36 protein-coding genes are annotated in these 48119 nt (G+C 44.1%); 20 read left to right on the top strand and 16 right to left on the bottom strand.

The window, feature by feature from the left end:
• The first annotated feature begins 78 nt into the window (after positions 1 to 78).
• Entirely contained in the window at positions 79 to 303 is a 225-nt protein-coding gene (locus LSG37_RS18105; RefSeq protein ID WP_233081224.1) for a hypothetical protein, read from the top strand.
• Here the strand turns inward: LSG37_RS18105 and LSG37_RS18100 are convergent.
• Positions 294 to 959 carry a substrate-binding periplasmic protein gene (locus LSG37_RS18100; protein ID WP_233081222.1) on the bottom strand — a complete coding sequence of 222 codons (666 nt, stop codon included), beginning with the start codon at positions 957 to 959 and terminating at the stop codon, positions 294 to 296. The genes LSG37_RS18105 and LSG37_RS18100 overlap by 10 nt on opposite strands.
• A 120-nt stretch (positions 960 to 1079) precedes the next feature.
• Here LSG37_RS18100 and LSG37_RS18095 point away from each other — a divergent pair, with 120 nt between their 5' ends.
• Positions 1080 to 2525 carry a mannose-1-phosphate guanylyltransferase/mannose-6-phosphate isomerase gene (locus tag LSG37_RS18095; RefSeq protein WP_233081220.1) on the top strand — a complete coding sequence of 482 codons (1446 nt, stop codon included), beginning with the start codon at positions 1080 to 1082 and terminating at the stop codon, positions 2523 to 2525.
• 53 nt (positions 2526 to 2578) lie between these two features.
• Here LSG37_RS18095 and gorA read toward each other — a convergent pair whose 3' ends face one another.
• Positions 2579 to 3928, bottom strand: coding sequence for a glutathione-disulfide reductase (gene gorA / locus LSG37_RS18090; protein WP_233081218.1), 1350 nt, complete (start codon positions 3926 to 3928; stop codon positions 2579 to 2581).
• Between the two features lie 203 nt (positions 3929 to 4131).
• Between gorA and prlC the strand changes: the two genes are divergently transcribed.
• From prlC to LSG37_RS18060, 6 genes are all read left to right on the top strand, one after another.
• Positions 4132 to 6153 (top strand): oligopeptidase A, encoded by a 2022-nt coding sequence (prlC, locus tag LSG37_RS18085; protein WP_233081217.1) that lies wholly within the window; start codon positions 4132 to 4134, stop codon positions 6151 to 6153.
• An 82-nt stretch (positions 6154 to 6235) separates the two neighbouring features.
• Positions 6236 to 6937, top strand: a complete 702-nt coding sequence (locus LSG37_RS18080; RefSeq protein ID WP_233081215.1) for a DNA-3-methyladenine glycosylase I — start codon at positions 6236 to 6238, stop codon at positions 6935 to 6937.
• Between the two features lie 139 nt (positions 6938 to 7076).
• Positions 7077 to 7961 carry an ABC transporter ATP-binding protein gene (locus tag LSG37_RS18075; protein ID WP_233081213.1) on the top strand — a complete coding sequence of 295 codons (885 nt, stop codon included), beginning with the start codon at positions 7077 to 7079 and terminating at the stop codon, positions 7959 to 7961.
• A gap of 8 nt (positions 7962 to 7969) precedes the next feature.
• A complete protein-coding gene (locus tag LSG37_RS18070) occupies positions 7970 to 11524 on the top strand; it encodes an ABC transporter permease/M1 family aminopeptidase (protein WP_233081211.1) in 3555 nt (1184 codons plus the stop codon).
• 126 nt (positions 11525 to 11650) lie between these two features.
• Entirely contained in the window at positions 11651 to 12409 is a 759-nt protein-coding gene (locus LSG37_RS18065; protein ID WP_233081209.1) for a class I SAM-dependent methyltransferase, read from the top strand.
• A gap of 31 nt (positions 12410 to 12440) precedes the next feature.
• Positions 12441 to 12914 (top strand): peroxiredoxin, encoded by a 474-nt coding sequence (locus LSG37_RS18060; protein WP_233081207.1) that lies wholly within the window; start codon positions 12441 to 12443, stop codon positions 12912 to 12914.
• Positions 12915 to 12966: 52 nt separating this feature from the next.
• On the opposite strand, the gene LSG37_RS18055 is transcribed toward LSG37_RS18060, so the two are convergent.
• Entirely contained in the window at positions 12967 to 13935 is a 969-nt protein-coding gene (locus LSG37_RS18055; RefSeq protein ID WP_233081206.1) for a hypothetical protein, read from the bottom strand.
• Between the two features lie 207 nt (positions 13936 to 14142).
• Between LSG37_RS18055 and glf the strand changes: the two genes are divergently transcribed.
• Genes glf through LSG37_RS18040 form a run of 3 tightly spaced genes read left to right on the top strand, consistent with a single transcriptional unit; the run spans position 14143 to position 16126 of the window.
• On the top strand, positions 14143 to 15297 hold the full coding sequence (gene glf, locus LSG37_RS18050) for a UDP-galactopyranose mutase (protein ID WP_233081204.1): 1155 nt from the start codon (positions 14143 to 14145) through the stop codon (positions 15295 to 15297).
• A gap of 15 nt (positions 15298 to 15312) precedes the next feature.
• On the top strand, positions 15313 to 15804 hold the full coding sequence (locus LSG37_RS18045) for a hypothetical protein (RefSeq protein ID WP_233081202.1): 492 nt from the start codon (positions 15313 to 15315) through the stop codon (positions 15802 to 15804).
• On the top strand, positions 15770 to 16126 hold the full coding sequence (locus tag LSG37_RS18040) for a hypothetical protein (protein WP_233081200.1): 357 nt from the start codon (positions 15770 to 15772) through the stop codon (positions 16124 to 16126). The genes LSG37_RS18045 and LSG37_RS18040 overlap by 35 nt, the downstream gene beginning before the upstream one ends.
• 146 nt (positions 16127 to 16272) lie before the next feature.
• On the opposite strand, the gene gmhB is transcribed toward LSG37_RS18040, so the two are convergent.
• The 6 genes from gmhB to LSG37_RS18010 form a co-directional block, all read right to left on the bottom strand.
• Positions 16273 to 16830, bottom strand: a complete 558-nt coding sequence (gene gmhB, locus LSG37_RS18035; protein ID WP_233081199.1) for a D-glycero-beta-D-manno-heptose 1,7-bisphosphate 7-phosphatase — start codon at positions 16828 to 16830, stop codon at positions 16273 to 16275.
• Positions 16831 to 16840: 10 nt separating this feature from the next.
• On the bottom strand, positions 16841 to 17902 hold the full coding sequence (locus tag LSG37_RS18030) for a glycosyltransferase family 9 protein (protein ID WP_233081197.1): 1062 nt from the start codon (positions 17900 to 17902) through the stop codon (positions 16841 to 16843).
• Position 17903: 1 nt separating this feature from the next.
• Positions 17904 to 19364: a bifunctional D-glycero-beta-D-manno-heptose-7-phosphate kinase/D-glycero-beta-D-manno-heptose 1-phosphate adenylyltransferase HldE gene (gene hldE, locus LSG37_RS18025; protein WP_233081195.1), complete on the bottom strand. Its 1461-nt coding sequence runs from the start codon at positions 19362 to 19364 to the stop codon at positions 17904 to 17906.
• On the bottom strand, positions 19364 to 19945 hold the full coding sequence (locus tag LSG37_RS18020) for a D-sedoheptulose-7-phosphate isomerase (protein ID WP_233081194.1): 582 nt from the start codon (positions 19943 to 19945) through the stop codon (positions 19364 to 19366). The genes hldE and LSG37_RS18020 overlap by 1 nt, the downstream gene beginning before the upstream one ends.
• A 163-nt stretch (positions 19946 to 20108) precedes the next feature.
• Positions 20109 to 21257 carry a glycosyltransferase gene (locus LSG37_RS18015; protein WP_233081193.1) on the bottom strand — a complete coding sequence of 383 codons (1149 nt, stop codon included), beginning with the start codon at positions 21255 to 21257 and terminating at the stop codon, positions 20109 to 20111.
• Complete coding sequence (locus tag LSG37_RS18010) at positions 21254 to 22228, bottom strand: hypothetical protein (protein ID WP_233081192.1); 975 nt, start codon at positions 22226 to 22228, stop codon at positions 21254 to 21256. Before LSG37_RS18010 ends, LSG37_RS18015 begins: the two co-directional genes overlap by 4 nt.
• Positions 22229 to 22394: 166 nt before the next feature.
• Here LSG37_RS18010 and waaA point away from each other — a divergent pair, with 166 nt between their 5' ends.
• From waaA to LSG37_RS17995, 3 genes are all read left to right on the top strand, one after another.
• On the top strand, positions 22395 to 24446 hold the full coding sequence (waaA, locus tag LSG37_RS18005; protein ID WP_233081191.1) for a lipid IV(A) 3-deoxy-D-manno-octulosonic acid transferase: 2052 nt from the start codon (positions 22395 to 22397) through the stop codon (positions 24444 to 24446).
• The gene (locus tag LSG37_RS18000) at positions 24446 to 25627 is read left to right on the top strand and encodes a BaiN/RdsA family NAD(P)/FAD-dependent oxidoreductase (protein ID WP_233081190.1); all 1182 of its coding nucleotides are present in this window, start codon (positions 24446 to 24448) and stop codon (positions 25625 to 25627) included. The genes waaA and LSG37_RS18000 overlap by 1 nt, the downstream gene beginning before the upstream one ends.
• 235 nt (positions 25628 to 25862) lie before the next feature.
• Complete coding sequence (locus tag LSG37_RS17995; RefSeq protein ID WP_233081189.1) at positions 25863 to 26684, top strand: abortive infection family protein; 822 nt, start codon at positions 25863 to 25865, stop codon at positions 26682 to 26684.
• 204 nt (positions 26685 to 26888) lie between these two features.
• Here LSG37_RS17995 and LSG37_RS17990 read toward each other — a convergent pair whose 3' ends face one another.
• The 5 genes from LSG37_RS17990 to LSG37_RS17970 all read right to left on the bottom strand — a co-directional run bounded on the left by LSG37_RS17990 (position 26889) and on the right by LSG37_RS17970 (position 34247).
• Positions 26889 to 28130: a restriction endonuclease subunit S gene (locus tag LSG37_RS17990; protein ID WP_233081188.1), complete on the bottom strand. Its 1242-nt coding sequence runs from the start codon at positions 28128 to 28130 to the stop codon at positions 26889 to 26891.
• Positions 28123 to 29754 (bottom strand): HsdM family class I SAM-dependent methyltransferase, encoded by a 1632-nt coding sequence (locus LSG37_RS17985; protein ID WP_233081187.1) that lies wholly within the window; start codon positions 29752 to 29754, stop codon positions 28123 to 28125. The genes LSG37_RS17990 and LSG37_RS17985 overlap by 8 nt, the downstream gene beginning before the upstream one ends.
• Before the next feature lie 22 nt (positions 29755 to 29776).
• Positions 29777 to 32950: a type I restriction endonuclease subunit R gene (locus LSG37_RS17980; RefSeq protein ID WP_233081186.1), complete on the bottom strand. Its 3174-nt coding sequence runs from the start codon at positions 32948 to 32950 to the stop codon at positions 29777 to 29779.
• Positions 32951 to 33101: 151 nt separating this feature from the next.
• Entirely contained in the window at positions 33102 to 33416 is a 315-nt protein-coding gene (locus tag LSG37_RS17975) for a hypothetical protein (protein ID WP_233081185.1), read from the bottom strand.
• A 330-nt stretch (positions 33417 to 33746) separates the two neighbouring features.
• On the bottom strand, positions 33747 to 34247 hold the full coding sequence (locus tag LSG37_RS17970) for a hypothetical protein (RefSeq protein ID WP_233081184.1): 501 nt from the start codon (positions 34245 to 34247) through the stop codon (positions 33747 to 33749).
• Positions 34248 to 34644: 397 nt separating this feature from the next.
• Between LSG37_RS17970 and LSG37_RS17965 the strand changes: the two genes are divergently transcribed.
• Together LSG37_RS17965 and LSG37_RS17960 are read left to right on the top strand one after the other, a co-directional pair.
• Positions 34645 to 38745, top strand: a complete 4101-nt coding sequence (locus LSG37_RS17965; RefSeq protein ID WP_233081183.1) for an HTH domain-containing protein — start codon at positions 34645 to 34647, stop codon at positions 38743 to 38745.
• The gene (locus LSG37_RS17960; RefSeq protein WP_233081182.1) at positions 38738 to 40585 is read left to right on the top strand and encodes a hypothetical protein; all 1848 of its coding nucleotides are present in this window, start codon (positions 38738 to 38740) and stop codon (positions 40583 to 40585) included. Before LSG37_RS17965 ends, LSG37_RS17960 begins: the two co-directional genes overlap by 8 nt.
• A gap of 165 nt (positions 40586 to 40750) precedes the next feature.
• Here the strand turns inward: LSG37_RS17960 and LSG37_RS17955 are convergent, their stop codons facing one another.
• Entirely contained in the window at positions 40751 to 42133 is a 1383-nt protein-coding gene (locus tag LSG37_RS17955) for an N-6 DNA methylase (protein ID WP_233081181.1), read from the bottom strand.
• Positions 42123 to 42713, bottom strand: a complete 591-nt coding sequence (locus LSG37_RS17950; RefSeq protein WP_233081180.1) for a restriction endonuclease subunit S — start codon at positions 42711 to 42713, stop codon at positions 42123 to 42125. The genes LSG37_RS17955 and LSG37_RS17950 overlap by 11 nt, the downstream gene beginning before the upstream one ends.
• A gap of 171 nt (positions 42714 to 42884) precedes the next feature.
• Here LSG37_RS17950 and LSG37_RS17945 point away from each other — a divergent pair, with 171 nt between their 5' ends.
• From LSG37_RS17945 to LSG37_RS17930, 4 genes are all read left to right on the top strand, one after another.
• Positions 42885 to 43697: a TnsA endonuclease N-terminal domain-containing protein gene (locus tag LSG37_RS17945; protein ID WP_233081179.1), complete on the top strand. Its 813-nt coding sequence runs from the start codon at positions 42885 to 42887 to the stop codon at positions 43695 to 43697.
• Positions 43690 to 45945: a TnsB C-terminal domain-containing protein gene (locus LSG37_RS17940; protein WP_233081178.1), complete on the top strand. Its 2256-nt coding sequence runs from the start codon at positions 43690 to 43692 to the stop codon at positions 45943 to 45945. Before LSG37_RS17945 ends, LSG37_RS17940 begins: the two co-directional genes overlap by 8 nt.
• Positions 45935 to 47464, top strand: coding sequence for an ATP-binding protein (locus tag LSG37_RS17935; RefSeq protein ID WP_233081177.1), 1530 nt, complete (start codon positions 45935 to 45937; stop codon positions 47462 to 47464). The genes LSG37_RS17940 and LSG37_RS17935 overlap by 11 nt, the downstream gene beginning before the upstream one ends.
• Positions 47461 to 48119 (top strand): TniQ family protein (locus LSG37_RS17930; protein WP_233081176.1); only part of this gene is annotated, 659 nt, incomplete at its 3' end. The genes LSG37_RS17935 and LSG37_RS17930, both read left to right, overlap by 4 nt.

Raw genomic sequence — 48119 nt, 5'->3', positions numbered from 1 at the left:
TGTGACAAAAAAATCTGCGGCTTTCCAGATAGCTTTGTTATGTTAAGCTGAAGCTAAAGCGAATTGGAGTAAAAATTAATGTCAGGACAAGGATCCGGCGGCAATGTATTGGCCGCATTATGTAGTTTGTTTATTCCTGGTTTAGGCCAACTGCTACAAGGCCGCTTATTGGCCGCTATACTGTTTTTTGTTATCACAGTAGTGGGTTATGCACTTTGGTGGTTAGTTATTCCTGCCATTATCGGCGCTATTGCCCACTTATTCGCCATACTGGATGCGGCGCGTTTCCGATCTTATAACTGAGACGGTACAACTAACTGACGTAATGCGGCTTCCAATTGAGGGACTAAAGCCGCATGGCGTTCGTGCACATAGTGAAAGATTTCTGTTTTGGCCAAATCAGGTGCGATAGTGTAAATCCCATGATTTTTCTGCTGTTTTAACTGCCATTCTGTTTCATCCCCTAATGCTACAACTACATCAGTCCGGCCGGACAACAGCCGTTGTATCGCTTGAGAAATGGTATTTACTTCGGTGTATTCCTGATCCTGCATATTCACTTTGGCCAGATAAATGCCTCGCAATACATCAACACGAAAGGCTGATAAATCCTGCCAGCGCTCGATTTTTAGCTTGGGATTGCGGCTGAATGCGGTAATACGGATATGGCCTATAGGGACCTCCACCCTGAGCATATTTGGCAACATGTCAGCAGCTTGGGCAGTGCGGCTTAATTCAGCATCCAGTATCTGCCCTTTATTACTTTCGTGGGCGCTGCGCTCCAATGGCATCACTATCAGTACCATCTGATAGCCCAACTGCTGATAAGCTTTATCCATCAATAAAATACTGGGATGATCGGCAGGTAAATTGTTGGAAGCGCCCACAGCAATTTTTTGCTCGCTGGCTAACGCCGTACTGAGTCCGATCCAACAGAAACACAAGGCAAAAAGACGCATAAGTGAGCAAAGTCCTTGAAGCTGATTTGTATTGACTATAGCAAAACAGCTAAAGTGCGGTCCTAAGTTTCATCCTGATGGCCGGTCCGGCACTACAGACAAAACGGCGAAGGAGAGCAAATGATTTTACCTGTGATTATGGCGGGCGGTTCAGGCAGCAGATTATGGCCTTTGTCCCGTGAACTGATGCCAAAACAGTTTCTAAAACTGGATGGTGATTTCACTATGCTACAGGCCACGCTGAATCGCTTGCAAGGACTGAACACACAAACTGCGCTGGTGATTTGTCATGAAGATCACAGGTTTGTAGCCGCCGAGCAGTTAAGACAAATCAATCAGCTTCATCACAATATTGTGCTGGAACCGGCTGGCCGCAATACAGCTCCTGCTATTGCGCTTGCCGCATTTACCGCTATTAAAAAAGGTCAGGACCCTTTGTTGCTGGTACTGGCTGCAGATCATCTGATAGGTGATCATCAGGTTTTTCAGCGGGCAGTTGCAGCAGCAACAGAGTTTGCTGAGGCGGATCAGTTAGTTACTTTTGGTATTGTGCCTGTGAGCGCAGAAACCGGCTATGGCTATATCAAAAGAGGGCAAACCACAAGGTTGAACCAGGCCACAGCTTATCAGGTAGCGCAATTTGTCGAAAAACCACAGCTGGACACTGCACTGGCTTATATCCGTAGCGGCGACTATTACTGGAACAGTGGCATGTTTTTATTTAAGGCCAGTGTTTACCTAAAGGAACTGCAGCAATACAGACCTGATATTTACGCTGCTTGCGAGCAGGCAATGGCTGAAGTAAATCCGGACTTAGATTTTATCCGTGTCGATCAGCAGGCATTTTTATCTTGTCCGTCTGAGTCTGTGGATTATGCAGTAATGGAAAAAACCAATGCTGCTGTGGTGGTGCCTTTGGAAACACATTGGAGTGATGTCGGCAGCTGGTCATCTTTATGGCACAACTCAGAAAAGAACAGCGATGGCAATGTGCATAAAGGCGAGGTGCTGAGTCTGGACAGCCAGAATAACTATGTTATGGCTGAAACCGGTTTGGTGGCGACTTTGGGGTTACAGGATATGCTGGTGGTGCAAACCAGAGATGCAGTGCTGGTTGCGGCCAAAGAGCGGGCACAGGATGTAAAAGCCATAGTACAGCAGTTGAGCGAATTGGGCCGCACTGAACATCAAAGTCACCGAGAGCTATACCGCCCTTGGGGCAAAAGTGATTCACTGGCTCAGGGCGCGCGGCATCAAGTGAAACATATTACGGTTAATCCCGGCCAAAAGTTGTCGGTACAAATGCATCATCACAGAGCCGAGCACTGGATAGTAGTGGCAGGTACAGCTTTGGTGACTATTGATGGTGTGGAAACCTTTCTGTTAGAAAATCAGTCGGTTTATGTGCCTTTAGGTGCAGTCCATTCGCTGGAAAATCCAGGGAAAATACCACTGGAACTGATAGAAGTGCAGTCCGGAACTTATCTGGGCGAAGACGATATTGTGCGGTTTTCAGATTGGTATGGCAGGGTGGGCCAGAACTTTGACTCTGACCCTAAGATCTGACAAGACTTTAAAGCAGGGTAAAAGCCTGAGCTAAGACCCGTTTAAGCTGTTCATTATCTGAGAGTAACAAACTCTTCGGCAGACGTCGGATGTATAGCCACGCAGTTATCAAAGTCGGCTTTGGTGGCGCCCATTTTGATAGCCACACCAAAACCCTGCAGCATTTCATCCGCGCCAAAACCTATCACATGCAAACCTACTACTTTTTCAGTAGGGCCAGCGCACACCAGTTTCATCCGGGTGAGCTGACGATGTTGGGTTAAAGCCGTGTACATAGCAGCAAATTCGCTGCGATACACTTTCACTTGCTCATCACCAAACTGCTGACGGGCTTCGTCTTCGGTTAAGCCTATAGTGCCAATAGGAGGGTGTGAAAACACCACTGTCGGCACTGTGCTGTAATCCAGCTTGCTGTCTGGTTTATTATTAAACAACCGCTCTGACAAACGTCGTCCTGCAGCTACTGCCACCGGAGTTAAAGCCAGACGGCCTGTATTATCACCTACGGCATAAATGCCAGGCACATTAGTATTCTGATACTCATCGGTTGGAATAAAACCGTCGGCGTCCAACGTCACACCGGCTTTTTCCAGTTGCAGTTGGTCATTGGCAGGCTCGCGGCCTATAGCCCAAATCAGGCAATCCACAGTCAGGTTCTGGCCTGTCGATACCTGAACAGTTAAATAGCCATCGGTATTTTTACTGACAGAAGTGACTTCGGTATGGCTTTGCAGCTTAGGACCATCTTTGGCCATCAGTTCTACTAAGGTGTCGGACAAAATAGGGTCGAAACCACGCAGTGGTTTGTCTTTACGCACCAGTAAATGGGTTTCACTGCCCAAGGCTTGCATCACACCGGCAATTTCTACGGCTATATAACCAGCACCCACCACGGCTACACGCTTTGGCTGGCTTTGTAAGGCAAAAAAGCCATCGCTGTCGATGCCAAGTTCTGCGCCAGGTAAATCAGGACGTACAGGACGACCACCAGTGGCTATGGTGATATGGTCAGCGCTATAGAGTTTGCCATCCACTTCGACGGTGTTTTTATCGACAAAACGGGCAAAACCACGGATTACTGTGACACCGTTTTTCGCCAACACTCTGTCGTAAGAGCCATGAATTCTGGATATATAAGCTTCACGGCTTTCTACTAATTTGGTCCAATTCAAAGCAGGCATTTCAACATCTAAGCCATAATCTGGCGCGTATTTAATGGCATCGGCAATTTGCCCTGCGAACCACATTGCTTTTTTCGGCACGCAACCTACGTTAACACAGGTGCCGCCTAAAAATTTAGCTTCGATAATGGCGCATTTTTGGCCATGACTGGCTGCTCTGTTGGCGCTGGCAATACCACCGCTGCCGCCGCCTATGGCGATATAGTCAAAATGTTCAGTCATTATCTTTAAGCCTTGCAGTTGATTTGTTGAGTTTTAATATGAGGGTAATGTGGTCGAACTCAAGGCGTTTTTACAAAAGCTGCATATAAATCTGCCATGTGTCTGCAGTAAATTGCTTGAGAATGTTATAAAAGCCCCAATACTGCTGTTATACCCAGCGTTAAATCACACGCCACTTTTTCAAAGGCCAGAAGAGATAAACCATGACCCAAGCCTTACCCGTATTTAGTCAAATTGAACCCAGCCAAATTAAAGCCCGTGTTGAACAGTTGATCGCTGCTTGCACCGCAGATATCGAAGCTGTAGTGAAAGAGCCAAACCCAAGCTGGCAGTCGCTTATTGTGGCGCTGGAAGAAAATAGCGATGAGCTTGGCAAATTCTGGTCGCCTGTATCGCATTTAAATTCGGTAAAAAACAGCCCCGAATTACGTGAAGCTTACGAAAGCTGCCTGCCGCTGTTATCTGATTTCAGCACTTATGTCGGCCAGCACGAAGGTTTGTATCAGGCCTATTTAAAGCTGTCGCAAAGCGCTGAATACGCCACTTTAACTGCAGCGCAGCAAAAAGTGATTCAAAACGCCTTACGCGATTTTAAGCTGTCCGGTATTGGTTTATCAGATGAGAAAAAGCAGCGCTACGGTGAAATTCAAAGTCGTGCTTCCGATTTAGCTTCCAGTTTTTCCAACAATACCCTGGATGCTACTCAAGCCTGGTTTAAACATATTGAAGATGAAAGCCTGCTGTCTGGTTTACCTGAAGATGCCAAATTAGCAGCGGCAGAAGCTGCTGCGCAAAAAGAATTATCCGGCTGGGTCTTTACGCTGGAGTTCCCAAGTTATATCGCTATTTTAACTTATGCCGACAATCGCGATTTACGCGCTGAGTTGTATCAGGCCTATTGCACCAGAGCATCGGATCAAGGCCCAACCGCTGGTCAGTTTGATAACACCGCCATTATTGAAGAAACCTTAGCTTTGCGTCACGAGCTGGCTCAGCTGCTGGACTTTGATAACGCTGCAGAAGAATCATTGGCAACCAAAATGGCCGAAAGCCCGGCCCAGGTGCTGGAGTTTTTAGCCGATTTAGCCCGTCGTGCTAAACCTCAGGCCTTGCAGGATCTGGCCGAGTTAAAAGCTTTTGTTAAAGCAGAATTTGGCGTGGACGAGTTAAATTCCTGGGATGTGACTTATTACTCTGAAAAGTTAAAGCAGGCTAAATACTCCATTTCTGACGAAGCGTTGCGACCTTATTTCCCCGAAAGCAAAGTAGTGCCGGGTTTATTCAGCGTATTGAGTAAGCTATTTGGCATCAGCGTTCAAAAGCGCGATGGTGTCGATGTCTGGCATCCGGATGTGAGCTTTTACGATATTTTCGACGCCAAAGGTGAGCTGCGTGGCAGTTTTTATCTGGATTTGTACGCCCGTGCGAAAAAACGCGGTGGGGCCTGGATGGATGATTGTCAGGGCCGACGCTGGAAAGCCGATGGCAGCCTGCAGCATCCGGTCGCCTATTTAACCTGTAACTTTAATAAACCTGTAGGCGGCAAACCGGCGTTATTTACCCATGATGAAGTCGTCACTTTGTTCCATGAATTTGGTCATGGTTTGCATCATATGCTGACCCAAGTGGATGCGTCTGATGTAGCTGGTATCAGTGGTGTGGCATGGGACGCTGTCGAATTACCTAGTCAGTTTTTAGAAAACTGGTGCTGGCAACCAGAAGCTTTGGCGCTTATTTCAGGCCATTACCAGACTGGCGAGGCGTTGCCACAAGATATGCTGGATAAAATGCTGGCAGCGAAGAACTTCCAATCGGCGTTGTTTTTAGTGCGCCAGCTGGAATTTGCTTTGTTTGATTTCCGTTTGCATGCCGAATACGACCCTGCTTTGGGTGGCCGTGTGCAGCACATTCTGGATGATGTGCGCCAGCAGGTTTCTGTGATCATGCCGCCACGTTTTAACCGCTTCCAGCATGGTTTTAGTCATATCTTCGCTGGGGGTTATGGTGCTGGTTACTACAGCTATTTATGGGCTGAAGTGCTGTCTGCCGATGCTTTTGGCCGCTTTGAAGAAGAAGGTATTTTTAATGCCGCTGTGGGCCAGGATTTCCTGCACTGCATTTTAGAAAAAGGTGGTAGCGCAGAACCTATGGAGCTGTTTAAAGCCTTCCGTGGTCGAGAGCCATCCAATGCGGCCTTATTACGGCATATGGGTATAGCTGCTTAGTTGATGGAGATCCTCGCCCGAACAGGTACGGGCGGGGACAAGCCCGCGCCCCTACATGACACTAATTAATGGAGAGGCCTTGATGGCTTTTGTTGAAAAGTTTGAACTGATTTATCAGCGTGCCGCCGAGCGCAAAGGTGGCAAGGCAGCATTGCAGGCTTTGTTAAATAAACCCCGAACTGCAGCGCAGCTCAAACAGCTGACAGATGCGGAGTGTTTAAGTGAGTTCAGCAAAAAAATCTTTCAGTCGGGTTTTGTCTGGTCTGTGGTGGAGAAAAAGTGGCCGGGTTTTGAAGAGATCTTTTTTGGCTTTGAACCTGAAAAAATGCTGCTGATGAGTGATGAAATGTTAGCAGCGAAAGCTACAGATCCCCGTATTATCCGTAACGCGACCAAAGTATTTGCGATACGCGATAACGCCTTGATGATCCAGCAGGTGGCTGACAAATATGGCAGTTTTGGTGCCTTTTTAGCCCAGTGGCCTGCTGAGGACATTATTGGCTTATGGGGTTATCTGAAAAAACACGGCTGTCGTTTAGGCGGTAATACCGGCGCTTATGCTCTGCGTGTGCTGGGTAAAGATACTTTTATTCTCAGTCAGGATTTAGAAGCTTATCTGCGTAACTTTGGTGTAGTAGAAGGTGGTCTAAGCAGTCAGAAAAACCAAAAAGCAATTCAGCAGCAATTTAATGTGTGGCAGCAAGAGTCTGGCTTAAGCCTGCAGGAAATCAGTAAAGTGGTGGCTTTTAGCTGCGGTGATAACTATGTAGGCCTCAAGATGTAGGTTAAAAGGTCAGAGTCAAAGCTCTGACCCTTTAATAACTTGTTACAACTTCACTTCATTTGTAACTCATTGATGAGTTACTACTCTTTAAACTCCATGTTAACTTAGTGTATTAAAGCACCATAACAAGGAGATCCCTATGCTGGAAATTAAAGGCCTGACCAAAACGTATGACAACGGCGTCAAAGCGCTGAATAACGTCAATTTATCCATCAGCAAAGGTATGTTTGGCCTGTTAGGTCCTAATGGTGCCGGTAAATCTTCGTTAATGCGCACTATCGCAACCTTGCAGCAGCCCGACAGTGGCAGCATAGTATTTAATGGCATTGATGTATTAAAAGACCCGCAGGCGCTTCGCAAAACGCTGGGTTATCTGCCACAGGATTTCAGTGTTTATCCACGTATCAGTGCTTTTGATTTATTGGATCATCTGGCTGTGCTCAAAGGCTTTATGCAGAAAAAAGAGCGTAAAGAACTGGTCGAAGGCTTATTGGCTCATACCAACTTATTTCAGCATAAAGACAAAGCCGTTAGTGGTTTCTCCGGTGGTATGCGCCAGCGTTTTGGTATAGCTCAGGCTTTGTTGGGGAATCCGGATTTGTTGATTGTCGATGAACCTACTGCAGGTTTGGACCCGGAAGAGCGCAATAGATTTCATAACCTGTTGGTCAGTCTGGGTGAAGAAAAAGTTATTATTTTATCCACTCACATAGTCGACGACGTGGCAGAGCTGTGTCCTGCTATGGCGGTATTGGCCGGTGGGCAGATTTTATTACAAGGCAACCCTCTGGATTTGATTCAGCAGGTGGGAGGCCAGATCTGGACTAAAACAGTATCACAACAGGAAGCGGCTGAACTGGAAAAAGTCTTGCCTGTGATCTCCAAGCGTTTATTTGCGGGTCGTACTGTGCTGAATGTATTTGCAGAGCAAGCGCCTGAAGGTTTTGTTGCTACAGCTGCTGGCCTGGAAGATGTGTACTTCTCCTGTTTATCCAATCATCGCTCAGCACAAGCTGCGGCTTAGGAGGGGTTATGTTTGGTTTAATGACCCGCTTTGAGCTGCGCTATTATCTGAGCCAGCCATCTTTTTATGTCGTCAGTTTATTGCTGTTTTTAGTCAGCTTTTTATCTGTAGCCTCAGACAATGTCACTATAGGCGGTGGCGGCGAGGTGTTTAAAAATAGCCCTTTTGCTATAGGCCAGACGCTGCTGACTTTAAGCTTATTTGCCATGTTTCTGGTGGTGAACTTTGTTGGTAGCAGCGCAGTGCGCAATCAACAGCATCAGATGGAAGAGCTGATTTACAGTAAACCAGTGTCGCCTTTTGCTTACCAGTTTGGCCGTTTTTTTGGCAGCTATCTGGTGGTGTTATTGGTCTATATCGCTGTGCCTTTGGGTATGTTACTCGCGAGTTTTATGCCATGGGTTGATGCCAGCCGGTTTGGGCCAACAGAGCTGTCGGCTTATGCCTATAACTTTGTGGTGTTATCTGTTCCGAGCTTTTTTATTATCTCAGCTCTGTTTTATGCCATAGCGGCACGTTTTCGCTCCATGATGGCGTTGTATCTGATTGCTGTGGTGCTGCTGGTGCTTTATATAGTCTCTGGTTCAGTGGCGCGTTTACCTGAGTACCGGGTTTGGGCTGCCTTGTTAGATCCTTTTGGCTTACGCACCTTTTTTGATGTGACCCGTTACTGGACTATTCAGGAGAAAAACACGCTGTTGATTGGTTTTGAAGGCGTGTTACTGCAAAACCGCTTGTTATGGTTGGGTGTCGCTGTCGTCTTACTGGCGTTTTCCGGTTTATTTAAATTGCCTTCACTGGACAGGAAAGACAGAAAAAAATCGAAGAAAGCTGAACTGAAACAGCCTGAACTGTCACTGGAAACCTTGCAAAGAAAGTCCTCCGCAACAGCGCTTCTACCCGCCTTTTGGGTTCGGTTAAGGTTCGAAGTGAAGCAAGTGTTGTTGACTGCACCTTTTATTATTTTGGGGTTAATTACAGTCGCTCAACTGATAGGTCCGCTGTTTGCTGACTTTGGCTGGTATGGCACCTCAAACTGGCCTCTGACTCAGACCATGGTGGGTCATGTGATTGGCTCTGTCAGCTTGTTGATGATTATTGTTATTGTCTATTACAGTGCTGAAGTGGTGTGGCGTGAACGCAATTCAGGTATGGGCGATATTATCGATACTATGCCAGTGCCGAATTTAACTTTCTGGACCGCCAAGTTACTGGCTATGGCGCTGGTGATGGCAACTTTGATTGTGATCGGTATTTTAACCACTATCAGTTACCAGTTGATTAAAGGCATTGAAAACTTTGAGCTGGTGCAGTACCTGATCCGTTTAGGCTTTTTCTTCCTGCTGCCTTTTATCATGAGTGCTGTGTTGGCGTTTTTCCTGCAGGTGTTAAGCCCAAATAAATTTGTCGGTATGGGGCTTTTTGTTGGCTATTTCTTAAGCACCATGGTGATGGCATCCTGGGGTTTAGGTCACAGCTTATATAACTTCAGCTCTTCACCCTCCATAGGTTTTTCTGACCTGAATCAATATGCCAGCAGCTTAACGACCCATTCGGTTTATATGGTGTATTGGGGAGCTATCAGCAGCATTTTATTTGTACTGGGTTATGGTTTGTACCACAGAGGGCCGCTGCAAAGCCTGAAAGTGCGCTGGAGCAAACTGGGTTACCACTTAGGTAAAACCGGCAAAGCCGTTATTGCTGTATCTGCTGTGGTTGCGATAAGCACAGGTGCTTTTATTTATCAGCAAACCATAGTGCTGAATAACTACGTGACCGCTGAAGAAACCACGGATTTACAGGCCGAGTATGAAAAAGCCTTTATTCAGTATGCGACTTTACCTGTGTTAGTCACTACCAGCGTAAATGCGCAAATTGACCTGTATCCATCAGAGCAGAAAGTGCTGGCCCGGATGCAAATTCAGTGGCAAAACAAATCGCAACAGCCTGTTGAAAAGCTACTGGTGAACTGGCCTGAGAATACTCAGCAAATGACAGTGACTATTGAAGGTGCAAGCCTTGGAGAGCGGGACGCTAAATTCCGTACTTCATGGTTAACCTTCAGCACTCCGGTCGCTCCTGGCGCTACAGTTGCGGGTGTTATTGAACTGACCCGTGAATCTAAGGGGCTGCGCGAAACAGGTTTTGATTCGTCTGTGGTTGAAAACGGTACTTTTATCAACAACAGAGAATTATTGCCAACTTTTGGTTATCAGGAAGGTTACGAGCTGCAAGACAGACACGAGCGCTTAAAACGTGATTTAGAGCCAAACGAGCGTGCCAATAAGCTGGAAGATTCTAAGTTTTATACGCAGAACTTCTTTGGCGCTGACGGTGATTTTATTCAGTTTGAAGCCACAGTATCGACAGAAGCTGATCAAGTGGCTTTAACCCCTGGTTATCTGCAAAAACAATGGCAACAGGATGGCCGTAATTACTTCAGTTACAAAATGGATCAGCCTATGGTGAATTTCTACTCCATCAGCTCAGGCCGTTATGAAGTGAAAAAAGCACAGCACAATGGCGTGGCTATTGAAGTCTATTACCACAAAGGCCACCCATGGAACGTCGAGCGTATGGTGGAGTCAGTGAAAGATTCGATAGACTACTTCACTGCTGCTTTTGGTCCTTACCAGCACAAACAGCTGCGTATTATCGAGTTCCCTGGTTACCGCAGTTTTGCCCAGAGTTTTGCCAATACAGTGCCTTACTCTGAGCAAATCGGCTTTATTACCGACCTGCGTGATCCGGAAAATATCGATCCTGTGTATTACGTTACGGCTCATGAAGTGGCGCACCAATGGTGGGGTCATCAGGTGGGCGCTGCTGATGTGCAGGGTAGCGCAGTGATTTCGGAAAGTTTGTCGCAGTATTCAGCTTTGATGGTGATGGAGAAAAAATACGGTGCCGACAAGATCCGTAAATTCCTGAAAATTGAGTTAGACCGCTATTTACAGGGCCGCTCTACTGAGCGTTTAGGTGAACAGCCCTTATTACGTTCAGAAGGCCAGGGTTATATTCATTACCAAAAAGGTTCAGTGGTGATGATGGCGATTAAAGACCGTTTAGGTGAAGAGCGCTTAAATGCCAACTTAAAGGCTTTTAACGAACGCTATCGTTACCGCAATGACCCTTTCCCAACCACTTTGGATTTGGTCAGCTATTTAAGCCAAAACACAGTGGCGGAAGAAAAGGCTTTTATTGACGACTTGTTTAATAACATCACCTTGTATGATTTACGGGTGAAAGACGCCAAAGTAACAGAGCTGGCCGATGGCAAGTTCCAACTGAATTTGATTCTGCATGCCGACAAGTTAGTGGCTGATGACAAAGGGGTTGAAACAACCCAAGCGCTGGCTGAGCAAATAGATATTGGTGTGTTCAGTGTCGACCCGGATCAAACCACTGGTGAAAGTGGCGTGATTTATCTGAAGAAGCATCAGTTGGTGACAGGAGAAAACAGCATTGAGCTGGTGCTGGATAAGAAACCTCTGTATGTAGGTGTCGATCCTTTTGTTCGCCTGATAGACCGCGACGGCGCAGATAACATCCGTAAGTTATAAACATCAATTGGGGTCAGCTGACATTGTTAACTGTTAACAATGTCAGCTGACCCCTTTTTTAAACAGGGTGAGGGCGGTTACACTAGCTATAGTTTTCTATCTGATGTGAAAAGTTAAAGTGACACTATGTCCAGCACTTGTTATTTAACCCAGCCTGACTTTCCTGCTGAATTGGCTGAAAGCCTGCAACAACAGTTTGGGCTGACTGCAACTCATGCCCCTCAAGGCTGGTATTTATGCTGGACAGGCGATGCCTTGGTGTTACGTAACACAGAACTTAATAAACAAGGCGATATACTGGTCGACTTCGCCAGTGGTGCTGCAACCTACAGACGTAAGTTTGGTGGCGGTAAAAGTGAAGCCATAGCCAAAGCTGTAGGTTTAACCAAAAAACCGGGTTTAACAGTAGTAGATGCAACAGCTGGTTTAGGCCGTGATGCCTTAGTGTTAGCCAGTTTAGGCGCTAAAGTAACCTTAGTGGAGCGTCAGCCTGCAGTGGCTGCTTTATTGGCGGATGGCTTGCGCCGCGCTGCCCTCGACCCAGAATTAGCGCATTGGTTGCCTGAACGTATGCAATTGGTATTTGCGCCGTCTCAACAAGCGCTGACCCAATTGCCAAGCCCGGATGTGGTGTATTTAGACCCTATGTTTCCGGCTCGTGAAAAGTCGGCTTTGGTAAAAAAAGAGATGCAGGCTTTTCATCAGGTGGTAGGCACAGATGACGATGCAGATGCCTTGTTTCCATTAGCCTGGCAACTGGCGAGCAAAAGAGTAGTGGTAAAGCGGCCTGGTTATGCAGAGTTTTTAGCCGGGCAAAAACCCAGTATGCAAATCGAAGGTAAAAACAACAGATTTGATGTGTATGTCAAAGCAGCTCTCGAATAACTGAATTAGCTGGATTAAAAGGGATAAATTTATGATCAAAATTGGCGATACCTTACCCGAAGTGACCTTTGCACGTTTAACCGACAATGGCCCGGTGAACCTGACCACTGCCGAAGTTTTTAAAGGCGAAAAAGTGGTGTTGTTTGCAGTACCAGGCGCTTTTACTCCAACCTGTAGCGCAGCCCATTTACCAGGTTTTATCGAATATGCGCAGCAGTTTTTTGATAAAGGCGTGGACCGTATTATCTGTACTTCGGTGAACGATGCTTATGTGATGGATGCCTGGGGCAAAGCTCATAACGCCAGTGACATTGTGTTTTTAGCAGACGGCGCCGGCAAGTTTGCCAAAGCTATAGGTTTGGATGCAGATACTGGCGATTTTGGTGGTGTGCGTTCAAAGCGTTACGCTATGGTTGTGGAGAATGCCGTAGTGACAGCGCTGAATGTCGATGAACCTAAGCAGTTTGAAGTCAGTAAAGCAGAAGTGATGTTAGAGCTGGTGTAAGCCAGCTCTGGTCTGCTCGTACCCTGATTGCAAATACATCAGGGCAGCTATATCACTGCAGATAAAGAGTGCCATTGGCTTTTATCATCGCCAGCCATTGCTCTGACAAAGCCTGAGCTTGTTCAATCTGCTCTGGTGTAAGTTCTGACTGACGACGTTGTACAAACCATGAGTATCTGCTTTGCAATTCATTGTCGTCCGCCAGTTCCAGGATCAGCAGATTAAAGGCGTAGGACTTAGCACGACCATGGTCACCATAGTTTTGTGAGTGGTGCATATTCGACAGTGTGATCAGCGCTTTGATGCTGCCGTGTTGTGATGCGGATTCCAATAAAAAAAGCTGTAGCTGAATAAAGTCTTGCCGTTTTTGGATATAAGCGCTGCGTTCAAGCTCTGTCGCACCAGCCAATTTCATAAACAGCTCTGGCGTGATTGTGGCCATTTCCTCCTGAGCAGGTACATAACCCGCCTTGGCGGCACTTTCTAAATAAAGGTAAAACTCATCGCGTTGCTGCTGATTTATTCCGGCACAAAACTCATAGCGTTCTTTGATCTCAGCTATGGCAACACCATTGTCTTTATACTCATAGGCTTGTTGCAAACGAGCGTCTAAATCGGTTTCATCCAGCGGTGCCATTGCACAAAACCTCAGGTTCATTGCCAGACTATAGGCGGCCTGCAGATCGCCTTGGTCTGCCCGATTTTTCAGCCTTGTGTGCTGAGTTCGCAGAGGCTGATCCAGTTTCCAGTCTGTTCGTTCAATAACGACCATCTGTTCAGCTGGTTCTGACGTTGCCGGATTGGAATTGAGATCGGCGGTTAGGTCCTTCTCAATAGCTAAGGGCACCGGGCTGGATTTTTCAATATCAGAGTTTTGCTGTGTTTGATCTTGTGCTTGATCCTGATCGCTGCGGTCACTGCTAAAGTGGGTAAAAAACAATCTGCTGCAGATCAGCAGTAACAGGACAGACAAAGCTATTTTTGTCACAGGGGAATTGAAAAAAGCTAAGAGTTTGCGCATCACATTCCTTGTAAAAATTCAGATATGACCATACCAGAACTATCCAATCAACACCACGGCAGTGCGCAGCCTGTAGTACGGCTTTATATCGCTGAGCATCAGATTGTTGTCTTTGGTGCAATATTGTTAAGTTATGTTATACAGCCTGTTGTTTTATTTTGCCCGGTGTAATATGTCGGCAAATTTCTACATTGGGACCTTTCCTTTATGGCTAAACCTATAGGGATCGCCGGAGCCGGCTTTTCTGGGGCAGTCATTGCGCGTGAATTAGCAGAAGCAGGTTATTCGGTAACAGTTTTTGAGCCGAGAAACCATATCGCGGGCAATTGTTATTCAGAAAGAGATAAAGAGTCAGGCATTCTGTTGCATAGATATGGTCCCCATATCTTTCATACAGATAAGAAACATGTCTGGGACTACTTACATCGCTACACTGAATTTAAACCTTACACTAACAGGGTTAAAGCGCAAAGTGGCGGCAAAGTCTATTCTTTGCCTATCAATCTGCATACGATAAACCAATTTTTTGACAAAACCTTATCGCCTGATGAGGCAAAAGCTTTTATTAGTTCTTTGTCAGACACCTCTATTGTAGAGCCTGTTTCTTTTGAAGATCAGGCGTTGAAGTTTGTCGGTAAAGAGCTGTATGAAGCCTTTTTCAAAGGTTACACCTTAAAACAATGGGGACTGTCACCGAAAGAGTTGCCTGCCAGTATTCTGAAGCGTCTGCCGGTGCGTTTTAATTACGATGATAATTATTTCAATCATCAATATCAGGGCATGCCAACCGAAGGCTATACAGCTATTGTCGCTGCACTACTGGATCATCCCTCTATCACAGTCAAGTTGGGGCAAACTCTGACCGCTGAACAGGTCGATCAGTTTGAACAGGTGTTCTACTCGGGACCACTTGACTCCTATTTTGAGTTCCGCCTTGGACGTTTGGCGTATCGTACTCTTGATTTCGTTGAAATTCGAGCGACGGGAGATTATCAGGGTTGTGCGGTGATGAACTACTGTGATCAAGACATTCCTTTTACCCGGATTTCAGAGCATAAACATTTTGCACCATGGGAAACACACGAAGGAACAGTTTGTTATCAGGAGTTCAGTCGTTTAGCTGAACCTGAAGATACACCTTATTACCCCATACGTTTGTTAGAAGAAAAAAAATTGCTCAATGACTATGTTGCCCTGGCTAATCAGCAACAGAACGTGACCTTTGTTGGGCGGTTGGGTACTTACCGTTACCTGGATATGGATGTCACCATAGACGAAGCATTACAAACTGCAGAGACATTCCTGCGGTGTCAGACAGAAAAAACGCAGATGCCTGCTTTTGTTATTTCTCCTTTATCTTAACGCGGAGCTGAAGATATGAAACCTTTTCTGGTGATTGGGCGGGTAGGGGATAAGTCCTTGCATCCAGGCTGGTTGTTGGGGGCTGAACCTAATTTTGATGTGTTTTTGAGTTATTTTGGTGATGAACCAGACAAGTTTCGTGATCAGGCTACTTATTATGAGCAGGTAAAAGGTGGTAAGTGGCCAATACTCCACCGCATTATTACTGAACATTGGGAGCTGATCAGTCGCTACTCTGCGGTCTGGTTACCGGATGATGATTTACTGACCAATGCACATGATATAAATAAGATGTTTGCTTTTATGCAAGCTTTTGATTTATCGCTGGCGCAGCCAGCATTGTCATTAGATTCATACTTTTCGCATTCAAGTTTGTTACAGCAAACTAACTCTATACTGCGCTTTACTAATTTTGTTGAAGTGATGGCACCTATCTTTTCGGCAGATGCGTTAAAACAGCTACGCAACACCTTTGGCGAAAGTCCTTCAGGGCTGGGGACTGGATAATCTGTGGCCTCTGTTACTGGATAATAGCAATAAGCGCAAAATAGCAGTTCTTGATGCGGTGACTGTGGTGCACACCCGCCCTTTAGGGGGGGAGCTTTACAAAAAGAACCCAGAGTTGTCGCCTGAACGTGATGTAGAAAAACTGATTCAACAATACAGTGATTTGTTCATCAGCCGCAGGAGTTTTAAAAACAAGTTCCGCATTTATGCAACGGCAAATCTTGCAGTGAACAACTCTGATATATCCGCTTTTGTGAAAGGTAAACTGTATCGCCTAATTGCGAAGCATCGTAGTTCCAGAGTGGAAAAATATTCCGCTTAACAAAATTGGGTGGCTGTTCTGGTATTTGCGGAACAGTCGCCTGATGCTGTTGGTCTATTCCGGCACAAAACTGATAGCGTTCTTTGATGTTCGCGACCGTAAGGTTATCTTCATTACAGTCCTTGAAAAAGTGTAGGCCCGGAACCTCAGTTCTCCACTAATTCCAACGCCGCTTTTATCGAAGGCCAGACTTCATCTGCGCTGGCTTTGTCTTCTGCTGTCAGGCTTTGACCAGATAACACCAACACTTTACGGCCAACACCAGCAGCTTTGGCTGCCTGCATATCTGCTTTTTTATCACCAAGCATCAGGCTTTGGCTTGGATCTATCTGATACTTGTTTATGGCTTGCACTAACATGCCTGGGGCTGGTTTACGGCAATCGCAGTCGATTTGATAAGGCGGCTTGGCATTGACCGGATGATGAGGGCAAAAAAATACATCAGTAATAAAGACGCCGTTCGATTCAAACTGAGCTTTCATCCAGTTGGTTAACGCATTGAACTGCTGCTCATTGTAATAACCGCGGCCTATACCGGATTGGTTAGTCACTACTATCAGTAAATAACCCTGCTGCTGCAAATGGCGGCAAGCGTCAAACACACCGTCGATAAACTCGAATTGCTCCGGGCTGCTGACGTAGCCGTGATCGACGTTAATCACACCATCTCTGTCGAGAAAGGCGGCTTTTTGCATATTTTTCATAACTGCTGGCTCATAACTGCTGCTCTGTCACTACTTTATCGAACATAGCGGTTACAGCCTCTACAGCTATTTTTTGCATAATATCGCTGCCTTTGACGCGGGTGCCCCATTTCAGCTCTGCTGCAGTTTTGCCTTGCTGTGCCAGTAAAGATTGGTGATAGACCTCGACCACATACTGACGGAATAAATAAGGCCCTGTGCGATCAGGATTACTGTGGCCATACAAACCTATCACCGGAGTGCCAACAGCCACAGCCATATGAGTAGGGCCTGTATCTGGTGCTAAGACTAAACTTGCGTGTTTCAATAAAGCCAGCAGCTGTTTTAAATTGGTTTTGCCGGTCAGGTCTGTGATGGGATGCTGAGCCGATGCCAAAATAGCCTGACTTAAACTGCGTTCCAGCTCAGTCGGGCCTCCAGATAAAATCACTGCAAAGCCTTTAGTGTAAGCATAATCGGCCAAAGCCGCATAACGTTCTGGTAGCCAGTTACGTTCTGCTTTTGAAGCTGCAGGGCTGATGATCAATGTTCTGGAATTACCAGTCGCGGCAAGTTGCTCTTTAGCCCATAACTCGTCGGCGTCAGGAATAGGTAGTTGCCAGGTTGGAGTTTTTCCAAGCTCTTGCTCTGATACACCAATAGCTTTAGCAAACTGGCGAAAACCATCCAGCACATGACTGCGTGGTGCAGGTTCTATGCGGTGACGCATAAAAAGCGCATGCAGTTCTTTGGCGGTATGCCAGTCGAAACCAATCTTTTGGCGTGCCTTGATACACAAAGAGGCGACATTTGCGCGAAAGGCCACCTGCATATGCAGCAGCACGTCAAAATAGTCGTGTTTTAAATCCTGCTTTAGCTGGCTATAAGCCGCTTTGCCCAGCTTTTTATCAAACACGACAAAACGTACACCGGGCAAACCTTCCAGCAAACGCGCTTCGATTTTGCCGATAATCCATGTGATCTGCGCTTGTGGATGCTGGCGCTGAATAGATTGCACTACAGAGACTGCATTGCAGACATCGCCAATAGCAGATAAACGCAGAATACAAATAGATGTGATGGGCTGCGACAACTCAGTTATTTCCCTGCAAGTCCTGGATTTTCCGGATCACTTTGCTGGTGGAGCGGCCATCGACAAAAGTCAGCACCTGCACTTCGCCACCATGAGCTATCACCACATCAGCCCCTACTATGGTGTCAATGCTGTAGTCGCCACCTTTGACTAAGACGTCAGGCAATATGGTGCTGATTAATTTGAGCGGCGTATCGTTTTCGGCAACATCATCGGCAAAAGGCACTACCCAGTCGACACTGGCTAAACTTGCCAGCACTGTGGCTCTGTCTTCCAAAGTATTGATAGGGCGTTGCTCGCCTTTTAAACGGCGCACTGAAGCATCTGAATTCACGCCTACCACTAAACGGTCACCCAACGCCTTGGCCTGAGCTAAATAACGCACATGGCCGGCGTGTAAAATATCAAAGCAGCCGTTGGTAAAGACAATACGTTCGCCGTTTTGCCGGGCAAACTGAATATGCTGCAGTACTTTGTCAAAAGGCGTCTGGTAAAAGTCGCCCTGGCGGAATAAATCTTTATTCAGCTTAGCGGCCAGCTCTTCAGGAGAAACCGTCGCTGCTCCTACTTTGCCTACCACTATGCCAGCCGCTAAATTAGCCAGTTGAGTGGCGTCATGTAAGGACATACCTGCACTTAACATTACTGCCAAAGTGGCTATTACGGTATCGCCAGCACCGGTAACATCACTGACTTCCAACACCTGGGCCGGGAAGTGAAAATGTTCAGTGGCGGTGATCAGGCTCATACCTTGTTCGCTGCGGGTTAATAAAATCGAGGCTAAACCGGCTTTTTGCATCAGCTCGCGGGCTGAACTGAGCATTTCATCCACAGAGCCGGTTTTGCCGCCAGCGCTTTTAAATTCGCCTAAATTCGGCGTAATCACATCAGCACCGGCATATACTGACAAATCGGCTTGTTTTGGGTCGACCAATACCGTTTTGCCCGCCGCTTTGGCCAGTTTGATCATTTTGGCAATATGCTGCAATGAGCCTTTGTTGTAATCACTAAACAGAATGACATCGTAGTTCTGATACACAGTGGCAAAACGTTCAGCCAAGAGTTCGGCATCTTCGCTGCTGAACATTTCTTCCTGATCCAGCCGCACTATTTGCTGCTGGCGTGACACCACCCGCATTTTGGCGATGGTAGGTTTATGCGTCTGGCTAAACAGCTCGGAGTGAATTTGTTCACCGGCCAACAACTGCTGCAAAGACTCGCCCGCGCTGTCGTTGCCAATAATACCTAATAAGCCTACTTTACCGTCCAGATGGGCGATATTACGTGCAACGTTGGCAGCGCCACCGGCTTTGTCTTCTATTTTGCTGATTTTTACCACAGGCACCGGCGCTTCCGGCGATATCCGCTGTGAGTCGCCATTAAAATAGCGGTCCAGCATCACATCACCTACCACCAGCACAGAAGCAGAAGACAAATTTTGCAGCAGGCTCAGGTTAATCATTAGTTGTTTCCTACAATGGCCATATCCAGAGCCTCACAGAGCCAGTGGCCAATAAACATATGTATTTCCTGAATGCGGGCAGTTTCGTCGTTTTTAACGATAATCGGCAGTTTGGCAATGTCTTTAACTAAACCACCGTCACGGCCGGTCAGGGCTACGGTAAAAGCGCCTAAATCATTGGCGGCTTTTAAAGCTAAATTGATATTTGGGCTTTTACCCGACGTTGTCAGGCCAATCACCACGTCTTGTGGCCGCACTAAACCTAACACCTGACGCTCAAATACGCTGTCAAAATGGTAGTCGTTGGCGTGTGCTGTCAGAATAGAAGTGTCGGTTGTTAACGCAATAGACGCCAGCGGGCCACGTTCTGCTTTATAACGCACCATAAATTCAGCTGCTAAATGCTGGCTGTCGGCCGCGCTGCCGCCATTCCCCATCCAGACGACTTTGCCACCTTGTTGTAAGCAGTGTTGTACTGCTTCCAACAGTTGCATGGCTTCATCATGGTAGGCTTCCACTGTGGCAAAAGCGTCACGGTGACGTTTTAAACTATCTAAAAAACTTTGTTTTATGTTGGACATAGGAGGCTCGGCCTGGCTGCATGAATAAAGGCATTTTAACGGATCTGGTTTATTGCAAAAGAACTTTTTCTTGCTTCGGCTTAAAAGTAAGGCTGATTATGCTTATCAGCCTATACCCATGGCTTGACCGTCATTTTTTTGTCTGAAACTCTGTTTTAGCAATTTAGTCAGCCATATGCTTTAGTGCATGCTGAATATAAGAGTTAGCTACATAGCTGGCCTGTATTTTTTCATACATGGGCCATTGTTCTACATCCACTTTGGGTTTGGTTTGCAGTAAAAGTTTTATTTTTTTCGCAAAAGTATCAATATCAGACATAGGCACAAGCCAGTCTTCATGGAAATTTTGTAATATTTCTGCGGGACCATGAGGGCAATCGGTTGATAATACCGGAGTTCCGCACAGCAGTGCTTCTACCAGTACATTAGACAAACCTTCATAATCAGATGACAGCAGCAATAACCGGGCGTGGCGCATCCAGACAAATGGATTTTGTGTAAAACCAATCACTACCACTTTATCCTCTAAGTCATAGTTTTTAATCAGTTTTCTTAACTTGGTTGACTCTTTGGTCAGCAATACTAGCTTGGCTTCGACACCAGAACGTCTGTAGGCGTCAAATAATCTGTCAATGCGTTTCGCAGCGCTGACTCTGCCTATATGCAATAAATAAGGCGACTGAGGAAGTGCTGGTTCAGTGGCTTGAGCTGAATTTAAAATAGCCTGAGTATCGAATGGGTTATAAATAGTGGTCACGCTGGCGGCCTGTAGCCATTCGATATCCCCCTGTAGCTCTGCCCCCACGCCTGCAGACACAGTCACCAGATGCTGTTGATGCATCACAGCTTTACGTCTTTTTAAACGCTGATAACCAAAGAAGCCACGTTTTTTAGCATTGCTTAGTTCGGCTTTGCAGGGCGCATGCACCACATAGTGTCTTTTTATTTCGCACTGAAGGCCAGCCACTACACTGTGGCTAACGTCAAGGTGGCTATAAATAGCAGTCACAGCACCACCTTGCTCAATGTTGCGGATCACCTTCAGCAGCTCCTGTCTGACTTTACCGACGCGATACCAGCTGTCCAGGTTTTTATTGGTGCCAAATGGCAATACAAAACAATTGGTCAGGTGACTGATGTCATAGTCGCTTCTGCGACTCAGAGACACAATGTAAGACTCAGCATGGGGTTGATTGTTAATCGCCTCATGTAAGCGCAAAACTACAGCTTCCGCTCCGCCACCATTAAATGAGTCGATAACGTGAATAATGCGAACTGCATGTTCCGACTGCTGTACTTCTATTGCATTCATTTTTTTGACTCCAGCACCGATTTAAAATAATCCATGACGTAGGTTAAGCCTGGCGTGACATCAAGTTGATGTTTCAGAGGATGTTCCAGGGCTATTCTCGCTTGAGCCACTATGCTCTTTTGTTCAAGACTGGCCTGGTAAATGGCTTTTTGTTCAAGGCACTTGGCAATACGTGGTGGCTGATCTTTGGCTACAGGCACTGCGACAAGGTTTTTACGCAGCACTATGGCCTGACCCATCATGTCGCCACCACCACACACCACCAGTCTGGCATGTTGTATCAATGTCATCAGCTGCTCGTTTGGCAAACTTTTAACCAGCAGCATATTTTCAGTTGCAGTCAGGCTGCCCTGATAATTAGCGCCGGTGACCACAATATGCTGCAGATCCTGGCTATGAAGTTCTTTTGCTGCCTGATAAAACACTTCAATGGCAGGCACACCTTTATGACTATGACCACCGCCACCAGCTGCCCAAAGCACAAAATCCTGACCATTTAACCGGGCAAACTCCGCAGGTAAATCAGCTGCAGGAGGTGTAAACACAGGGCCTATAAACTGCGGAGCTTTGCCATTGCAGAGTTTGAGTTTAAGTTTTTCCAGCCAGGTTAAATCGCCATCCACAAATTTGAACTGGGTGATCCAGTGAGCGTCGAGAAAAGGCAAGCGCCCAAAAGAAAAACCACGTTTGCGTTTCTTTTTATGTTGGCTGATAAACACCACTTTGCTGCCACAGGCTTTTGCATGCCTGACCTGAGAAGCCCGGCCTGAACAATCAAAAATTGTGACATCAGGTTTATATCCGGACACCAACTGATTAACTGCACTGACTTCTTTAGTGGGTGAATTATTGAGCAGAAAATGCGGAAAAGGACAGCTGGACGCATAGGGTGCATCTTTGTTCAGAATAAAACTGATGTCTGATTCAGGCCATTGCCTTTTGATGGCCTGAGCAATAATAAGTGAGCGCATATACTCACCTATACCCTGGGCTGAAGATACGGGGATAAACAAAACTTTCAATGAATTAGCCATCTTAATTAAGCACTGTTTTGAGGCGCTGAGTTTAACAAATTGCGGTATAACAAGCTATTCTGCGATAATACAGCGCATTTTGCCGCTGGAACACGGGACATTGATGGTAAACCGCTGGATTTATAGTGTATTGCTTGTGCTGTGTTGGCCTCTGGTTATTTTTTATCTGCTAGTGCGCTCGCGCAAAGACCCAGCTTATCGTCAGCGTTTTGCTGAACGTTTTGCCTTAAAGCTGCCTGCGGCTTCGGCCAAAGACGGCATAGTGCTGCATACGGTGTCAGTGGGGGAGTTTAACGCCGCCAAACCTTTGATTAAGCAGCTATTAGTACAATACCCACAACTGACCTTAACTATCACCTGCACCACGCCCACAGCTTCAACTGCTATTATTAAACTGATGGCCGAACAGCGTGAATTGGGCCGCAAGCTTGAGCATTGTTATCTGCCTTTTGATTACCCTGTGTTGATGCGCCGTTGGCTGAGCTTTATGCAGCCGCAATTGCTGCTGATTCTGGAAACTGAGCTGTGGCCCAATTTGATCGCGAATTGCAAAGCTTTGGTTATTCCCACTTTGATAGTGAATGCCCGTTTGTCGGCACGCTCAGCTAAAGGTTACCGGCGTTTTAGCGCTTTGACTCAACCTATGCTGAAAAACATCAACCAGATTTTGACTTTGGATAAGCACAGTGCCCGGCGTTTTTCTGCATTAGGCGCACCCAATGTGCAGGTGGCAGGCAACTTAAAGTTTGAACTGGATGTGCCAAAAAGCAGCAGCCAATTGGCGCAAAGTTTGAAACCTTTGCTGCAGGGCCGTGTGGTTTGGGTGGCAGGCAGTACTCATGCCGGTGAAGATGAAGTGCTTATTCAGGCTTATCAGCAGTTAAAAACACAATTCCCGCAGTTAATGCTGGTGCTGGTACCAAGGCATCCGGAGCGTTTTGATAAGGTCGCAGAGCTGTTACAGCAACAGCAACTCAAGTTTGTTCGCAGAAGCAAAAATGGGCTACCTGATGCAAACACCGAAGTCTGGCTCGGTGATTCGATGGGCGAGTTATTAAGCTGGTATCAACTGGCCGATTTTGTGTTTGTCGGTGGCAGCCTGATCAACAGGGGAGGCCATAATCCACTCGAAGCTATGGCCTTTGGCAAAGCCGTGTTATCCGGCCCTTATGTGTTTAATTTTCAGCAAGTGTTTCAGATGCTGCAGCAACAGCAGGCTTATTTTCAGGTGCCTGATGTTGAAGCTCTGGTTGGTACAGTCACTCAGCTTATTCAGCAGCCCGAACTGGCGCTTAAGACCGGCGAAAAGGGCTTAAAGCTTTATCAGCAGCAGCAAGGTGCAGTGGCTCGTATCATGGCGCAGGTGAATAATTTATTGCCTATGGCTGAAATAAAAAAAATAAATGATGACAATGCTTTAGCATGGTTTGACCCGCACTTTTATCCGAACTTTGAAATGGCCTATTTTCAGAGCGAATTCTGGCAAAAACAAGCTTTAGTCACGGGCCAGTCAAAAGGTCGCAATACAGTTTGGTTTATCCGGCATCAGGACGGCAAAGAAGCAGTGCTGCGGCATTATTATCGCGGTGGTTTGGTCGGTAAATTCAATAAAGACAAGTTCTGGCCAGAGCCTGCAGCACTAAGCCGGGCTATGGCAGAATTCAGTTTACTCTGGCAAATGCGTTTATGGGGTTTACCTGTGCCACGGCCTTGTGCTGCTTTGTATCAAAAACAAGCCTTTGGCTACAGCGCTGATATTCTGATTGAACGTATCCCCGGCACCACGGACCTGGCTCATCTGCTGCAACAACGGCCTTTAACTTCGACTGAGTGGAAACAGCTGGGTGCTTTAATAGCCCGCTTCCATCAGCATCAGGTGTATCACTCCGACCTAAACTGCCACAATATTTTGCTGGATGATCAAGGCCGGTTCTGGTTAATCGACTTTGATAAATGCGCTATTCGCACAGCAGCTGATTATCCTGATCAAAGCTGGAAAACACAGAATCTTCAGCGTCTACTACGCTCGTTAACTAAAGAAAAACAGCAGTTGCCGGTTTTCCACTGGCAGAACGACCAATTCGCAGCGCTTGAGCTGGGTTATCAGCAAGCGGGCCTGAACCACACAAACCAAATCATACAGAGTACAAATTAATGCAGCAGTGGGACGTAATAGTTATAGGTGCAGGCGCAGCTGGTTTATTCAGCGCTATTGAAGCGGCCAAAAGAGGTCGTAAAACTCTGGTGTTGGATAATGGCAAACGTATAGGCCGCAAAATTCTGATGTCTGGTGGTGGCCGCTGTAACTTCACCAATATCTACGCCAGCCCGGCTAATTTTTTATCGCAAAACCCACATTTTTGTAAGTCGGCTTTAAGTCGTTATACCCAATGGGATTTTATCGCTTTGGTGCAGCAATACGGCATTGCCTATCACGAAAAAACACTGGGCCAGCTGTTTTGTGACGACAGCGCCAAAGACATAGTGGATATGCTGCAACAAGAATGCGACAAAGCTGGCGTGTCTATTGCGCTGCAACAGGATATTCAAAACGTCAGTTTTGCCGATGGTGTGTACACAGTCACTACGCCACAACTTAGCCGCAGCTGCCAAAGTTTAGTGGTGGCTTCTGGCGGTTTAAGTTTGCCGAATCTAGGTGCTACAGCTTATGGTTTTCAGCTGGCTGAGCAGTTTGGTTTAAACGTATTGCCAGTGCGCGCTGCGTTAGTGCCTTTAACCTGGCAACCTGCGGATAAAGCCGTCTTTGAAGAAATCAGTGGTGTGTCTTTACCTGTTACGGCTGAAGCCAATGATGTGGTATTTCCGGAAGATATGCTGTTTACCCACAGGGGCTTAAGTGGCCCTGCTATTTTGCAAATCTCCAGCTTCTGGCAACCGGGCGATGAGCTGGTGATCAACTTATCGCCGCAGCAGGATTTAAATGAATTTCTGCTGGAGCAACAGCAAAAACACCCTGAGCAGGAGCTAAAAACTATACTGTCGCGCCTGCTGCCTAAACGTTTAGTTGAAAAACTGCTGGAGCTGAATGTATTTCAGAATCAGGCTATTAAAGCCTTGCACGCTAAATCCATCCAGCGTTTAGCCGACAGCCTGACTCATTATGTATTTAAACCCAACGGCACCGAAGGCTACCGCACCGCCGAAGTGACTTTAGGTGGTGTCGACACCAACGAGCTATCGTCCAAAACCATGGAAGCGAAAAAACAACCAGGCCTGTATTTTGTTGGTGAAGTAGTAGACGTTACCGGCTGGTTAGGGGGCTACAACTTCCAGTGGGCTTGGGCATCGGGTTGGGTGGCAGGGCAGTATTGTTAAATAGTTTTTACGAACGTAAACAGAGAAATTAGCAATTAAACAGAGAATACTGTATTTAAATGAAGAAATTTCCCAGCGTTTAGACAGCGCCGTTTCTGATATTCTAAGAATATTCACAACGACTCAATGAACCGTGCTAGGTCTGAACTGATCTGACCGTTGTCGGTTTTGCTTGATACCTATGGTCGCCGGGTACACAACTATTCAATTTTGGGAGGAATGGATGCCGCTTCAAATGGCTAGCGAACTCAGATTTCCAATGGGCTCAACCGTATCCCTAAGCGAGCAGTCTTTAGATGATTTCTTGTCGTTGATCAGAAAAGTATCGGGAGATATGGATCGGCAAAGAATTATAGAAGTATTCAAACAGCATTTTTGTAAAGTGTCTGGTGATAACTACAATCGGAGTTCTTCGCTTAGTTGGGCTGAATCAGATATGTCTTCGCAGGCAAGGCGTGCTGCTGAGGACGCACCCAATTTTATCGCAGCCGTATATGAGGCATTTGAGGCGCTGCAAAACAGTGGTGTTACTGTGCCAACAATACAGCATATCAATCAGATTCTTCGAAATAACCAAGACAATTATCAAATTGTTGACTATGAACTCATTGTAACCACAGGTAGCGTTGCAGCCCCAGAGGTTAGTGAATCTGTGTCGAATTCAGTTATGCGTGCTTTAGGGGATGCAAAGGCATTAATTGGCACCGTGGATTCTTCAAGTGCAATTGATCGTGCCCATACGGCTCTCCACGGGTATTTGGTCCAACTTTGTACTGATAATCAAATAGTTCTTCCTGACGACCCTACGGCATCAAAGGCTTTCAAACTACTTCGACAGTACCATCCTGCATTACAAGCCGTGGGTCATCGAGCGGACGATGTAACAAGAGTCCTTAATTCTTTTGCTGCCTCAATCGACGCTTTTTCTACACTGAGAAATAAGGCCAGCCTCGCACATGTTAACGAATTACTGGATGTTCCCGAGGCCACTGCCATTGTAAACGCTATGTACACTGTGTTCAGGTATATTCAGGACTGTATGCGAAGGGGGCAGTAGAGGGATTGTTTAACAACCATAGCGTTGTAATCGGCACAGAAAGGCCAAACAGTTAAATTGTTACTGCGTTCGGTAGTGACTTTATCCAGCCTAGCCCATTCGCCACCGAAAAGTGAGCTAATGGATAATCGTTCTATATCAGAAAATTACTCATCAGTAACGATGTGGCATTGAATATCACCAAAAACCTAAACGCAGTGTTAATTATTTTACTGTCACCTGACCGTTCATTAGCATAGGAAGAAGCCAGTCTCGAAGGCTTTTCAGCTCGTTGTTCTCAAGACTCCGCTCGAAAATCATTTTGTTGTAATTAGTCACTACTTCATCATAGTTTTTGAGTAAATCAGGAGTTGGGTAAGCTAACGTCAATGAGTGTAAGTCGTTTTTTGTGATTGAACCGAAGGTTGTACCTTCAGAATTTCTTCGATCAAAAATCTGTTTGAAATACTTCATAACGTAGAAGAGAAAGCCGTCTGACTGGGTTTTGCTGTTTAATGCAGCTAAACCTCGGCCAATGCAGCAGTCTGTGTTGGCAATGTTCATGTCACCCACGGGCGCTCGAACACTTAGCAGAATATCACCTTTCTTAGCCATACGACTGGGGGCTGTGGTGTACTGTCTCGTGGTCGGGAAAAGCCATCCGAAATCGGTGCAACCTTGATAAAAAATGGTTCCAGTACCTTCTTCGTTATATGAGCTTCCGTCTGGTGATTGACCCATCGTAATATTGGCGATTTGAGAGAGTGTTTTGTCGCTCCATCCCACCGGAATTTCCCGCTTGAGTGCTGAGTTATAAACCATTTTACCGCCGGAGGTTTTATAGGGGTTGCCGTTAGCATCTGGGAAATCAAACTGCACAAACCAATAGTCATACAAAGTTTTTGCCATTGCTTCCAACTCGACGTTGACGCGGTTGTTCAGTACGATTTTTTTGTCAATTGCTTGTAAAACAGCTGCCGCTGCCTTTTGTTCTTCAATAGGCGGCAGATTTACTGGGAATTGACGAATTTGTTTTAAACTTATGTGCGGAACCAATGAACCAGTGGTAATTCTCTTGATGTAGGTTGTAAACCAAGGACTTCCAACGATGTATTTCAAATATCCAATATCCAAGTCACTGCTGCCACGTAATCTTGCTGTTCGCTGAACTAGTAATGCTGGCAGATCACTATTGATTATTTGACTGTACTTTAACCCTGCACCAATCCACGGACGATCCATTGCCAGTACAATATCGCCTTCGTCAAGTAGATACTCTTGAAAGTCTTTGAGTTGTTCGACTGGCCACTTTTTAGCGTCACTCCAGTCCATCGTCCCCTGTGAAATGTTATCCCCTCGTAAAAGTCTAACATCTTGATGACCTTCAGAATAAAACTCACTTTTAAACGGGAAGCCTGTAAAAACATTAGCAACTTTGCCTAGGGTTGTTTCACGCCAATTATTCATATTTTAACCCTGCCAACTGCTTTTTTATATCTGCTTCTAATTCACGTGACTGGTTAAACAGGCTTTCTAAGTTGTTGGTAAAACTCTGTATCTTCTGCGCAAACTGCTTTGGGGTAATATCCTTGTACTCGATTTTGACATCGAAGTATTGGCCTGCGCTTAATGAATAGTTCTTGGTTTGAATATCTTCATAGCTGACAGTAACTGAAAAATCCTCTGCTACTTTTTTAAAATTAAAGGTATCAATAATACGTTGTTCTTCAATCTCACTAAGAACGGTCTTTTGGTTCTTACCGTCTTTGATTTTTTCACCCAAATTAGACGCATCAATCAGTACGACTTTGCCTTTATTGCTACCATCAATAAACAAGATTGATACATTGGTGCCGGTTGTGGCGAATATATTGGAGGGCATGGATACCACCCCAGCCAGCATTTTGTGTTTCACCAGATATTCGCGAATACCTTTATCAATACCCGATTGCGCGGTGATAAAGCCGGTCGGTACAACCACAGCTGCTTTACCGTTGGGTTTAAGTGAGTAAATGATATGCTGTAAGAACAACTGGTAGATTTCCATCTTGTCCTTAGCTTTGGCTTTAACTTTTGGGATGCCAGCGAAAAAACGATCTTTATTTTCTTTGCTGTCGAGTGTGTCGCGAAAATCACTGAAGTCTAACTTGAAAGGTGGATTGGACACAATGTAATCAAATTTCTTTAACTGAGCTCCATCTTTATGATGAGGGTGGCGCAAAGTATCACCCTCGATAACATTCGGAATAGAATGGACAAGATTATTAAGAATGAGATTAAGTCGAAGCAAATTGGACGATTTCTTTGAAATGTCTTGGGTATAGATGCTGCAACGGTTCTCGCCAATCGCATGGGCCACATTCATCAATAAAGTACCAGAACCCGCAGATGGGTCGTAACAACTGACGTCTCTGACTTTGCCTTGTTGTTCGGCGGGCACCAGAATAGCAGCCATAATGCGAGCTACTGCGTGTGGCGTGTAATACTCGGCATATTTACCGCCAGAATTACTGTTGTAGTCTTTGATTAGGTACTCAAAGATAGCGGCGTAGAAATCGAATTTCTGCGTAAAAATCCGTTCAAAACTAAACTCAACCAACTTATTAATAATCGCTTTGCAAAATGCATCCCGCTTAGAAACCGTCACGTTTTCGCTAATGCGGGTGAAGAGCTGAACCTTTTCGCCGGAATCTGTCATTACAGCAAACACATCATTGTTCGCTATCGCGATATCGATCAAAGTGTCATCAAATAAACGTGCGAAGTCAGGCTCGTTTTGTTTGTTAAATAAATGGCTGAGGAAATGATGAGGTTTTAAGTGTGCGGTATCACCACTCATTTGGAGCTGAAGCATTTCCAGCTCGTCCTCTCCCATAGCAATCAGAGCGTCTTCCCATTTCGCAGCGCTGGCAACCTTTTCGTCGATTTTTTTAGCTTCAAAAGCAAACTTGTCATTTAGAAACTTGTACAAGAATACTTGGGTGATTATTTCGAATTCACCCGTACTGTTTCCCAAACCATTATGTGCACAAATGCTTTTTAGGCTGTCGATCAGCGTCTTGGTTTTTAATTCAAACTCTTGTTCTACCATGTGTTTACTGCTCTTTTAGCGTTTAACGGGCTCTGCTGCCTGTATTAAATTCTTTCAGGTACTCCGCGACGACCAGACGATTAATAAATCTGGATGCGTTGGCATTGAGTTGTATTTTTTGCTGCTTCATAAAGCGATTGATCACCAATGGCATCATCTGGCGTTCAAAGTAGCCTTCGTTATCCAATATTTGGCTGTTATTAAGTACTTGTTCGTCAGCATCTTGCTTTACACCGCTTAGAGCTTCGAAAATCTTGCGTTCGTTTTCCGAAACTTCACCGTGCTCTTTTAAGCGTTTGTGTATCCGCGTGTATTTAGCATCGCCCAAGTACTTTTGCCGCAGTTGATTGTTTTGGCGGTTTATCTCTTTAACACGGTCGTGAATTTTATTCAGTGCGTCGATATTCGCAACCATTTCAGCTTGTGTCACTTCGCTGAGATTCTTTTTCTTAAACAGTCTTTCTAACTCTTCTTTCAGGCTGATGAATTTAGGGTCTTGTTGATCAAAGTTGCTTGCCAGTGCCTCACGGGTTTGCCGAAGGGTATTTTTTAACTGGTCAGCCAGAACAAGCTCTTCTTCGCTAACTTTGATGAAGCGAAACACAACATCTTCAAGCGCAATATTGAGCAAGTTGGTGTTATCTTCACCTTTCTCGATGCTTTCTTTTAGATTGAGCATGTCGAGGTGATTGCAGGTTTCCCGATAAAGTATGTTTATTTTGGCAAAATCGAGATGTTCCAATAACTTATAGTCGCCTTGCAGGCGGATTATATTATACAAGCTCTTCGCGTTCTCTAGCGCCTTTTTCAAGGCTAAAACAGTTTCACGATCCTTGATTTGGTTGATTTGATCGGAAAATATTTCTGCATTTTCGATATCAAAGCGGAACAATACATCTTTGATATGCTCAATTTCCTCAGTGATTTCTTCCTGAGATTTGAACAGATATGAATAGTGCTCCATTTCATCGCCAAGCTCTGACTGAAGCTCTTCAAAGTAGGCTTTGTTAGTGGCATCAAATTCTTTGCGTATGTCGGCAAAGTCCACTACGTAACCATAACGGAAATCTTTGTAGGTACGGTTTACACGTGTGAGCGCTTGTAGCAGATTGTGCTTGCGGATCACCCGACCTAAATAGAGTTTTTTCAACCGTTTAGCATCAAACCCTGTCAGCAGCATGTTGTAAACAAACAGGAAGTCGATCTTGCCTGCTTTGAAGTCTTCCACCCAGTCTTTACGTTCTTCTTTAGTGCCAATATCGTGCAAGATGAGGGCTGCATTTTTCACTTTGCCCTTTGACGATTTCTTTTGAGTGTCGTGAGGTCCGTCATTAGCTGATGAGTCTGAAGCCTCATAATCAGCTTCGTCTTCGGCTACCTGAGGTAGATCAAATTCCAGAGTGCTGCATTCTCCAGTTTCCTGCGTTTTGTGTTCGGCATATTTTTCACAGAACAGCTTGAACATTTGCTTGGCTTGTTTGGAGCTATCGCAAATGACCATGGCTCCTATGCTCTCATCGTTAAACGCTGCACGACTTTTTTCAAAGTCGGTGACTATGTACTTCAGCATGGGTGTCACAAACCTATGGTCGGAATACAAGTCCTCCCTTTCGATGGAACCTTGCTTTAACTCTATTTCTGCCAACGCCTTTTCAATTTGAAGTTTGTATTCGGTAGATATCGCTTCCCGGATTAGGCGAAGAGTGTAGCCATCGGCAATAGATGCGTTGTAGTAGTATTTATGGATGTAGTCGCCAAAGATCTGTTTAGAGCTGATCGCTTTGAATTCTGGATTTTTTTTGGCTTTTTCTTCATCGACAATCAGCGGTGTGCCCGTGAGCGCGATCTTAATGGCGTGAGGATCTGACTGGTAAAGATTAGCTAAAAAACTCCCATGCGGGTTATAGCTGCGGTGTGCCTCGTCTAGAAAGAAAATTCGCTGGACGTTGATGTCGTAGTCTTTGGTAGACAGCACATCTGGGTCATCCTCAAACTTCTGAATATTCACAACTGTTATTTCCGGCTTGCCGGAATGGTTGTGAATCACCTGAGTGGCCTTAATGTCTTTTGCAAAGGCTTCACGAGAGCTAATGGTGTGGACTGTCAGACCACGCGCAGTGAATTCCCTTTGTGATTGCTGCAACAGGTCGAGCCTGTCAACGATGAAGTAAAATTTGGGAATGACCTGCCGCTTTTGAAAGTAGTCAGTTAAAAAGCGCACATTGTAGAAGGTCAGGGCTGTTTTTCCGCTACCTTGGGTATGCCAAATAATCCCTTTCTTTACGCCCTCATTAAGTCTGCGCTCAATAGCTTTTGTAGCAAACATCTGCGGGTAACGCATTATATGCTTCTGCAAGCCATCGGTTTCAGAAACGTAAGCCAGAGCATAACGCAGAATAAATGCCAAACGGTCGCGACTAACGAGGGAAGTACAGATCCGGTTTGTTGGTCGCTCGGGCTGCTTATTAGTTTGGAACTCTGGGTTGCTGCGGATAACTTCCAGATTGTTATCTTTCAATACTCTAAGCTCATCTTCCGTAGATAAGGGCTTTAGTAGTGCAGTCAGATTCAGTATATCTTCTTCACGGAAGTAGTTGAAAACGGGTTTATGATAAGAGCTGCTTGCGTAGAAAGCGCCTTGTACAGGTTCAGGATCACCGTCGTCATATTCCATATTGTTGGAAAAAATCATGAATTGGGTGATGTTGGCGAATCGTCTGAATTTCGGATTCTGGAAACGCTTATTGATGCGTGAACGCTCGGCCAGAATACCTTCCCGATTGTTAGGTTTTTTCACCTCAATAAAAATCAGCGGCATCCCGTTGATTAGCAGCGTAATGTCTGGCCGGAATTCTTCATCGCCGTTCTGGCAGGTTAGTTCCGTGACTACATGAAAGCTGTTATTGCTGAAGTTTTCGAAATCGATGAGTTTGGTATTTGAGCGTTCGGATAAGCGTTCAAAAAAAGCACGGCCTAAATCTTCGTTATCTAACAGAAGTTTCACATCGCTTAAGAGACGGCTTACGTCATTCTCTGTGATGCTTGGGTTTATTTTTTTTACCGCCGTGGCGAACAAATCAGGAAAAATATTGCTATCTATATCCCAAGTTTGATCTTTGAGAGAAAGGTACTGATAGCCTAAACGCATTAAATGCAGAATCGTTGGAATTTTAACTCGAGAATCTTCGTTAAACACTTAACTATCCTTGTTTGAGAATAACAGCGAGGGGCAGTATAACTTTAATCACCTGAAATCTCATTGCATTAAAAATCGGAAAGTATTCGGGAGTTTTATTTGCTCCCCATGGCTTACAAATATCTTTGCAAGTGATTTTAAATTAGTGAATTCAGTTACATTTACCAGCTTCGTATTTCAGAAAATTGATCTCATCAGGACTCAGACCACCACGCAGCAGCTCAAAGTCTTGAACTTGAATTTCAGATTTTTTCCCATCCCCTTCTGCCAAATATGTGCTTCCACTGCAAGTCTTTACTAAGTTATCCTTGGGAAGGATTTCGACAATCTTAGAAGTACAAACATAGTCCCCAACTGAAAACCTACTTGTCATATCTTGCGTGCAAATGCCCCATAAGACACGACCCACCAATAGGTCGTTGTCGTAGATAGAGACGATATGCCAGTCTTTAACCTTCGTATTCATAAGCAAATCCCGGCTAATTGTGAGAGTTAAGATCAGCAACGCCATGGTTTTTGAAGCCAGCTGGCTGGAGCCTTGATTGGCACATGCCGCTATATCTACTGCCAGTTAACCCCGATTTTCTTTGCTTTTTCCGGCATTTCTTCAGTTGACGGGGATTCATGCGTTCTTGTCGGCGCATACGTGTTATATAACACTGCTGTCCCTTTGCCTTGCTTGCAGATATTGATGCAAATGTGGTTTGCTCACAGTGCTTAACCGGACTGACGGATTGCTTTCGTGTTTTGAAGCACTTAGATAGCTGAGCCTTATTCCTAATCGTCAGTTTGCGTTTCATGGTGATAGACCTTTGTCATTGAGTAAGAACTGAAATGCGAATTCTATTTCTCTAGTTAGCAGGTCAGGGTTCTGCTCATATTCGTGTTGAGCATATGCTGCACAAGCCTGAAACCAGAAACTGTCTCGCTCCGCCTTACAGTACTCAAAGCCTTCCGCTTTTTGCAGCCACATCAGAACACCTTCGGGACTTCCCATAAGCTCCTTGAAAGCCTGACGCAAGTAATACAAAGCAACATCGTCACTGACTACGTTGGCATGCAGTGGGAAATGGCGTGAGCAGTAAAGTCCGAATCGAAGAGTAGCGAGTACACAGCCATAGCTTGAAAGCAACTGAGCACCGGCTTGAAGTATATTCACTGATGTTACGTTCAAATCTACGTTGCGTAACCACAATGGCCAGAGCATAGCTTGGTAGTACGGGCCGAACTGGATAGCCACAGCCTCGATGTCTTCCAACGCATTTTTTGGCAGGACAAAAGACATATCAAGGTGCATAACTGGCTCCTGTGTTTAGCCTAAATTAGGGGCACACCTTACTGCAAACCTGTCCGTCTACGCCAAGATCCTTTGGCACCTAAAAATCGATGATTGATGAAAAAATAGCCTTTCACAAATGGGCATGATAAACTGAAAATAGGTTCAACTATATGTTTTTAAACATTATTTTTCACTTTATTATTTGCTTTTATTTTCCTCAAAATATTTCGATTTCGTTGGTTTGGATGGTTGGCTTGTTAATCAGAACGTCCCAGCCAAATCCTATAATTAAGTTTTAACTAGATTTGGGAATTTAATCGTTACACCTTATCTAAATCAGTGACTTTGAATTTCAAACCAGATAATGAGACATTAAGTCATGTAATCTTGTTTTTGTGCCATAAGGAAGAGCCAATTGGAAAAGAATAAAGGGCACGATCTGTTAAATAAAACTATTGATAATCTATGGTCATTCTTTAGACCATCACCAATAAAGATTGTTGTATGGCCTCTTATATCGGCTGGCATTGTAAATCTCACCCCTGCATGGTGGGTCTCAATAGCAAATTTTGCTCTAGAACAGCAGGATTTCTACCCTGATCTAAAAGTCCCAGTTTTTCCAACAGATCATCTGACAGGGTGGGGATTGGTAATTATCGGTGTCATTGTGTTTATGTTTGAGAGATGGATGCAAGTAAGGCAGATAGCAGCAGAAAAATCCGCGATATCAGACATAAATGACTTCTCCAAACAAACAGCATCTGAAGTTGTTGAAGCATTGCTCGATAATGGAATTACAGTTCCAAATGGTCAAGATGAAAAAATATTACAGCGGCTAAATGAAATTACTGCTCTAAGATTTTTTGGTAGTTATCCCAAATGCAGCAAAGTTATTGAGCTAGCCGAGATGATTTTGACTGGCGAGTTAAGAGGTGGCTCTCGAAATATAAAGGCTAAAGCGTTAGCTTTACTGGGACGATATATCTGCCATGATGATATTGAACTATGTAATTCATATATATCTGAATCTAGAAGACTAGCTAGTACGGACGAGTTACTTGTTGCAGATGCTTTTTTAGCTAGTGCGAGAGGCAACATCTCAGAAGCAATTCAAACACTCCTGAATAATCTTACTCCATTAAATTTATCTGCAACTTTTATAATTAAACGTCATTATCATGGAGATAATGATGCGATCACTTGGTTGCTTAATTCAGGTCTAACGATCACTTCGCTAGATTCAGACGGTCAGCAATCACTGATATCTGCTTTACTGAATACAAAACAATGGCAACGAGTATTAGAAGAAGTAGAACTGCTTGGCAATCACAAGGAAATCAAATCTGTTGCCCTAGCCCATATGGCGGCCTTTGCTTGTTTATGTAACTCAATTAATGTTGAAGATTTAAAAGAGGTTGTTCTACAAAATATTCCTTTTGCAGCAGAGTTATTTCCTCTGGCGGACGATCAGCAATCTGTGCAGCATAGGTTAAAGGCTATAGATCTCTTTAGCTTAAGTTCTTCCCTTGCAAAATCGTTTTCAGCGGACGAAATAAGTATACTTTCAGATAAATATGCACTGTGGCTAAGGCTCAGAACAACTGATACACAAGCAGAAGCATATGACGAATTACTTGAGCATTTTTCTGATGTTTCGATAACTGCTCTCAAGTACCTGCCTTTTGCTCATGCTTTCCGTGTGAATCTTGATTTCACAAAAATTGAGATTGAGTTGAACAAGCTTTCTGCCTTATATGGTGTTGAAAATACAGATATTGGTATCGCAAGATTTGTGCTTGCTCATAAAAAAGAGAGCTTTACCAGCGCATTAGTGTATATCCGAAGCCATAGGGAATCTATTGAGTATGCTGTCGGTTCTGATTGGGTCAAAATGTTTGAAATTGAGGCCCTTGCTGGTTCAGGTCTAGTAGATGAAGCTGAAAAATTACTACTCGATGATTGTTCGATTGATGAGGAACAGAAAAAGCGCATCAAAAACATAGTAGCGGCTAAAAGAGGCGAAAATCCAGTTGCGTTAGTAATCGCTCAGTACAAAGAATCTAGTAGCATCAGTGATTTGAGTAGATTGGTTAGTTTGTTGTCTACGTCAGGGCTGAATGATGAATATCTGAACTATGCAAGTGAACTATGGAGTCATACTAAAGCTGAGTCAGATGCAATTGAACTTGCTAATGCATATTCAAAAACCGGGAGATTTTCTGAACTTGACCAGTTTCTGCTGGACAACAACGACATTGTAGAAAAGAGCAAACCGTTACTGATCCACAAAGCATGGGCGCACTTCAGAAATGGAGAGCTAAAAGCTTGTTCTGAACTGGTTAATAGACTCATAGTAATTGAAGATTTCAGGCTTGATATTGAAAAACTGGAAATTCACCTGCAAATCTACAGTGGGAATTGGTCAGCGTTGGCGAGCATAGTGGAGAAACGTTGGGACGAAAAAGATAAACTTAAAAATTACCAACTTGTAGAAACAGCAAATATTGCGAAAAGTGTTTTGCCAGAAAGAGCAAAGGACATACTTGAGTATGCCACGCAAAAATTTCCCGACGATCCTGAAGTGTTGGCAGCTGCCTATATAACAGCAACGTCTTTAGGCTGGGAAAGCAGTGAAGTGTCATCTGATTGGCTTGGTAGAGCCGCATCCTTATCATCGGAAGGGGATGGTCCAATACGCACGGCGTCTTTCGATGAGTTGAAAAGAATCATTTCTGAACAACGGGTCCGAAATCAAAAAATATATAAAGCATATCTAGATAATGAAGCACCGATTTTCACAATTGCTAAGTTACTTAATAGAAGCCTTTCTGATTTCTACCTTATTCAACCATTTGAAAATGTTAAAAGTTCAGCGTCATTCAGAAAAAGTGTCATCGCTGCTTTTGATAACAACAGAAAAGAAAAAGTAATTAGTAATCATTCGGTAGCCATTGATGTGTCTAGTGCTTTAGTTCTTGGTTATATAGGTCGATTAGATTTACTTTTTAAAAATTTTGAAAAAATTATAATACCTCATTCATTTTTCTTTTGGTTATATGAAGAGAAACAAAAAATTTCTTTCCATCAACCCAGTCAAATAGAAAAAGCAAAAGAATTTGAATCTTTACTTCTGGATGAATTTATCCAAGTTGTAAAGCCTAATATTATACAAGAACCAAAGCTTGCATTAAATGTTGGCGACGAGCTTGCGATGTTGCTTGAACTTTCTAAGACAAATGAAGAGCATGGATTTCAATGTTTAGTTGTATGCTCGTATCCATGTCATCGTATAAATTCATTTCGTTCAGAAGAGGTTGATCTTTCAAACTATAAGAATAATGTTATATCATGCGTTGCTCTGATAAATAGACTAAATGATCTATCTATGTTGAATGATTCAGAGTATCAAAGCTCTATTCGATATCTGGAACGAAATCAACATGGTAATGTATGGCCAGAAGAGCCGGAAATAGAAGACGGAGCTGCTATCTATTTAGACTCGCTGACATTAGATTATCTTTTAGATATGGGCTTATTAGATAGATTTAAGAATGCAGGTATTAATATTTATGTTCATTATCAGGACCGTATACGTTATAAATCACTAAGAAGTTATGATGCGACAGTGAAGAAAGTAGGAATAATACTGGATAAAGTAAAATCTGCTTTTGAAGATGGACTGAGATCCGGGCAAGTTTTTTTATCTAAGTCTAGAGAACGCTTAGATGATAATGAAAATTTTTTCTCAACATCGCCTACTTCTGAGCTGTTTCAAGAGGGAGTTTGTTTTCCTGCTATTGTGATCGATGACAGATATGTAAATAAGCACTCACACATTGAATTAGGCTCAAATAATGTTGAAATATATACAACATTGGACCTTCTGTTTACCGTATTTAAAAATGAAATTTTAGATGCCGATAGCTACTTTTCATATCTGAGTTTGCTAAGAGATTCTGGGTTTTGTGTCGTGTCGATGTCAGAGAGCGAGATTCACTATCATCTTGAAAAAACGTCAGTGAAAGATAATAAAATATGCCCCAATAGAGAATTAAAGGCTATAAAAGATCATCTTTCTTTATTAAAAACTAGTGGAACTATAAAGCTACCACGTGATGCAGATTGGCTACTTGCAACCTTAAGGAATCTATCTAGGTCAATTTTTCGACAATGGACGATAGATATTAGTCTTGATGAAAGGATTGCGAGGTCTAATTGGTTGTACGAGCTAATAGACTTTAGATCTTGGGCTCAGTGCCATGAAATTAGACATGAAGACGGTCTTGGCTATAACGGCGAGTTTTTACGTGTAAATTTGTTACTGGTAGTCCCCGCAGAAAATATTGATAAAAATTTGAAGTCTGAATATGAAAATTGGGTGGAAAACCATGTGCTCATTCCTTTAAAAGAGAATGACTTAGCAAGCTTTAATATTTTAGTCTCAAGCCTAAAAAGACAGATTGCACAAACAACAGATAAAGGTATCTCAAAATTACAGGAGTTATCTCATGGATGAATTCGACACAGATAAATCCTATTTTGCAGGGCATTTGATTGACATGTTCCCTGCTTTCATCCGAAGCGAGATTCTTCAGGATTCGATTTTTTGCAGAGATGTTGATGTATCAGTTGATGCCACCCTATCCTTTGGCGATTCAGGTGTTGAATTACCACGCTCCAAGCTTTTCAATGCGGTTAGAAATGCTTTTTTGTCTGAAGGGGGATTTTCCATATTAGAAGACGAAGTCGGTAGCAAAACCGAGATAACGGTCAATATTAATAATCCGAGAACAGTACAAATACTATCCGGTGGGAATTGTTTTAATAGTGATATTTTTTGGCCTTTAAACCCGGACAAATTAATTAGGTTATCTATTTTCAAAGATATTTCCAAAGAGCGACGTTTATCACAGCAGGATATCGCTAGGCTGGCCGATGTATTAAGTGGTGATATGGATGACGTGTCTGTAGACGAAGTCATTGAAGATATTAACTTTACACCAGTTTACATTGAAAGGATGCTTAGAGAGGACACAAGACGTGGTTCTAGTAAAATTGAGGGCCTCGTCCCCAGTAGCATTAGATACTACGAGAGACTCGTTGGCGCATATTCCAGTAGTCGCAATATTTTAGATTACTCAACAAATGAACTTAAAAAACATTTTTCGGGTACTGAGTTTACTCACTTTGATTTGATTTTTTGTGCACATTCTTCAATAGCAAAAGCTATTTATGCCGAATCCCAACGAATGCCTAGCTTCAAGGAAGTTATAAGATTAGCATTTGAATCCAATAATCCTTTTTCTTTAATCTGCTGTCTGGAAATAGGCCTGCTAATGCCGACCTGTGAACACAAAGATGATCTTTTAAAGATACTTAAGTTACTCACAGAAATGTGTTCAGATGGTCAAGTGAAGAGTTTGATTTATCTTTTTATTTTTATAGATGGTGAGTTAACTCGATTAGGATTATTCAACGGAAAACCAGCTTTTTATAGGAGATTGGCTGCTTTTGGGCAGGCATCTTTAATTACCAAAGTGATGACGGAGCAGCGGCGTAGTTTCGAAGACATAGATAAATGGGCTGTCGAAGAGCGGGGATTAATTTTTTTCTGCCAAAGCTTGATTGACCTTAGAACAGAACCTAGATGGTTGCCTGACTATGCGTCATCAGAGCAGTTACTCGATGACATCCGAGGTCGATTGAACTCAGCGCTTGCCAACTCCGGCAATCAGGAACTTGTACAAGAGTTACAAAGCGAAATACATATAGAACAATCGCTACCATTGAGTGCTTTTTTTGCAGGAGCTCTTGAAGGTAATGTTGATGCGAAGAGTATTCCCGATGAGATAGGCAAGATAATCGAAGATGCTTTACAAGGAGAGGCGTCATTAGAAAATCTAACCGCATTAATTAATGTTGTTCAGATTGGTAAGGTTGATTCCAAGTACGCGGAACTAGCAGCATCTTTGCTTGAAAATTGCCAGCATCAGCTTGAAGGAAATGTTAATAAAGATGTAATTATCCAGATTCTCAGAGGGTTGGCTATTATTTCAGCACATGTGAGAAGTCCAAGACTCGCCACTTCGGTAATGGTTTTGAGTAGAGTCTATAGGGACTACTTGGAAGTCAATTCTTATCCTGATCACCTGTTCGCTATTGGTTTAATCGCTGCGGCTGCTTACGAGAACAAAGACGAATGGGCTGATTTTGTGGGGCAGTGGGTATTTGAAATAGCGAATTTGAATCTTGATGATGAGACTAAGAATAGGCTGAATATGTTTCTAAAACAGATTTGTGTATTGGAGCCCTACCTTTTTTATACATGTTCAAATGCATTGGAGATTTTGAAATAGACTAATTTCTATTCAAGTATTCATCTAAAGGTATACATTGATGATCAATGCCCTAAAACTTCAATTGGGCCAGATTTTGAAGTATTTTCAAACTCATTAGTACAATTGAAAGTTAAGTCTGCATCCAAAACGATGCATGTTGATATGCCTTTGGTTTAGCCTCCGTCAGTTAAGCGTTTTACTTATATTGTCGATTAACTTGTTGGTTATTCGCTGTTGTCTCGAGAGCGCACTCATGGTGTCATCAAAGTTTATGTATTCGTGATGTTCATCTAAGGTTGCGACGTAAGCGGCGACATTCAAGGAGCACTCATTCTGGATGACAGTGCTTGTAGTAACTAGCACGAGTTCTGGTTTGGTTGCATCCGAAGTGTGATACAACGCAGCTATTTCATCCAGATTGTCTAACTTGTTGATACCATTTTCTAGGTAGCAGTATCTGCTGGCATCAATAAACTTCACCGGCTCTGATGCCAAACGGTTTTTCTTCAGAATAGTTGCGAATAAAGGAACTGTTCTATAATCAATCAACTTTGCTGGCAGTTGTATCACAGCGTCAATCAAATTGTTTTCCAGTAAAAGCTTTCGGGATTTAAAGTCGGCTTGACGCACAAGCGGCCCCAGACCCGTTATAACGATCGCTTTGCCATCGGCTTTTAACGAGTACAACATGTGATGTATAAGGGCGTGCTCCCAATACCGCGATACCAACACCTCTTTCGGAACGCGGTCCTCTTCAAAGTTACCCGCGAGTTTTTTTGTCTGCTTGTGAGCCGTTGCCATTCCGTCGATTTCTGCGGACATGCTTGGTTGGATCAAGGTAAATGCAAGATCAAAATGCAGCTTGCCAATATTCGGTGTAGGTGACATCGAAAACGAATTCATGGCGTTGATTGATGCTGCACCCGCGATCAGTAGCTTGTGATAAATGTAGATGGATGACTGATTTACGCTCTCGGTCGTGAACTGTACTTCTTCGTTTTGCAGAGCAAATTCAACCGTCGCTTCACCGAACATCGCGTAAGGGTCGTAGACACTTGCTTTGGCCTTAACTGCTGCAAGCTTTGACACCAAGTACGCAAAATTGAAAGGCAAAGTCTGATAGTTAAAGTCTCGGCTGAAGATATTTGAAGAGTTCATTGCTTGAAGTCGTTGCAATATTCTGTCGTAAAGTTCGATCGCTTGAGTCTTATCTAACTTTGAAAACAATGTATCCGTTGAAAGCTCACGAATTTCGTTGAGCAAATTTTTAGTCTTTTCCGACGAGGCGTAGGCGGATATACGTTTTTGTAAATCCTGCATGAACTTAATGATTGCCGGGCTTTGTTCATCGCTAGTAACATAAGAGGCTACTTTGTGTTCTGGTTGCACAAGCTCATCCAACAAACACCAAACTCTCGAGTTAGCTGGCGACGTTTGAACCATCAGTGCACACGTCAATACACTAAGAAATAAATCTCTTTCTACGATAGTGTCATGAGTAAAGCCAATGTGTTTATAGCTTTGAAGCGCATTCAGAACCAGTTTTTCGATATCGCTATTTGTCATTAAGCTGCTCCCACACCACATTCGAGAATTTATCTAGTTGCTGCTGTCTTTGCTTTATCAGCAAATGATAAAGGTATTTTTCATTTGCGATACTGGTGTTTAGGTCGACTAACTCTTGTTGTTGATGCAGAGTCAAGTGTGTGGGTAGCTTAAGGCTGAGCAGAGTCTTTTTTGTTAGCGTACTTTGGTAGCTCCCGCCGCCATTCCTAGCAAACCAATCTTGCACTGGTTTACTGTTCAAATATATCGCGAGGTAAGCAGGTAACAACTTTGTTTTATCTGGCACAGTCAGAATGAAAAAATGTTGGTTAGCCACGGTGTTCGTTGGTACATCATCAAGATAGATCGCATGTTTAGTGGGACCTTTTGCTATTAGCAAGACATCCTCATTTTGCAACCTCCGGATCTCTCTGCTTGCTGAGATATTCGTCTGGGCAAGATTGCTAAAGTGAATACTGTCCAACTGATCCGTTCGCACATCTCGAAGCTGAATTACACTGTATTCGCTGCCCTCTTGATGTTCGATAGCTTTACTAAAAGTCCAGCCCGTGCGGATTGTAACTGTAACTTCTTCACTCATATTCGTTCCTCCTGCGGATTTAAACCTTATCACAAATTCTCACCTTCGTGGTGAGAATTTGACATTTCGATCGTTTTGATCAATGCTATTTATGCATTAACTCACCGAGGGGGTGAGAGGTGTCAATGATGGAGCATTTATATGCCGAAGAAGTAGAGAGTATCTATATCTATGAGTATGGGAAAAAAAAGGATTGGGGTTACCGAGGCCCTGCGAACTCAGCATTTACAAGAGTTTGAACGTGGATTAAGCACGGGTAACTACAAGCCATATATCAGAACACAGGATTTCAGCTCGAAGGGGATCCGAGGACGAATTGCAGATCCGAACTCACCGGGCAGCAGCTATCACTGCATGTCGCTCAATGAAACCTTCAAGTTAATTGATTTATTTAGAAATCCAGAAATTTGCGACATCAAAGAGCAGTACGCCTACGTAAACTTGGAAAAATCAAAAAGCTTTGCGAAAGCATTGCAAATCCGTCACCCACGGTACAAGTGGTCACGTCTCGACGCCGCAATCACTTTTGATTTTTTTTGTACCCTCAGATCTGGGAGGCATCTTGTTGTTAGTGTTAAACCAGAGCGTGATATGGAGGAGCCCAGAGTTCAAGAGAAACTTCTGCTTGAGAAATCTATATGCGATTCAGAAGGTTACGAATACCTTCTGGTGTTAGATAGTGAAATTAAAACCGAGCAAAATCGGAATTTAATCCGCGTGCTCAAAGGGGCTAAACTAAACAATAAATTAGAAAAGATTTATCCGAAGTGGTTAAGTCATTTCTCACATTATTTGGTGCTGCTACCGCATGAGCCTCTTTCCGATTTAATCCAAAACGCTGCTACTTCCAACGATGTGAGCTATCAAGAATCGTTCAGATTGATGCAACATGCGTTTTGGATCGGCCATCTTGAATCTGACCCCGAGTTGCCGCTTTTACCGGAGCATTCACCTTACCTACTCGGGGTTGAATGTCATGTTTAATCGCAACTCTTTATTGATACCCAAACCTGCCAGCAAAACAGTTTTGTTCTCTGAAGTTGTGGTTGTTGTAGAAACATTTGTAGAGCGCGGTGATGTTTTTTTGTTGCCATACTTAACTTCGGGTCCCAATGCGACTCAGTTTCCAAACAGAAAACCATCGAAGTTTAAGCTTTCAGAGGTTGAGCAGCAGCTTGCGGAGGGGCTTTTTGAGACCGCCTCTATTGAGCTTGAATCATTCAAAAATCAGCCCGAGGAATTGTTTTATGACAAAGACGGCAAGCCCTATCCGTCGACTGTCGAGCGGGACCGACGATTCAAGATTGTCAGCAATTTACTGGCCCTAGGCGATGAATTGTTTTATCCGACACACGGTGCCGGGCTTGTGGCTAAAGTTGTGACAGATCTTGGTATTACACAATCTAACGCACAGCGCTATTTAAACCTGTTTTTTCGGGGCGGGCGCAACAAAAATGCTCTCATTCCTAACCGAGGCCGGCACTCAAGTGTAAGCAAATCTGGCGGTGGCCGGAAAGTGGGTAGAAAACAAGACGGATTTAAAGTCACGGGTATCAATGGCAAAGCAGTGCTGAAGCAAGATAAAGATTACATTCGTCGTATTGCAAAAAAATACTATGTATCGAAAAGTCGTAAATCAATTGCGCAGTGTTATCAACTCTTGCTTGACGAATACTACTATGAAAGCAGAAGTTTACAGTCCGATGGTACTTATCGTTATGTGTATAAAGAGCCAAACGAGCTCATAAGCAAATGGCAATTTCGTGACTGGTTGCCCCTCGTGCTTGGGTTGAATCGTCAACAAATACAAGCAATTCGGCGAGGTCATTCGCAGCATAAGCTCAACTTCGCGGGACGAACGGGCGATGCCGCTCCGAATGCCTTGGGACCCGGCCATGTTTGGCAGCTCGATAGCACGCCAGTCGATATCGAACTGGTCGCACCTTACGATCGTCGTGTAATTATCAGTAGAGTAACGCTTTATGTCATTCGTGATGTGTACACACGCTCGATTTGCGGAATACACATCGGGATTGGCCCCGCCTCTTGGGCTGAAGCTCGGCTCGCTCTATTTCATGCGATTCGCGATAAAGTCGGTTATGCACGCGAGTGCGGTTTGCATATCAGCAAAGAGGATTGGGAAGAGAGCGGATCCCCGTTGTTTCTGCTTGTAGATAATGAAGAATTCCAAAACAAAATCAGTGAGTCAGTCACTGCTCACATGAACATTAATGTGTTGTATGCACGCGCATATCAAGGAAATGACAAAGGGCTTGTAGAGTCTTCGTTTCATATGATCCACGCAATGATGCGAAATGAAGAAATCCCCGGTTTTAGATACAAGGGATTGATGGGACGTAACCGCAACATTCCCGTCAACACTGCATGTCTTACGCCATGTGACTTAAAGAAAATACTGATTATTTACGCGATTAAGCACAATTGCACAATATGGAAAGAAGATTATCCGATTGAACAGCGGGCGATGTTCGACGGCGTCAAACCCGTTTGCCGTGAATACTGGCGGTGGGGAGAGCGCAATCGTGGCTATTACCTAAGCAAACCAAATGAGCGAGAACTCTATTTAAATTTGTTAGAGGTCGGAGAGCTCACTGTTCATCAAACTCATTTGCATCTGAAAGATCATGCTATCAATTACAGTTGCGATTTTATTAGGGAATCAGGCTTTCAAGATAAACCAGTTTTAAAAGGAAAAATTCATAAGACGCTGAAATGTCGATATATACGCAGCGACATGAGCAGAATCTTAATTGAGTTTGAGGGAAAGCTTCGCATCGCGAAGCTGCATTCGGACCATCGTATTTTTGTAAATATGAGTTTGGATGAGATCAAAGAAGCCAAGGATCATTGGGCCGCTGTAAAGCAAGTTCATCAGAATGACGTGCTGGCCTCTCAAAGTAACTTGTCACAGCAAATGCAAGGGGTTGTTAATAAAGCGAAGCTGGCCAAAGAAGCTGATATTAAAGAACTCGGCATTTCAAACAACCTTGATACACGTCAGCAAGCAACAAGTGTGCTTGCCAAAGAAGCTGATGCAATAGAGTCAGAGAGACTAAATGAGGCTCTACTTGACCACGTTACAGGTGACGCGACTGACGTGTTGCCTGTGAAGCACGAAGATGAATCTTCAGTGCTTGACTATCAAACTGATGAAGAGGAGGAGGATGAATATAATTCACTGCTGGAGGAGATGTTGAACAATGAGTGTTAATCACAATGTCACTTACTACGATGCTACCTACAATTATGATTTAAATAGCTGCTATCACAACAATCCTTTTCTTCTGGCGTTGCCAAAGGCATTAAGCCAAGAGGATTTCCAACGGATGGTGTCCTATCGGCCTGATTTTACAGATGAATATCGTGAACTATCAGTTGCTGAGCGTTGCAAAATGGTGTGTGGCGTTTTCGACTTAGTTACACCCACTAAGCATTTTTATGATGTCTACGTCATTATGGAGCGGATGTTATTTAACTCTTATGTCAAACGCAGTGTTACCGAGGTGGACGCTGTTCGACGGCACTATGACGTTGCGATGCATAAGCAAAAAATTGACGCTCGCTGGAAGCGCACATCAGGAGAAAGTTTTGTGCTGACGGCGGATTCAGGATTTGGTAAATCAACGCTTATAAACCGCGTATTGGATTGTTTCCCGCAGGCGTTTATGCATCACGATTTTAATGGCAAGCATCTTGGGCAGGCCCAGATTCTGTGGATAAAAATTAAAATCCCGCCCGATTCATCGCGCAAGAGTCTTGCCGATCGGTTCCTACATGAAGTCGACCAATATCTGGGTACAGACTATGAAAAAAAAACCTCGGGTAAAAGAGTTGAGGAATACAATAAAACGTTCAAAACAATAGTTGAAACTTACAAACTGGGTTTGCTTGTTATCGATGACCTCCAAAATTTGAGTGTTGCGAAGTCTGGGGGGGATGACATGCTGCTGAACTTTTTTAGCAATCTGACAGACGATCTCGGGGTTGGTCTTGTTCTTGTCGGAACGCCCGACAGTACCGAGCATTTGACTAAGACATTTACTGCTTCACGTCGTCTTACTTCTGCTGGCGACATGCAGTTAACTCGTTACGAAAAAAATAGCAGTGTCTGGAAACTTCTTATTTTCAGCCTGTGGCGATATCAATACGTTAAAAATCCGACCAAATTGTTTGAGAGAGTGCCGGTCGCAACGCATGAAACAGATGCGAGTTTGCCACATAAACAGAAATATGAAACTAATGTGGTTGATGAGGCACTGTTCAATGAGATTTATGACATCAGCCGAGGGAATTTATTCATACTGAACTTCATGTTTGTCCAAGCGCAAATTATGGCTATGACGGATGCCAAAGGAGAATGCAAAAAAGAAGTGCTTGGAGTAGCCGCTTTTCGCAAGGCATTTAACCAAGGTTCACAGCTCATTAAAAAGGCAGTCGAAGCGATAAAGGGTGAAAATGAAGAATCTTATCGGGATTTAATTAAGACAGCACAACGTGTTGAATCACCAGAAAAAATTAAACTGATAGGAGAGCTGCAATGTCTAATTGAAGGAAAAAGATTAGATGTCGATTCTGGGCGTGTAGTTGAGGAATTACTTGCAGAATTAAAAGGCTATGTGATGAGCAAGCGTGATGAATTGATCACCAACAACGCCAACAAGCTCCTCAAAGCGCTGAAAGGCAGACTTAAAACAGTGGAGTCTGAAGAGATTCGAAAGGTGTCGAAATGAGATTACCTTTCTATTGTCCCCTCAAAGATGGCGAGCACCTGCTCAGTTGGTTTACCAGATATCATATCCTATCAGGAAGAAAGACTATGGCGTCCAGTCTCGGAATACTCGGTGTTTCGCGGAGTCAGTTGAAAAGCTACGACTTTAATGCAGCATTTTTAGCTGTTTCTAAGTTTTATCGTTCGGAGTTCGATAAGTCGTTCGCTCTCACAGAACATTCACCACTGCCATTATGGGCACTATCACATGGTTCCGGTTATTTTTCGGCTTGGAAGCAGGATGAAGAATTACCTTTCAGGGCTGTATTCGAACCTAACAAGCTGGGCGTACAGACTGCTTGGTCGTATTGTCGGCACTGCGCTGAAGAAGATAGAGAAAGCTTTGGTTTTAGTTACTGGCATACCGAGCACCAAATACCGGGAGCTGTGCTGTGCCAAAAGCATAACCAAAGGTTGACCATTGGTACTCAGGATCTAAAAGATATAAAGGATTTAAGCAATATTGCCTTACCCCATTCTTGCGACAACGTTCAAGAAGGAGAGGTTGAGGAATGGATGTTTGAGTGGAATGAATTTGTGCTTCGTGTGTTCAACGTGCTTAAAAGAAATTCGGATGCCGCAGATAAATTGAAAATGCAAATTCCTCAAATTCTTGG

Origin of the sequence: Rheinheimera soli, assembly GCF_021290985.1 — a bacterium.
GTDB lineage: Bacteria > Pseudomonadota > Gammaproteobacteria > Enterobacterales > Alteromonadaceae > Pararheinheimera > Pararheinheimera soli.
Note: the sequence above shows the minus strand (reverse complement) of the source record. Positions and strands in the feature narration are given on the sequence as shown.

Coding starts and splice junctions, on each gene's coding strand:
- LSG37_RS17950 (WP_233081180.1), bottom strand. CDS start 42,713: ATGAGTGAAGAAGTTACAGTTACAATCCGCACGGGCTGGACTTTTAGT.
- LSG37_RS17960 (WP_233081182.1), top strand. CDS start 38,738: ATGGATGAATTCGACACAGATAAATCCTATTTTGCAGGGCATTTGATT.
- LSG37_RS18100 (WP_233081222.1), bottom strand. CDS start 959: ATGCGTCTTTTTGCCTTGTGTTTCTGTTGGATCGGACTCAGTACGGCG.
- LSG37_RS18070 (WP_233081211.1), top strand. CDS start 7,970: ATGTTTGGTTTAATGACCCGCTTTGAGCTGCGCTATTATCTGAGCCAG.
- LSG37_RS18080 (WP_233081215.1), top strand. CDS start 6,236: ATGGCTTTTGTTGAAAAGTTTGAACTGATTTATCAGCGTGCCGCCGAG.
- LSG37_RS18015 (WP_233081193.1), bottom strand. CDS start 21,257: ATGAATGCAATAGAAGTACAGCAGTCGGAACATGCAGTTCGCATTATT.
- LSG37_RS18060 (WP_233081207.1), top strand. CDS start 12,441: ATGATCAAAATTGGCGATACCTTACCCGAAGTGACCTTTGCACGTTTA.
- waaA (WP_233081191.1), top strand. CDS start 22,395: ATGGTAAACCGCTGGATTTATAGTGTATTGCTTGTGCTGTGTTGGCCT.
- LSG37_RS18020 (WP_233081194.1), bottom strand. CDS start 19,945: ATGTCCAACATAAAACAAAGTTTTTTAGATAGTTTAAAACGTCACCGT.
- hldE (WP_233081195.1), bottom strand. CDS start 19,364: ATGATTAACCTGAGCCTGCTGCAAAATTTGTCTTCTGCTTCTGTGCTG.
- gorA (WP_233081218.1), bottom strand. CDS start 3,928: ATGACTGAACATTTTGACTATATCGCCATAGGCGGCGGCAGCGGTGGT.
- LSG37_RS17955 (WP_233081181.1), bottom strand. CDS start 42,133: ATGACAAATAGCGATATCGAAAAACTGGTTCTGAATGCGCTTCAAAGC.
- LSG37_RS18065 (WP_233081209.1), top strand. CDS start 11,651: ATGTCCAGCACTTGTTATTTAACCCAGCCTGACTTTCCTGCTGAATTG.
- LSG37_RS17935 (WP_233081177.1), top strand. CDS start 45,935: ATGAGTGTTAATCACAATGTCACTTACTACGATGCTACCTACAATTAT.
- prlC (WP_233081217.1), top strand. CDS start 4,132: ATGACCCAAGCCTTACCCGTATTTAGTCAAATTGAACCCAGCCAAATT.
- LSG37_RS17995 (WP_233081189.1), top strand. CDS start 25,863: ATGGCTAGCGAACTCAGATTTCCAATGGGCTCAACCGTATCCCTAAGC.
- gmhB (WP_233081199.1), bottom strand. CDS start 16,830: ATGAAAAATATGCAAAAAGCCGCCTTTCTCGACAGAGATGGTGTGATT.
- LSG37_RS18105 (WP_233081224.1), top strand. CDS start 79: ATGTCAGGACAAGGATCCGGCGGCAATGTATTGGCCGCATTATGTAGT.
- LSG37_RS18055 (WP_233081206.1), bottom strand. CDS start 13,935: ATGCGCAAACTCTTAGCTTTTTTCAATTCCCCTGTGACAAAAATAGCT.
- LSG37_RS17975 (WP_233081185.1), bottom strand. CDS start 33,416: ATGAATACGAAGGTTAAAGACTGGCATATCGTCTCTATCTACGACAAC.
- LSG37_RS17945 (WP_233081179.1), top strand. CDS start 42,885: ATGAGTATGGGAAAAAAAAGGATTGGGGTTACCGAGGCCCTGCGAACT.
- LSG37_RS18045 (WP_233081202.1), top strand. CDS start 15,313: ATGAAACCTTTTCTGGTGATTGGGCGGGTAGGGGATAAGTCCTTGCAT.
- LSG37_RS17990 (WP_233081188.1), bottom strand. CDS start 28,130: ATGAATAATTGGCGTGAAACAACCCTAGGCAAAGTTGCTAATGTTTTT.
- LSG37_RS17970 (WP_233081184.1), bottom strand. CDS start 34,247: ATGCACCTTGATATGTCTTTTGTCCTGCCAAAAAATGCGTTGGAAGAC.
- LSG37_RS18010 (WP_233081192.1), bottom strand. CDS start 22,228: ATGCGCTCACTTATTATTGCTCAGGCCATCAAAAGGCAATGGCCTGAA.
- LSG37_RS17985 (WP_233081187.1), bottom strand. CDS start 29,754: ATGGTAGAACAAGAGTTTGAATTAAAAACCAAGACGCTGATCGACAGC.
- LSG37_RS18095 (WP_233081220.1), top strand. CDS start 1,080: ATGATTTTACCTGTGATTATGGCGGGCGGTTCAGGCAGCAGATTATGG.
- LSG37_RS18075 (WP_233081213.1), top strand. CDS start 7,077: ATGCTGGAAATTAAAGGCCTGACCAAAACGTATGACAACGGCGTCAAA.
- glf (WP_233081204.1), top strand. CDS start 14,143: ATGGCTAAACCTATAGGGATCGCCGGAGCCGGCTTTTCTGGGGCAGTC.
- LSG37_RS17940 (WP_233081178.1), top strand. CDS start 43,690: ATGTTTAATCGCAACTCTTTATTGATACCCAAACCTGCCAGCAAAACA.
- LSG37_RS18000 (WP_233081190.1), top strand. CDS start 24,446: ATGCAGCAGTGGGACGTAATAGTTATAGGTGCAGGCGCAGCTGGTTTA.